Source organism: Streptacidiphilus jeojiensis (genome assembly GCF_042510965.1).
Taxonomy (GTDB): domain Bacteria; phylum Actinomycetota; class Actinomycetes; order Streptomycetales; family Streptomycetaceae; genus Streptacidiphilus; species Streptacidiphilus jeojiensis.
Genome location: NZ_JBEUKS010000016.1, coordinates 169,851 through 220,575, shown reverse-complemented (window position 1 = coordinate 220,575; position 50,725 = coordinate 169,851). Strand labels below are relative to the sequence as shown.

Sequence of the window (50,725 nt, the reverse complement as noted above, 5' to 3'; positions counted from 1 at the left end):
GGCGCCCGAGCCGTCACCCGCGCCCGCCGCGCCGGCCCCGGCCGGCTCCACCGCCGGCAAGGCGGCGGCCGCCGTCACCGCGCTGCTGCTGGCCCTCGGCCTCACCGCGATCGGCGGCGCCGGCGGAGCCCGGGCCTGGGCCGATCCGTCCGGCCCCGCGTCCGCGCAGGCCGGAACCACCGGGCCGGGCGCCCTGGCCTTCGACTACCCGTCCGGCCGTGACGACGACCCCATCGACACGCTGACCTCCGGGGCATGCCCGCACGCCACCGACCAGCTGATGGCCTCCATCAAGGGTGCGGGCTTCCCGGCGGGCGGAACCTCGCTGCTGGGCCTGTCGCCGGTGTCGATCTACCCCGAGGCCGCCAACGGCGGCTATGTGGTGCCGCTGCCGCAGACGCTGCGGGAGACCGCCAGCGCGGCCGGGGTCACCCTGCGCGGCGCCTACACCGTGGACGTCTACTGCCGGACCCGCTTCAACCCGGCCCACCTCAGGGACTTCACCGGCACCCTGGACTTCACCGCGCCGCGGAGCTGGAAGGCGAAGGACGTCGCCCCGGCCGGCTCGATCCATGCCGCGGTCAAGGCCGCCGCGACCGCCCTGGCCACCCCGTCGGCGGCCCCGACGGTGGTGGCGGAACCCGCTGCCGCCCCCGCCGCCCCCTCGGCCGGTACCCCGGTCGGCTCGGTGGTGGCCATGGCCGGCGGCGGACTGCTGCTGGCCGGCCTCGGCACCGGCGCGCTGCGCCGGCAGCGGGCCAGGGCCAGGGCGGCCGGACGATGACGCTCACCGCACCCCCGCCCGCCGCTCCGCAGGAGCCCGCACCGGCCGGTCCGGCGGTCGCGCCGCGGAAGCCCCCGCGGCCACGGCGCCCGGGCCGACCGGACGCCGCGGGCGCCTACGGCACCGCCCTGCTGATCCTGGCCGCCCTGGTCTTCGGGCTGCTGCTGGACATCGGCCCGGTCGGCGACGTCCGGCACGCCAGGGACCGCGAGACCAGCTACGCGGCGCTGCGCAAGGACCTCGCCGAGGGCACCATCCCGGTGGGGCAGACCGACAGCAGCGGCGCCCTGGTGCGCCAGGGCCGCCCGGTAGCGCTGCTGACCATCCCTCAACTCGGTTTGAAGGAAGTGGTCCTGGAGGGGACCACCTCCGGGGTGCTGGCCACCGGAGTGGGACACCGCCGGGACACGCCGCTGCCGGGGCAGGCCGGCACCAGTGTGCTGATGGGGCGTCAGTCGGGCTTCGGCGGTCCCTTCGGCCACCTGGCCGACCTGCGGCCCTCGGAGACCTTCACGGTCCTCACCGGCCAGGGCACCCAGACCTTCCGGGTGCTGGACGTGCGCCGGGCCGGCGACCCGGTGCCGCCCGCCCTAGCCGACGGCGCCGCCCGCCTGGTCCTGGTCACCGCCGACGGCCCGGCGTTCACCCCGGACGGACTGCTGCTGGTCGACGCCGACCTGGTCGGCAAGGTCCTCCCGGCGCCCGCCCGTCCGCTGGGCAGCGACGGGCTCGCGGCCGCCGAGAAGCCGATGGGGGTCGACCCCTCGGCCTGGGTGCCGCTGGTGCTGTGGGCCGAGGCGCTGCTGCTGGCCGCCGTCGGGGTGACCCTGGCCCGGCTGCGCTGGGGCCGCTGGCAGGCCTGGATCTGCGGCGTCCCGGTGCTGGGCGCGCTCGGGCTGTCCGTGGCCGACCAGGTGGTCCGGCTGCTGCCCAACCTCATCTGAACCGATCGTCAGGATCTGAAAGGCCATCATGTCGGTTACCCCCAGCAGTGCAGAGACGGTGGAGATCCCCGCCGTGGTGGAAGGCCAGGGGCGGGAGGCCGCCCGCCCAGGCGGGCTGGAAGCCCTCGCGGTCTCGGCCTGGTTCGGCGACCACAAGGTGCTGCAGCAGGTCTCGCTGCGGATGCCGGCCGGTGAGGTCACCGCGCTGATCGGCCCCTCGGGCTGCGGCAAGTCCACCTTCCTGCGCATCCTCAACCGGATGCACGAGCTGGTCCCCTCCGCCACCCTCAGCGGCGAGGTGCTGCTGGACGGCGAGGACGTCTACGCCCCGGGCCGCCGCCTCACCGACGCCCGGCGCCGGATCGGCATGGTGTTCCAGAAGCCCAACCCCTTCCCGGCGATGTCCATCTACGACAACGTCACCGCGGGCCTCAAGCTCACCGGCGTCAGGACCGGGCGCGGCGAGCGGGACCTGCTGGTGGAGGAGTGCCTGACCAAGGCCGGGCTGTGGAAGGAGGTCAGGGACCGGCTGCGGCAGCCCGGCGGCGCCCTGTCCGGCGGCCAGCAGCAGCGGCTCTGCATCGCCCGCTCGCTCGCGGTCCGGCCGCAGGTGCTGCTGATGGACGAGCCCTGCTCGGCGCTGGACCCCACCTCGACCCGGCGGATCGAGGAGACCATCAGGGAGCTGGCGGACGAGGTGACCATCGTCATCGTCACCCACAACATGCAGCAGGCACAGCGGGTCTCCGACCGCTGCGCCTTCTTCCTGGCCGCTCAGGGCACCCCCGGCGGCATCGTCGAACACGGCCCCACCGGGGCCATGTTCGACGCACCGCAGGACCAGCGCACCGCCGACTACGTCAACGGCCGCTTCGGCTGAGCCGGTTACATCCCCAGCTCGGCCGTCTGCACCCGGTCCACGGCCTCCTTGTCACCCTCCAGCTCGACCTGGGCCTGGTCCTGACGTCCCATCACAAACAGCAGCAGCTCTCCCGGCTCGCCGGTGACGGTGACCACCGGCGCGCCCTTGCGGGCGACCGCGGTCTGCCCGTCCGGGCGGCGCAGCACCAGTCCGGAGGGGGAGCGGCGGCCGTTCATGGAGGCCGACTGGGCCAGTCGCCTCCAGAGCACGTCGGCGAACTCGGGGTCCAGCACCCGCGGCGCCCAGCCGTCCTGGGCGCGGCGCACGTCCTCGCCGTGGACGAAGAACTCCACGGTGTTGGCGAGCTCGTCGGCGCCGGGGATGCCGAACAGGGACAGCCGCGGCGGCCCGGTGCGGATCAGCTCCAGCAGTTCGGGATAGGGCTTGGCGGCGAACTCGCCCTGGATCTTGGCGAGCCGTCCGGCCAGGGGCTTGATCATGATGCCGCCGGCCGCGTCGGGACGGCGCTCGCGGACCACGACGTGTGCGGCCAGGTCCCGGGTGGTCCAGCCCTTGCAGAGGGTGGGCGCGTCCGGTCCGGCGCTCTCCAGTAGGTCAACCAGCAGTAGGCGTTCGCGTCGGGCATGGTTCGACATGCGTTCAGCCTACGTCTGATGGGTCGTCAATGCGCGGCCTCATTCCTCCGGACGGCCCCGGACGGCCCCGGACTGTGCCGAACCGCTCACCGCAGCGGCGCGGTGAGCTGCGGGCCGGCCGGGTCGTGCTCGATGGCGCAGGTCGCGGTGCGCCGCCCGCCCCGGTAGGAGGCCAGGTCGGGCCAGATCACCCCGCCGACCACCAGCGGCCTGACGGTCTGCCGGGCCCGGACCGGGGCGGTGACCGGATAGCAGAGGCTGTTGGCCTTCTCGACGAGGGCGACTCCGGTGGTCAGCCCGGCCGGGAGCTGCAGCAGCCCGATCACCTGGCCGTCGTGCGGCTGGTGGCAGTCCTTCCTGCTGTAGCGGGAGGTGGCTCCGGTGTGCCCGGGGGCGTCGAAGCAGTCGCCGGGGCGGAGCAGCAGGTAGGGCAGGGTCTGCGGAACCGGCGAGGGGGACGGCGGGGGCGGGCTGCTGGGCACCGGGCTGGGGCTCGGACTGGCGCTCGGCGAGGCGGAGGCCGGGGCGGTGGCGGCCTTGCGGTGGCCGCCGCCGGCGAGGACCACCACCAGTACGGCGGCCACCACCAGCGCCAGCAGCCCGGCGGCCACCGCGAACGTGCGCCGCCGGGCCGTGGGCCGGTTCGTGCTCATGTTCCCCAGGATGCCCGCTGGGCGGGTCTCAGCGCAGCGGTGCGGTCAGTTTGGTGCCGCCGATGTCGATGGTGAGCACGCAGTACCCGGTGTGGTCACCGTTCCTGTAGGCGTCCAGCACCGGGTAGAAGACACTGCCGGAGAGGTCCGGGCTGCCCGGCTGCCGCTGGTAGACCGTGGAGTTGATGGGGTGGCAGATGCTGTCGGCCTTGGAGCTGATGGCGTCGTCCGTGGTCAACCCGCTGGGGATGGTCACCACGGCGGTCACCTGGCCGTCGTGGGAGCTGGAGCAGTTGCGCACGGTGATGTCGTCGACGGTGAAGGTGATGGCCGGGTCGCTGTAGCACTGACCCTTCTTCAGCTCGACCGCCTTGTAGGTGAGGTCGCTGGAGGAGGCGCTGGGCAGCGCGCTCGGCAGGTCACTGGGCAGATCGCTGGGGAGGTCGCTGGGCAGCTCGGACGGCAGGGACGAGGGCAGCGTGCCGGAGGGCAGCGCCAGCGGGGAGCTCTGCGACGCGACCGGGGTGTCGCCGTTCCCCGAACCGTGCATGGCCACGGCTATGCCGGTGCCGACGATGGCCAGCGCGACCACCGAGCCGACCACGATGGCGACGGTCTTGCCCCGTCCGCCGCCGTTGCCGCCACCGGGCGGCCCGTACGGCGGCTGGAGCTGTCCCGGGTACTGCGGCGGCCCGTACGGGGGCTGCTCCGGCTGGCCGGGGTAGGGCGGCTGGCCCGGGTACTGGGGCTGGTTGGGGAAGTTCTGGTACTGCGGCGGCCCCGGATAGGGCTGCGGCGGACCGAAGCCGGGAGCGGGCTGCTGCGGGGGCTGCTGCGGCGGCTGGTCCTGGCCGCCGTAAGGCGGTTGCTGAGGAGGCGGCGGGTAACTCATGGCGTACACAATGCCGGTAGGTAAGGGGTCGATGAGAGCCAGGTCGAACAAAAAGCCTCATCGACTCGGCCGGATCCGGGGAATTCACCTGGATCATCCCCATAAGTCCGTGCTGCGCCCCGCCGGCCCGCCGCCTTGGCACAATGGACGGCATGTCCGCCTCTCCCGCCGCCCCCGGCAGCACCGCCCTGGCCCCCGAGGTCGCCGCACGTCTGAAGCGCGACCCGCAGGGGCTGGTCCCCGCCGTCGCGCAGCAGTACGACACCGGGGAGGTGCTGATGATGGGTTGGATGGACGACGAGGCCCTGCACCGCACCCTCACCACCGGGCGCTGCACCTACTGGTCCCGCAGCCGCAGCGAGTACTGGGTCAAGGGCGACACCTCGGGCCACCTCCAGCTGGTGAAGTCGGTCGCCCTCGACTGCGACGGCGACACCCTGCTGGTCCAGGTCGACCAGGTCGGCGCCGCCTGCCACACCGGCGACCGGACCTGCTTCGACGCCGGGCAGTTGCCGGTCTCGGCCCCCGGCACCACCTCGACCTGATCGGATACGCTGCGCAACCATGACCACCGGCACCGTCAGCCCCGATCTCGAGACCTTCCGCAAGCTCGCCGTGGACCGCCGGGTCATTCCGGTGGTCCGTCGGCTGCTCGCGGACGGGGACACCCCCGTCGGCCTGTACCGCAAGCTCGCCGCCGAACGCCCCAACACCTTCCTGCTGGAGTCCGCCGAGCAGGGCCGGTCCTGGTCCCGGTACTCCTTCGTCGGCGTCCGCAGCAGCGCGGCACTGACGGTGGACCAGGAGGGACGGGCGTGCTGGCTCGGCGAACCGCCGGTCGGGGTGCCCACCGAGGGCGACCCGCTGGAGGTGCTGCGGGCCACCGTCGAGGCCCTGCACACCCCCCGAGACCTGCACCGGGACGGTGAACTCCCGCCGTTCACCGGCGGGATGGTCGGCTACCTCGGCTACGACGTGGTCCGCCGGCTGGAACGGCTGCCGGTGATCGCCCCGGACGACCTGGGCCTGCCCGAGCTGACCATGCTGCTCGCCACCGACCTGGCCGTGCTGGACCACGCCAACGGCACGGTGATACTGATCGCCAACGCGGTGAACCACGACGACCGCCCCACCGGCGTCGACGCCGCCCACGCGGACGCCGTGGCCCGGCTGGACGCGATGACCGCGGACCTGGCCCGCCCGGTGGACGCCGGCGCCGCCTCACTCACCCCGGTCGCCTCGGTCGACGCCGTCTCGCCCTTCGGTGGTGCCCCCTACCGGGGCGCCGTCGAGGAGGTCAAGGAACGGATCAGGGCCGGCGAGGCCTTCCAGGTGGTGCCCTCGCAGCGGTTCGAGGTCCCCTGCCCGGCCAGCGCGCTGGACGTCTACCGGGTGCTGCGGGCCACCAACCCCAGCCCCTACATGTACCTGTTCCGCTTCGCGGGCACCGCCGGCGGCGCCGACTTCGACGTGGTCGGCTCCAGCCCCGAGGCGCTGGTCAAGGTCGAGGACGGGCGGGCCATGGTGCACCCCATCGCCGGCACCAGGCACCGCGGCGCCACCCCCGAGGAGGACGCCGCCCTGGCCGCCGAGCTGCTGGCCGACCCCAAGGAGCGCGCCGAGCACCTGATGCTGGTCGACCTCGGCCGCAACGACCTGGGCCGGGTCTGCGCCCCCGGCAGCGTCGAGGTGGTGGAGTTCATGACGGTGGAGCGCTACAGCCATGTGATGCACATCGTCTCCACCGTCACCGGCCGGGTCGCCGCCGACCGCACCGCCTTCGACGTGCTCACCGCCTGCTTCCCGGCCGGGACGCTGTCCGGGGCGCCCAAGCCCCGCGCCATGCAGATCATCGAGGAGCTGGAGCCCACCCGGCGCGGCCTCTACGGCGGCTGCGTCGGCTACCTGGACTTCGCCGGCGACTCCGACACGGCCATCGCCATCCGCACCGCGCTGATCCGGGACGGCAGGGCCTACGTCCAGGCCGGCGCGGGGGTGGTCGCCGACTCGGTGCCCGAGAGCGAGGACGCGGAGTGCCGCAACAAGGCCGCCGCCGTGCTCCGGGCGGTGGCGGGCGCGAGCACCCTGCAACCGGTGCGGTGACCCTGCGTCCGGCCGCGGCGCGGGCTCAGGGCACACTGGAACGGTGACCGCGCTGCCCGTGACCGAACCAGAGACCGAGACCCCTGACGGGACCCCCGCCGAGGACGCCGCCCCGCGCCGTCCGGACCGGCGCAGCCTCGCCCTGATGCTGCTGCTCACCGTCGTCGGTGCGGCCGTGGTGCTGCTCGCCGCCGGACAGACCTGGGCGCACGGCAGCGTCGCCTTCCAGACCACCCGGCTCAAGGTCTCCGCCAGCGGCTCCGAGACCAGCGGACTGCCCGGGGCGCTGGCCCTGGTGGCGCTGGCCGCCGCGGTGGCCGTCTTCACCGTGCGCGGCGTCGGCCGGGCCGTGGTCGGCGCGCTGCTGGCCCTGGCCGGTGCCGGAGTGGCGGTGACCGCCCTGCTCGCCGCCACCGGGGACGGCGCCCTGGACAGCAAGGCCGCCCGCGCCGTCGGCCTCACCAAGGCCACCGCCACCGGGGTCGGCCACACCCTCTGGCCCTGGGTCGGGGCGCTGGGCGGCGTCCTGCTGCTCCTCGGCGGGCTGCTGGTGCTCGCCAGGGGCCGCGACTGGCCGGGCATGTCCGCACGCTACGACGCCCCCGGGAAGGCGGCTGGCCGCCCCCGCGGAGCCGCCGCGAAGCGCGCCACGCCCGACCAGGAGACCCCGGCCGACCTGTGGAAGGCCATGGACCGGGGCGAGGACCCGACACGTTAGGTCACAGTGGGCCACCCCGCACGGCGGCGCGGACCGGCGTACGGAACAATGTGCAGCGAGAGTCAGCATTGAGAGACACCGTGCAACCAAGGAGCAGCAATGTCGGGTAGTGCCCACGGACACACCACCGCCGCCTGGACCGGGGTGACCATCTCCTTCATCGGCTTCTTGCTCGCCGGTGTGGCCATGGTCATTCCCAGCCCGATCCTGGTCATCGTCGGACTCGTGCTGGCCCTGGTCGGCCCGGGCGTCGGCAAGATGCTGTCGGCGGCCGGCTACGGCAAGAAGGTCGACACGGCCCCGAAGGTCGACACCGCCAAGAAGACCCCGGTCGGCACCGGCGCCTCGCACTGACCGTGTCGGATGCGGCGGGACGCCCCGCCCCCCGATCCCTGACCGCGCCGGCGGTCGCCCTCGCGGCGGTCGGCGCGGCGACGGCGTATGTGGCCGAGGTCGATCCCAACCACCCCGGCCACTACCCCACCTGCCCGTTCCTGCTGCTCACCGGCTGGTGGTGCCCCGCCTGCGGCGGGCTGCGCTGTGTCCACGAGCTGACCCGCGGCGACCTGTCGGCCGCCGTGCACGACAACGTCCTGGTCGTGGCCTCGGTGGTGCTCGCCACCGTGTTCTGGGCCCGTTGGACCTACCGCGCGGCGCGCGGGCGGCGCAGCCCGGTGCCCGGCATCCCGCGCCGCTGGACGTGGGGCCTGATCGCCGCCCTGGTGGCCTTCACGGTGCTGCGCAACCTCCCGTTCGGCTCGTTCCTGGCCCCGCCCTCGGTCCCGCTGTCAGGGCTGTGACCAGCGGCGTCGTGTCCAGCCAACGAGACCGGGCGTGGCTCGATGCAGGCCATGGCGGTTCCGGCGGATACCATCGACAGTGGCTGGAAGCAGCCGGGCCAATCTCCACCACCCCGCCATCCACACCTGCAGAAGGGGGCGTCCAGCGTGAGCGTGCTCGACGAGATCATCGCCGGAGTCCGTGAGGACCTCGAAGAGCGCCAGAAGCTGGTGTCCCTGGACGAGCTCAAGGAACTGGCCGTCCAGGCCCCGCTGGCCAAGGACGGCGTGGCCGCCCTGCGCGGCGACAGCGTGCGGGTGATCTGCGAGGTCAAGCGCTCCAGCCCGTCCAAGGGCGCGCTGGCCGCGATCGCCGACCCGGCCGCCCTCGCCGCCGACTACGCCGCGGGCGGGGCCGCCGCCATCTCGGTCCTCACCGAGCAGCGCCGCTTCGGCGGCTCGCTGGCCGACCTCAAGGCGGTGCGCGCGGCGGTCGACACCCCGCTGCTGCGCAAGGACTTCATCGTCACCGCCTACCAGCTGTGGGAGGCCCGCGCCGCCGGCGCCGACCTGGCCCTGCTGATCGTCGCCGCGCTGGAGCAGCCGGCGCTGGAGTCGCTGATCGAGCGGGCCCAGTCGATCGGGCTGACCCCGCTGGTCGAGGTGCACGACGAGGAGGAGGTCGCGCGCGCGGTGGACGCCGGCGCGCGGATCATCGGCGTGAACGCCCGCAACCTCAAGGACCTCAAGGTCGACCGGGACACCTTCGCCAATGTCGCGCCGTCGATCCCGTCGCACATCGTCAAGGTCGCCGAGTCGGGCGTCCGCGGCCCGCACGACCTGATCGCCTACGCCAACGACGGCGCCGACGCCGTCCTGGTCGGCGAGTCCCTGGTCACCGGCCGCGACCCCAAGGCCGCCGTCGCCGACCTGGTCGCCGCCGGCGCCCACCCGGCCATCCGCCACGGCCGCTGAGAAACCCGCTACCCTCATGGCCATGTCCCCCCGCCTACAGCCCGGATGCAAGCCGCGCGGCTGCCGTGCGCCCGCGCGCCGCGTGCTGGGGCGGCGTGTCCGCTACGTGATCGGCGCCGAGCCGGGCCAGGTCCCCGGCCGCCGATGGCAGGGCCCGCGCAGCTAGAGGACTGTCCGCAGCAGCTCAGCCATGCAGCACCGTAGGGGCGCGGGGAACTGCGCGACCAACCCGGACGGACCTGCACCGGCGAACCCTGCCGCCCCACACCCTCGTTGCGCTTACGACGCCCCTGCCCACCTCACACATCTGAGGACCAGTCATGTCTACGCACGCCCTCACACCCGACGGCCGCGGCTACTTCGGAGCCTACGGCGGCCGCTTCATCCCGGAGGCCCTGGTCGCCGCCGTGGAGCAGGTCGCCGACGAGTACGAGAAGGCCAAGGCCGACCCCGCCTTCGGCGCCGAACTCGCCGCCCTGCTCAAGGACTACACCGGACGTCCGAGCCCCCTCACCGACGTCCACCGCTTCTCCGCGGAGGCCGGCGGGGCCCGCATCCTGCTGAAGCGCGAGGACCTCAACCACACCGGCTCGCACAAGATCAACAACGTCCTGGGCCAGGCCCTGCTCACCCGCCGGATGGGCAAGACCCGGCTGATCGCCGAGACCGGTGCGGGCCAGCACGGTGTGGCCACCGCCACCGCCGCGGCGCTCTTCGGCATGGACTGCACCATCTACATGGGCGAGGTCGACACCCAGCGCCAGGCGCTGAACGTCGCCCGGATGCGGATGCTCGGCGCCGAGGTGGTCCCGGTCACCTCCGGCAGCCGCACCCTCAAGGACGCCATCAACGAGGCCTTCCGCGACTGGGTCGCCAACGTCGACTCCACCCACTACCTCTTCGGCACGGTCGCCGGACCGCACCCCTTCCCCATGATGGTCCGTGAGTTCCACCGGGTGATCGGCATCGAGGCCAGGGCCCAGGTGCTGGACCGCACCGGCGCCCTCCCGGACGCCGTGGTGGCCTGCGTCGGCGGCGGCTCCAACGCGATGGGGATCTTCTACGACTTCATCCCCGACGCCGGCGTCCGACTGATCGGCATCGAGGCCGCCGGCGAGGGCGTGGACACCCCGCGCCACGCCGCCACCCTCACCAAGGGCGACCCGGGGGTGCTGCACGGCTCCCGCACCTACGTGCTGCAGGACGAGGACGGCCAGACCATCGAGAGCCACTCCATCTCGGCCGGCCTGGACTACCCGGGCGTCGGCCCCGAGCACGCCTACCTCAAGGACTCCGGCCGCGCCGAGTACCGGCCCTGCACCGACGACGCCGCCATGCAGGCCCTGCGGCTGCTCTCCCGCACCGAGGGCATCATCCCGGCGATCGAGAGCTCGCACGCCCTCGCCGGGGCGCTGGAGCTGGGCCGCGAGCTCGGCCCGGACGCGACCATCCTGGTCAACCTCTCCGGGCGCGGGGACAAGGACATGCACACCGCCGCCGAGTACTTCGGCCTGCTCGACGGGGAGACCAAGTGAACACCCAGCTCAGCGGAGTCCTCGCGGCCGCCAAGGCGGCGGACCGGGCCGCCCTCATCGGCTACCTCCCGGCCGGCTTCCCGACCATCGACGGCGCCGCCCAGGCCGTGCAGGCGCTGATCGACGGCGGCGCGGACGCGGTCGAGATCGGCCTGCCGCACAGCGACCCGGTGCTGGACGGGCCCACCATCCAGACCGCCGACGACATCGCCCTGCGCAACGGGGTCCGCACCAGGGACGTACTGGAGACGGTCCGTCAGGTCACCGCGGCCAACCCGACCGTGCCGGTGCTGGTGATGACCTACTGGAACCCGGTGGACCGCTACGGCGCCGCCCGTTTCGCCGCCGACCTGGCCGCCGCCGGGGGAGCCGGCTGCATCCTGCCCGACCTGCCGGTCGAGGAGGCGGGCCCCTGGCTCGCCGCCGCCGAGGAACTGGGCCTGGCCACGGTGTTCGTGGTCGCCCCGTCCAGCCGGGACCAGCGGCTGGCGACGATCACCGCCAGCGGCACCGGCTTCGTCTACGCGGCCGCGGTGATGGGCGTCACCGGCAGCCGCAACCAGGTCGGCGAGATGGCCGAGGACCTGGTGCGGCGCACCCGGGCCACCACCGACCTGCCGGTCTGCGTCGGCCTCGGCGTCTCCACCGCGGCGCAGGCCGCCGAGGTGGCGGCGTTCGCCGACGGGGTGATCGTCGGCTCCGCCTTCGTCCAGCGGATCCTGGACGCGGCCTCCCCGGAGGCCGGCTACGCGGCCGTCCGCGAGCTCGCCGCCGAGCTCGCCGAGGGCGTCCGCAAGCGTTAGCCCCTGGCGGCGGCCGCCGTCCCGGGGCCGCCGCCGCGAAGTCGCCCTAAACCCGCCACGCGGTCACTCGTTCAGGTGAGTGGCCGCGTGGCGCGTGTCCCCGTGAGTGCCCTCCTCGTTGATGATCCGGCAGGTGGCTCCTTTTGGCGCCGCCCGTGCGCGCCCGCACGACCGCGATCAGAGGAGGTCCACCGTGGCTGTCTCCACCCGTGCCCGGGTGACCCGAGCGGCCGTCGCCGCCGTGGCGCTGGCCGTCGCCGTGGGCGCCGAGGCCAGCGTGGGCAGGGCGTTGTCCGAGGGCGGCCGGCAGCGGTTGGTCGCGGAGCAGACCACCGGCTACGACCGGGCCGACCCCCTGGTCGCCAGCCGCAGCGTCCAGCGCCCCGCCCTGATCGCCGACGTCCCGCAGCGCAAGGTCCTCAACGGCCTGCCGGCGCGGCTCGCCCCGGACGGCGCCGGCGTCGACGTCGGCTATGCCGACGCCCCCGTGGTGCTCACCCTCTTCGAGGACTTCCGCTGCTCCTCCACCCGTGACTTCGAACGCCGGCAGGGCGCCGAACTGGCCGCCCTGGCCGCCCGGCACCAGGTGCTGGTCCGCTACGTCATGGAGTCCTCGCTGGACCAGCGGCTGCCCGGTCCCGGCGCCGTGCTCGCCACCAACGCGGCCAGGGCCGCCCTGTCCCGGGGCGCCTTCCCGCTGTTCCACGCGCTGCTGTTCGCCAACCAGCCGGACGAGTGGGTGAACGGCTTCACCGTGCCCCGACTGCTGGCCATCGCCGGCACGGTGCCGCATCTGCGCGGCCCGGCCTTCGACACCGAGGTCCGCACGGTCTGGTACCGGACCTGGGTCGACGCGGCGCAGACCGCCTACAACGACGCGCACGTCCGATTCGGGACGCCCTCGATGCTGGTGGACGGCAACGAGGTGGACCTCGGCGCGCAGCACGAGCTGCTGAGCGACCCCAAGGCGCTGGGCGCCTTCGTCGCGCAGGCGGCCGCGCGGAAGGCGACTGCGGAGCAGTACTGACCGTCCTGAGCAGTACTGAACAGTCATGAATCGCAGGGAGGCGATGCCGGATGGCCACGGATCAGATGGCCCGGGCGGGTGGGAAGCAGATGGAGCGCGGGCGCCGCGGCGCGATCGTCACGGGGATCGGCACCGCCGCGCGGCTCGGGCTCGCGGTGGTGTGGGCCTGGGCCGGGCTGGCCAAGATCTCCGATCCCGAGGCCGCGGCGCAGGCCGTGCGCGCCTACCGGCTGCTGCCGGAGGCCCTGGTGAAACCGTTCGGCTACGGGCTGCCCTTCCTGGAACTGGCGCTGGCCCTGCTGCTGCTGGTCGGTCTGGGCACCCGGGTCGCGGCCGCCCTCTCCGGACTGCTGCTGCTGGTCTACATCGGGTCCATCGCCTCGGTCTGGGCCCGCGGGATCTCCATCGACTGCGGCTGCTTCGGCGGCGGCGGCGCGGTGAGCGCCTCGCACACCGCCTACCTGCAGGAGATCTCCCGCGACATCGGCTTCCTGCTGCTGGCCGGATGGCTGGTCAGGTGGCCCCGCACCTGGGCCTCGCTGGACGGCCTGCTCGCAACGGACTGACCCACCGCAGTAGTTCAACATGTCCCCGGATATTTGGTGATGACGCAGCAATGAGCCAGAAGAACAGCAGTGAAGCCAAGCGCACCGCGCGCGAACGGATGCAGGAGGAGCGCGCCGCCCAGGAGGCCAAGACCAAGCGGCTGCGCAAGTTCGGCATCATCGGCACGGTGCTCGCCGTGATCGTGGTGGCCGTGGTGATCGGCGTGCTGGTGCAGAACAGTCGCACCAGCTCGTACGACGCCGCCACCCAGGCCCCGGCCGGGACCATCGGCACCAACAAGCTGATCATCCCGGTGGGCTCCTCGGCCGCTCCGTCCACGCTCACGGTCTACGAGGACCTGCGCTGCCCGGCGTGCGGCTCCTACGAGAAGAGCTTCCACACCACGGTCAACCAGCTGATGGCCCAGGGCAAGATCCACGTGAACTACCACGTGGTCTCGTTCATCGACCGCAACGACAACGGCTCAGGGTCGAAGAACGCCGCCAACGCGGTGGCCTGCGCGCAGAACGTCGGCAAGTTCCACGGCTACCACGACGTCCTCTACGCCAACCAGCCGGACGAGACCGACGACGCCTGGGCGGACAAGTCCAAGCTGATCACGCTGGCCAAGCAGGTCCCCGGGCTGGACACGCCCACCTTCGAGTCCTGCGTGAACAACAACAGCTTCGGGGCCTGGGTCACCGCGGTGCAGAAGGACTTCGACAAGTCCGGCTACACCTCCACCCCGACCATCCTGCTCAACGGCACCTCGGCCTACCCCACCTACAACGGGGAGCAGATCAGCACGGCCAACCTGATCAAGTGGGTCGACGCCGCGAACAAGGGCAAGACCCCGGCGACGATCTCGCCGTCGGCCTCGGCCGCGCTGGTCTCACCGAACGCGTCGCCCAGCGCCGCCGGCTGAGCCCCGAGGCCCCGGCCGGGCCGACACGCAGTCAGCGGGACCGTCGCAGCAGGCCGCCCTGGTGGGCGGCGGCGATCGCGGCGGTCCTGCTGTCCACTCCGAGCTTGTCGTAGACATGGACCAGATGGGTCTTAACGGTGGCCTCGCTGATGAACAGCCGCCGGGAGATCTGGCGGTTGGTCAGGCCCTCGGCCAGCAGTTCCAGGATCTCGGTCTCGCGCGGTGAGAGCGTGGGGCGGCCGGCCCGGACCCGGCCCAGCAGCCGGGCCGCCACCGGCGGCGCGAGCACCGTCTCGCCGCGGGCGGCCGCCCTGATCGCGGCGGCCAGGTCCTCCGGCGGGGCGTCCTTGAGCAGATAGCCGGTGGCGCCGGCCTCGACGGCCGCCAGGATGTCGCCGTCGGTGCTGTAGGTGGTCAGGATCAGCACCGACGGGGGATCGGGCAGTGCGGTGATCCGGCGGGTGGCCTCGACACCGTGCATCCCGGCGCCCATCTGAAGGTCCATCAGTACCACGTCGACCCGGTCCGCGCCCGCCTGTGCGGCCTCGGCCAGGAAGCGCAGCGCGGCGGCCCCGTCGGCGGCCTCGCCCACGGGGTCCAGCTCCGGCAACTCCTCCAGCAGGGCGCGCATCCCGCGCCGCACCACCGGGTGGTCGTCCACCAGCAGCACCCGGATCACCGGTCCGCCTCCGTCTGCTGCGGAACGGCCAGCGGCAGCGACGCGGCGACGACGGTGCCCTCTCCCGGGGTGGACTCGATCGCGAGGCGGCCACCGAGGTCGGTGATCCGCTCCCGCATCCCGTGCAGGCCGAACCGGGGCCGGTGGTCGTCATCGCCCGTCGCCCGGTCTGCCTCCCGGCCTGCCTCCCGCTCTGCGCCGAAGCCCCGTCCGTCGTCGTAGACGTCCAGCGTCACCTGGTCGTCCAGATAGCTGAGGGTCACCGCGACCCGGTCGGCGTCGGCGTGCCGCCGCACATTGGCGAGCGCCTCCTGGGTCAGCCGTAGCAGCGCCACCTCGGCCTCGACCGGCAGCGGGCAGGCCTCGCCGTCCTGATGGAACGACACCCGGGGGACCGGGCCGTACCCGGCGGTGACCCGGCGCAGCGCCTCGGGCAGGGTGGTGTCCTGCAGGGACGGGGGAGTGAGCGCGGCGACGAAGCGGCGCGCCTCGGCCAGGTTGTCGGCGGCGGTGCCGCCGATCTCCCGGATCCGCCGCCGAGCGGTCCCGGCGCCTTCCGGCAGCGCGTTCTCCGCCGAGCGGGACAGCAGCACGATGCTGGACAGGCCCTGGGCCAGGGTGTCGTGGATCTCCCTGGCCAGCCGCTGCCGCTCGGCCAGCCGGCCGGCCTCGCGCTGGCTGGCGGCCAGTTCGTCCCTGGTCCGCACCAGGTCGTCGATCAGCCGCTGCCGGGTCGAGCTCTCCCGGTACAGCACCGAGTAGCCGTAGGCGGTGAGCACCGCCACCACCGCGCCCACGCACGGACCTATCACCTTCGCCGCGGTCAGCCCGCCGTCGGTGCCGGCCTGCGCCGCGACCACCACCCCGGTCAGCGCCGCGACCACCGGCAGCGACCAGCGCGGCGGCAGCAGGTGCAGTCCGATCAGGAACAGCGGGAACACCACGTAGCCGGCCGCCGGGTCGACCGCGGTCAGCCCGGTCCACAGCGCCGCGACCCCGGCGAACCAGATCCGGGAGGCGGCACGCGAGGAGCGCACCCGGCGCAGCCCGCCGCAGGCGTAGGCCGCCCCCAGCGCCACGCCCAGCAGCACGCCGGCCGCTCCGGCGCCGTTGACCAGGCCCGCCACCAGCAGCGCGTAGAACATCGCATGCAGGGCGGCGCCCATCACCCGTACGGCGGGCAGATGGACGGCGGGGGCGTCGGTACTGGTCACAGCGTTCGAGCCTAAGGCCGTCGGCACCGCTGTCCGGCCTGCGCCGGTATCAACCTTTCGATGGATTCGGGACCACTCCTCTCCCTGATGGGCGCGGACGCCGGTGCCGCCAGGGTGGAGGCACGGTCCACTCCTGGAGGATTTCCGGTGTTCATCGCCCTGCGCGAGATCCGCTTCGCCCGCGGGCGCTTCGCCCTGATGGGCGCGGTCGTCATGCTCATCACCACGCTGGTCGCCTTCCTGTACGGGCTCACCGGTGGGCTCGCCGCCGACGCCTCCTCGGCGGTGGCGCGGCTCCCGGTCGGTTCGATCGTCTTCGCGGCCGGGCAGGGCGCCTCGCCGCAGGTGTCCTTCAGCAACAGCAGCGTCGGCCCGGCCCAGCTCGCCGCCTGGCAGTCGGCCCCCGGGGTCGGTTCCGTCGCCGCTCTCGGCATCGCCATGTCCCGGCTGACCAGCGCCGACAGCGCGACGTCGGTCAGCGTCCTGGGCGTTCCGGCCGCACTGCTACCACCGCTGGAGTCCGGCAGCGCACCCGCAGCCGGGCAGGTCGCCGTCGGCGCCAGGACGGCTCGGGCGGACGGCGTCACCGTCGGCAGCAGGGTCACCGTCGGCGCGCGGACCCTCACCGTCTCCGGCATCACCGCCGACCGCTCCTACGGCCACGCCCCCAGCGTCTGGACCACCGAACCGACCTGGCAGCAACTCAGCGGGGCCACCGCCCCCAGCGCGCTGGCCGTCGACCCCGGGACCGCCGACACCACCGCCCTGGACCGGCTGCAGAACACCCGGACCGTCGGCCGCGAGGCCGCACTGGCCGGTATCGACGGGTTCTCCGCCGAACAGGGCAGCCTGCGGATGATCCAGGGCTTCCTCTTCGCCGTGAGCGCCCTGGTGGTGGGCGCCTTCTTCACTGTCTGGACCGTACAACGCGGCACTGACATCGCCGTCCTCAAGGCCGTCGGCGCCTCCAGCGGCTACCTGGTGCGGGACGCCCTGGCCCAGGCGCTGGTGCTGCTGCTCGGCGGCACCGTCACCGGCGCGGCCGTCGGTGTCGCCGGCGGCGCCCTGCTGAGCAGCGGCGGCCTGCCCTTCGTCCTCAGCGGCGCCACCGTCGCCGTTCCGGTGCTGGCCATGGTGGTGCTCGGCCTGGCCGGCGCCGCCCTGGCCGTCCGCCGGATCACCTCCGCCGACCCGTTGACCGCCCTGGGAGCCAACCGATGAACGGCCTAACCCTGCAGGACGTCGTGCTCACCTACCCGGACGGCGACCGCCGGCTGACCGCCCTGGACCGGGTCAGCCTGCACGCCGCCCCCGGCACCCTGACCGCCGTGGTCGGACCCTCCGGCTCCGGCAAGTCCAGCCTGCTCGCCGTCGCCGCGACGCTGCTGCGCCCCGACTCCGGCCGGGTCCTGGTGGCCGGGCGGGACACCGCCGGGCTGAGCCCCAGGCAGGCCACCGAGCTGCGCCGGGACCGCATCGGCATCGTCTTCCAGCAGCCGAACCTGCTGGCCTCGCTGACCGCCCTGGAACAGCTCCAGGCCATGGCCCATCTGCGCGGCGTCAGCGCCAAGGCCGGTCTGCCCCGCGCCGAGCGGCTGCTGGCCTCGGTCGGCCTCGGCGACGGCAGGCAGCACCGCCGTCCGCACCAGCTCTCCGGCGGCGAACGCCAGCGCGTCAACATCGCCCGCGCGCTGTTCGCCGAGCCCGCGGTGCTGCTGGTGGACGAGCCCACCTCGGCGCTGGACCACGACCGCGGCGCCCGCATCGTCGACCTCCTGGCCGCGGTCACCCGCGACCACGAAACCGCCACCGTGATGGTCACCCACGACCGCGGCTTCGCCGCCCGCGCCGACCGGACCCTGGAACTCACCGACGGCAGACTGGCCTGAACCAAAATCGGTGGCCCGCCCCAGGCCCGTACCGGCAAGCTCATCGCATGAATGTGCTGCTGGCCGGCGTCGTCGGCTCGACCGCGTACGGGCTCGCGCACCAGGGCTCCGACATCGACGTGCTCGGCATGTTCGCGGCGCCCACCGCGGACCTGCACGGGCTGCACCGGCCGCAGGAGTCGGTGGTCAGGTACAGCCCCGACAGCACCTTCCACGAGGTCGGGAAGGCCGTGCGGCTGATCCTGTCCAGCAATCCGACGGCCAGTGAGATCCTCTGGCTGGAGGAGTACCAGGTGAGCACCCCGCTGGGGGAGGAGCTCGTCGCGCTGCGCGGCTCGCTGCTGTCCGAGCGCGGGGTCCGCAGCGCCTACCTCGGCTACGCCACCCAGCAACTGCGCAAGCTGCTGACCCGCGGACCGGAGCAGGCCGCCCGCGCGGCCAAGCACGCCCGCCACCTGGTCCGGCTGCTGCGCCAGGCGGAGGAGCTGCACACCACCGGCCGGCTGACGGTCCGGCTCGCCGACCCGGACGAGGTGCGCCGGCTGGGGGAGTGGATCGCGGAGCGGCCGGAGCGCGCCGAGCCGCTGCTGTCCCGGGCCGAGTCGGTCCTGGACGGTCCCGGAATGCTGCCGCAGGCACCGGACGAGGCCGCCGCCGACGCCTGGCTGCGGCGGGTCCGGCGGGCCTTCTACATCTGAAGGCAAGGCTAACCTTGCAGGTCAGAGGGGCAGTAAGGCAGTACTTCCTTACTGGAACAAAACTTGGACAGAGTCTAGTTTTACTGATGTGACCAGTACCGCAGCACGTATCGATGCCCCCGTCCCGTCGTCCGCCGGCCCCTCCGACGTACCCTCTGCCGAGTCCATAGCCGCGACCGCCGAGGCGTACGCGCACACCCACCGCGACGTCAGCGGCGGGTGGCTGCGTCCGGCCGTGTTCGGGGCGATGGACGGGCTGGTCTCCAACTTCGCGCTGATGGCCGGCGTGGTCGGCGGGAACGTCGGGCACCAGGCGATCGTGCTGACCGGGCTGGCCGGACTGGCGGCCGGCGCCTTCTCGATGGCGGCGGGGGAGTACACCTCGGTGGCCTCGCAGCGCGAGCTGGTCCAGGCCGAGCTGGAGATCGAGCGGCTGGAGCTGCGCCGCAACCCGGGCGAGGAGCTGGCCGAGCTGGCGCAGCTCTACGTGGAGCGCGGCGTGGAGCCGCGGCTGGCCTTCGAGGTCGCCCAGCAGCTGACCGCCGACCCGGAGCGGGCCCTGGAGGTGCACGCCCGCGAGGAGCTGGGCATCGACCCGGAGGACCTGCCGTCGCCGCTGCTCGCCGCGGTCTCCTCGTTCGCCGCCTTCTCGATCGGCGCGCTGCTGCCGCTGCTGCCCTACCTGCTCGGCGCGACCAGCCTGCTGCCCGCGCTGGGGCTGGCCGTGGTCGGCCTGTTCGGCTGCGGCGCCGTGGTGAGCAAGGTGACCGCGCGCAGCTGGTGGTTCAGCGGCCTGCGGCAGCTCGCGCTGGGCACCGCGGCGGCCGGGATCACCTTCGCGCTGGGCCACCTGATCGGTGCGCACATCGGCTGACCTGCGGGGGTTCGTCCGGGGCCGGGACAGGTCCGGGTGGTGTTACTCACACCATGCGGACATATGAACCCCCTGTTTCGCACGCCTGTCGTTCGGGCACACTTGCGAGGACGTCCGAGCTCTCCCTACCCCACGAGAACCGGGCGGTTCCTGATCCGCCGCGCGTGGCCGCACCTCGGGCCTGACCTGCTGCGTTGTCCACATGATGGACTCCAGAATCCACTTTGTGGAATCCACGGCATCATGTAACCTGCACGAAATCGCAGAGGGCCAGCGTCGTCCCGGATGCGCATGTGAATTGTGACCATGCCGAACACGACGACACGACGGGAGAGCCGATGCTGTCTGCGTCCCCGCAGTCTTCCCCCAAGCCCTACTGGGCTCTGGCGGACGCGCGCCCCGCTCAGCAGGGCCTGTACGACCCCAGCAATGAGCATGACGCCTGCGGCGTCGGCTTTGTGGCGACGCTCACCGGCAAGGCCGAGCACCGCATCGTCGAGCAGGCACTCACCGTTCTCCGCAACCTCGAACACCGCGGCGCCACCGGTGCCGAGCCCGACTCCGGCGACGGCGCGGGCATCCTCACCCAGGTCCCGGACGCCTTCCTGCGCGGCAAGGTCGACTTCGCCCTCCCCGCGGCCGGCTCCTACGCCGTCGGCATCGCCTTCCTGCCCGACGCGGACGACGCCGACGCCGCAGCCGTGGCGGCCATCGAGGCCGTCGCCGCCGAGGAGGGCCTGACCGTCCTCGGCTGGCGCGACGTCCCGGTCACGCCCGACCTGCTCGGCGTCACCGCCCGCTCGGTCATGCCGCGCTTCCGCCAGCTCTTCGTCGCCGACGCCGACACCGACGCGGGGGCCGGCCGCTCCGGCCTGGAGCTGGACCGCGTCGCGTTCGTGCTGCGCAAGCGCGCCGAGCGCGAGGCCGGCGTCTACTTCCCCTCGCTGTCCGCGCGCACCCTGGTCTACAAGGGCATGCTCACCACCGGCCAGCTGGAGCCGTTCTTCCCCGACCTGTCGGACCGCAGCTTCGCCTCCGCCATCGGCCTGGTGCACTCCCGCTTCTCCACCAACACCTTCCCGAGTTGGCCGCTGGCCCACCCGTACCGGTTCATCGCCCACAACGGCGAGATCAACACGGTCAAGGGCAACCGCAACTGGATGACCGCCCGCGAGTCCCAGCTCGCCACCGACCTCATCCCGGACAACCGCAACGGCCAGGGCCTGGACCGGATCTTCCCGGTCTGCACCCCGGACCACTCCGACACCGCGTCCTTCGACGAGGTCCTGGAACTGCTGCACCTCGGCGGCCGCACGCTGCCGCACGCCGTGCTGATGATGATCCCTGAGGCGTGGGAGAACCACGCCACCATGGACCCCGACCGCCGCGCCTTCTACCAGTTCCACTCCAACCTGATGGAGCCCTGGGACGGCCCGGCCTGCGTCACCTTCTCCGACGGCACCCAGATCGGCGCGGTCCTGGACCGCAACGGCCTGCGCCCGGCCCGCTACTGGATCACCGAGGACGGCCTGGTCGTGCTCGCCTCCGAGGTCGGCGTGCTCGACATCCCGCAGGACCAGGTGGTCCGCAAGGGCCGGCTGCAGCCCGGCCGGATGTTCCTGGTCGACACGGCCGCCGGCCGGATCGTCGAGGACGAGGAGATCAAGGCCGAGCTCGCCGCCGAGAACCCCTACCAGGAGTGGCTGCACGCCGGCTCGATCACCCTGGACGCGCTGCCCGAGCGCGAGCACATCGCGCACACCCACGCCTCGGTGACCCGCCGTCAGCAGACCTTCGGCTACACCGAGGAGGAGCTGCGGGTCATCCTCGCGCCGATGGCCAAGACCGGCGGCGAACCGCTCGGCTCGATGGGCACCGACTCGCCCATCGCCGCGCTCTCCGAGAAGCCCCGGCTGCTGTTCGACTACTTCACCCAGCTGTTCGCGCAGGTCACCAACCCTCCGCTGGACGCCATCCGGGAGGAGCTGGTCACCTCGCTGTCCAGCAACCTCGGCCCCGAGGGCAACCTGCTGGACGCCGAGGCCGCCTCCTGTCGCTCCGTCACCATCCCCTTCCCGGTGATCGACAACGACGAGCTGGCCAAGCTGGTCCACATCAACGCCGACGGCGACCTGCCCGGCCTCAAGGCGGTCACCCTCTCCGGCCTCTACAAGGTCTCCGGTGGCGGCGCAGCCCTGGCCGCGCGGCTCACCGAGATCGCGGCCGAGGCCGACGCCGCCATCGCCGACGGCGCCCGCATCATCGTGCTGTCCGACCGGCACTCCGACGCCGAGCACGCGCCGATCCCCTCGCTGCTGCTCACCGCAGCCGTGCACCACCACCTGATCCGCACCAAGCAGCGCACCCATGTCGGCCTGATCGTCGAGGCCGGCGACGTCCGCGAGGTGCACCACGTGGCGCTGCTCATCGGCTACGGCGCCGGCGCGGTCAACCCCTACCTGGCCATGGAGTCCGTCGAGGACATGGCCTCGTTCGGCAACTTCGTGGACGGCGTCGAGCCCGAGAAGGCCATCCGCAACCTGATCTACGCGCTGGGCAAGGGCGTCCTCAAGGTGATGTCCAAGATGGGCATCTCCACCGTCGCCTCCTACCGCGGCGCGCAGGTCTTCGAGGCCATCGGCCTCTCCCAGGACCTGGTGGACACCTACTTCGCCGGCACCACCACCAAGCTCGGCGGCGTCACCCTGGACCAGATCGCCCAGGAGACCGCCGCCCGGCACGCCCAGGCCTACCCGGTCTCCGGCATCTCCCCGGCCCACCGCCGACTGGAGATAGGGGGCGAGTACCAGTGGCGCCGCGAGGGCGAGCCGCACCTGTTCGACCCCGAGACGGTGTTCCGGCTCCAGCACTCCACCCGCACCAAGCGCTACGACATCTTCAAGCAGTACACCGGACGCGTGAACGAGCAGTCCGAGCGCTTGATGACGCTGCGCGGGCTCTTCAAGTTCGCCGAGGGCCGTACCCCGATCCCCATCGACGAGGTCGAGCCGGTCTCCGAGATCGTCAAGCGGTTCTCCACCGGCGCCATGTCCTACGGCTCCATCTCCATGGAGGCCCACGAGACCCTCGCCATCGCGATGAACAGCATCGGCGGCAAGTCCAACACCGGTGAGGGCGGCGAGGACCCCGAGCGCCTCTACGACCCGCAGCGCCGCTCCGCGATCAAGCAGGTCGCCTCCGGCCGCTTCGGCGTCACCAGCGAGTACCTGGTCAACGCCGACGACATCCAGATCAAGATGGCCCAGGGCGCCAAGCCCGGCGAGGGCGGCCAGCTGCCCGGCCACAAGGTCTACCCCTGGGTCGCCCGCACCCGGCACTCCACCCCCGGCGTCGGCCTGATCTCCCCGCCGCCGCACCACGACATCTACTCCATCGAGGACCTCGCCCAGCTGATCCACGACCTCAAGAACGCCAACCCGGCCGCCCGCATCCATGTGAAGCTGGTCTCCGAGGTCGGCGTCGGCACGGTCGCGGCCGGCGTCAGCAAGGCCCACGCGGACGTCGTCCTGGTCTCCGGACACGACGGCGGCACCGGCGCCTCACCGCTCACCTCGCTCAAGCACGCCGGCGGACCCTGGGAGCTCGGCCTCGCCGAGACCCAGCAGACGCTGCTGCTCAACGGCCTGCGCGACCGCATCGTGGTGCAGACCGACGGCCAGCTCAAGACCGGCCGCGACGTGGTCATCGCCGCGCTGCTCGGCGCCGAGGAGTTCGGCTTCGCCACCGCGCCCCTGGTGGTCTCCGGCTGCATCATGATGCGGGTCTGCCACCTGGACACCTGCCCGGTCGGCGTCGCCACCCAGAACCCGGTGCTGCGCGAACGCTTCAGCGGCAAGCCCGAGTTCGTGGTGAACTTCTTCGAGTTCATCGCCGAGGAGGTCCGCGAGATCCTCGCCGAGCTGGGCTTCCGCACCATCGAGGAGGCCGTCGGCCACGCCGAGCTGATCGACGCCACCAAGGCCGTCGACCACTGGAAGGCCAACGGGCTGGACATCGCCCCGCTGCTGCACGTGCCCGCGCTGCCCGAGGGCACCGCGCTGCACCGCACCACCGAGCAGGACCACGCCCTGGACAAGGCCCTCGACAACCAGCTCATCGAGCTGGCCGAGCAGGCCCTGCTGCACGGCGAGGCGGTCCGCGCCCAGGTCCCGATCCGCAACGTCAACCGCACCGTCGGCACCATGCTCGGCCACGAGGTGACCAAGCGGTACAAGAGCGAGGGCCTGCCCGAGGGCACCATCGACATCACCTTCAACGGCTCCGCCGGACAGTCCTTCGGCGCCTTCGTCCCGCGCGGCATCACGCTGCGTCTCGAGGGCGACGCCAACGACTACGTCGGCAAGGGCCTGTCCGGTGGCGTGCTGGTGGTCCGCCCGGCCCGGGACGCCGCCGCCATCGGCGCCGACGCCCAGGCCCACGTCATCGCCGGCAACACCATCGGCTACGGCGCCACCGCGGGCCGGATCCACCTGCGCGGCAAGGCCGGCGAGCGCTTCGCCGTCCGCAACTCCGGCGCCACCCTGGTCGTCGAGGGCGTGGGCGACCACGGCCTGGAGTACATGACCGGCGGACGGGTCGTCATCCTCGGCGAGACCGGGCGCAACCTCGCAGCCGGCATGTCCGGCGGCATCGCCTACGTCCTGGACATGCGACCCAACAACGTCAACACCGGCATGGTGGGCATCGAGGCCCCCGACGCGGCCGACCGCGAATGGCTGCGCGACACCGTCCAGCAGCACTACGAGGAGACCGGCTCCACCGTGGCCGCCGAACTCCTCGCCGACTGGGGCAGCGGCGTCTCCCGCTTCTCCAAGATCATGCCCCGTGACTACAAGGCCGTGCTCGCCGCCAAGGACGCCGCCGAGCGAGACGGGCTCTCCGAGTCCGCGACCACCGCGAAGATGATGGAGGCTGCCAACCGTGGCTGACCCCAAGGGCTTCCTCACCACGCCCAAGCAACTCGCCGAGCGCCGCCCCGTCGACGTCCGCATCAAGGACTGGAACGAGGTCTACGTCGAACGCAGCCTCCTGCCCATCATCACCAAGCAGGCCGGCCGCTGCATGGACTGCGGCATCCCGTTCTGCCACAACGGCTGTCCGCTGGGGAACCTCATCCCCGAGTGGAACGACCTGGCCTACCGGGACGACTGGAACGGCGCCATCGAGCGCCTGCACGCCACCAACAACTTCCCGGAGTTCACCGGGCGGCTGTGCCCCGCGCCCTGCGAGTCCGCCTGCGTCCTGGGCATCAACCAGGACCCGGTGACGATCAAGAACGTCGAGGTCACCATCATCGACAAGGCCTGGGACAACGGCGGCGTCGCCCCGCAGCCGCCCGAGCGCCTCTCCGGCAAGACCGTCGCCGTCGTCGGCTCCGGCCCCGCCGGACTCGCCGCCGCCCAGCAGCTCACCCGGGCCGGCCACACCGTGGTGGTGTACGAGCGCGCTGACCGCATCGGCGGCCTGCTGCGCTACGGCATCCCCGAGTTCAAGATGGAGAAGCGGCACGTCAACCGGCGCGTCGAGCAAATGCGCGCCGAAGGCACCCGGTTCCGCACCGGCGTCGAGGTCGGCGTCGACGTCACCGGCCGCCAGCTGCGCGAGCGCTTCGACGCGGTCGTCGTCGCCGCCGGCGCCACCACCGCCCGCGACCTGCCCGTCCCCGGCCGCGAGCTGGGCGGCATCCACCAGGCGATGGAGTACCTGCCGCTGTCCAACAAGGTGCAGGAGGGCGACTACGTCGACTCCCCGATCAGCGCCAAGGGCAAGCACGTCATCGTCATCGGCGGCGGCGACACCGGCGCGGACTGCCTCGGCACCGCGCTGCGCCAGGGCGCGGCCTCGGTCACCCAGCTGGAGATCATGCCCCGCCCCAGCGACGACCGTCCGGCCAACCAGCCCTGGCCGACCATGCCGATGACCTACAAGGTCACCTCCGCGCACGAGGAGGGCGGTGAGCGCGTCTACGCGGTCAACACCACCCACTTCACCGGAGACGAGGACGGCAACGTCCAGGAACTGCACCTGGTCGAGGTCGAGTTCAAGGCCGGCCGGTTCGAGCCGATCCCCGGCACCGAGCGCTCCATCCCGGCCCAGCTGGTCACCCTCGCCATGGGCTTCACCGGCACCGACGTCCAGAACGGCCTGGTCGAGCAGCTCGGCGTCGACCTGGACGCCCGCGGCAACGTCGCCCGGGACGGGAAGTTCGCCACCAACGTCGACGGCGTCTTCGTCGCCGGCGACGCGGGCCGCGGCCAGTCCCTGATCGTCTGGGCCATCGCCGAGGGCCGCTCGGCCGCCAAGGCGGTCGACAGCTACCTCTCCGGCCGGGCCTCCACCCTGCCGGCCCCGATCCGCCCCACGGACCGTCCGGTCACCGTCTGACGGTCCCAAGGAATTCCGGGGCGGCTCACACCTGAGCCGCCTCGGTGGTCCCGGAAGCCACACCCCCGGGATCTGCTCCACCGCGTCCCCGCCAGCGCCGCCGGATCGCACGCGGAGAACAACAAAGGCACCTGCCTCTCGTCCCCGACCAAGGTTGAGAGGCAGGTGCCGCCGTGTTTTTGTATTTGTCTCTAGGGGCGCGGGGAACTGCGCGAACAGTCACCCCCACCCACGGCTAGGTCCGGATCAGACCTGAGCCGCACTCCGCTTCCGGTTCCGCCGTGAAACCGTGAACCCGGTGCCCACAGCGGCCAGCGCAGCCGCCCCGAGCCCGGCCGACAGCAGCGCCGAGTCGTTCGACCCGGTCGACGTCGTGGAGGCCGTGTCGCTCACCGCGAAGCTGGTCACCGTGTCGCTGTTGTCGTACCGGTGGATCGGCTTCACCGAGGCGACCGAACCGTCGGCGTTCAGCAGCACCTGCTTGTTGTTCGGGTCCCAGAAGTCGAACGCCGAGGTCAGCGAGCCGGCCGAGGCGTCGAAGGACGCGTCGCCGAGGCGGCCCGTCTTCCAGTTGTCCTCGATGAACTTGGTGATCGAGGCCTGGGTGGTGAAGGTGTGGTCGACGCTGTTGGTCTTCGCGTAGGGCGAGATCACCAGCAGCGGCTGACGCGGGCCGGGGCCGCAGCGGTCCGCGTACCCGCCCAGCGGAGCGGTCTTCTTGGCGGTGGCGGCCGCCGTGCACGCCGCCGCGTCCTGCGCGGTGTCCGCGGAGCCGTTGGTCGGGGTGTGGTAGACGTGGTCGTACCAGCCGTCGGAGTCGTCGTAGGCGATCACGACGGCGGTCGAGGACCACTCCGGCGACTTCTGCAGCGTGTTGATCTGCTTGACCAGGAAGTTCTGCTCGTCGGTCGGGTCGGAGTAACCGGCGTGGCCGTCCTGGTACTCGGCGGCCTTGACGAAGCTCACCGCGGGCAGCTTGTCGGCGGTGACGGCCTGGTCGAAGTACGACAGGTCGTAGTTGTGGTTCGCCTGCCCGTTGTGGCCGATCTCGTTCAGGCTGGCCGGCAGGGTGTGGTGCGGGTTGGACGTCGAGGCGTAGTACGCGAACGGGTTGTGGTGCGCGCTGTAGTCCTCGGAGGCCGCGCCACCGATGTTGGTGTGCGTGTTGCCCGCGCACTTGGCGTAGGTACCGGCCGCGCCCGTGTAGGGGGTGCTCGGGGAGAAGCCGCCCTGGAACCAGCCCCAGGTGACGTTCTTCTTGTTCAGCAGGTCGCCGATGTTGGTGCCGGTCATCTCACCCAGCGCACTGGTGCTGGTGTGGTCCGTGTCCGCGCAGTCGTCGTAGGCCGGGTCCGGGTCACCGGTGATGGTGCCCACGCCCTGGGCGTTCGGCGAGTGCACCGTGTACGAGTCCGGGGTCGAGGTCTGCACCGGGTTGGTGGTGCTGCCGGTGCCGCTCACCGAGACCACGCCGTGGGTCTGGCCGGCGATCAGGTTGAGCGCACCCGGGGTCGACGGACCGTAGGTGTTGCTGAACGAGTTGTCGTTCAGGGTGTAGTTCTGCGCGTAGTTCCACAGCGCGGTGACCGTGTTGCCGTCGTAGTAGTCCATGCCCAGACCGGGCGCCGCGTACAGCCCGCCGGAGCAGGTGTCGTGGTCCGTGTTCTGGACGAACAGGTTGGCCAGGCCGCTGTTGTAGGCCAGCTGCTCCGGGCCGTAGTTGTGGTTCTGGTCGCACGTCAGAGCCTGCGCGGAGCTGAGCCGCTGCGGCGCGTACAGGTTCGGGTTGCTCGTCAGCAGACCCGAGTTGGTCAGGTTGTTGACCTTCTTCGGGGTGCTCTTGGCAGCCTTGAACGTCGTCCCGTCGGTGTTCGCCGCCTTCGGGTAGGTACCGAAGTAGTGGTCGAAGGAGACGTTCTCGTCATAGATGACCACGAGGTGCTTGATCGGGGTCGTCGTCGTCACATGGGTGGGACGCGGGTCCCCGCCGTGTCCATGGCCTCCGTCCCAGGCCCAGGCCGGAGAGGTCCCCGCCGCCGCCACCAGTGCCGCCGCGCCTACGAGGGCCGCCCATCGGGCGCCCCTCCTGCCACTAGTCACTATCGCCATAACGAGTCCCTCCGCAGGACAAGAAGACCGAGTTCGTTTCGTCCCGCATCCTCCGCCGCACGCACGTCCGGATGCGTGCCCGCAGATGACCGGAACGTGAACGCCATATGAGAAGACGATGAGTCAGTGCGCGTAGACCGCACCAGTATCCACAGAAGGCGACACCCGAGTCAGTGCTTTCAGCTCATCAGTGCGCTTCCGAAACTGTCCTTCGCATCACGCACGCCCGGCAGCACGAAGAAGTACCCGCCACCGAACGGCGTGATGTAGTCCACCAGCGGCTCACCCGCCAACTTCTTCTGCACGGCTATGAACTGACGGTCCAGATCCTGCTGGAAGGCGCAGAAGACCAGGCCCATGTCGAGGTTGCCGTTGCTGTCCGTGCCCCGGTCGTAGTTGAACCCGCGGCGCAGCATCCGCAGCGAGTCCGAGCCCGCGGTGCGCGGGTTCGCCAGCCGCATGTGGCTGTCCATCGGGATCACGTCGCCGGTCGGGTCCGCCGAGTAACGGGGGGCGTCCGTCTCCACCTGGCCGTCCAGCGGGGCCCCAGACTGCTTCACCCGACCGAACATCCGCTCCTGCTCGTTCAGCGACACCCGGTCCCAGAACTCCACCAGCATCCGGATCAACCGGACCGCCAGGTAGGAGCCGCCCTGTGCCCAGGCGGGCTCGCCCTGCGCCGGGGTCACCCAGACCACCTGGTCCATCGTCCGGGCGTCGTTGACATCGGGATTGGCCGTGCCGTCACGGAAACCCAGCAGGTTGCGCGGTGTGCCCGACGGCCGCGGCGGCGACGAGAAGCCGTCGATCCGCCAGCGCACCTGCATCGCCCCCCGGGTGTGCTGGGCCAGGTCGCGCAGGGCGTGCGCCACCGTGTCCGCGTTGTCCGCCCCCAACTGCAGCAGCAGGTCGCCCTGGCAGTACGCCGCGTCCAGGTCGTCGTCCGGGAAGGACTCCATCGGGCGCAGCAGCTTCGGCTTGCGGGCGGACAGCCCGAACCGGCCGTCGAACAGCGAGGAGCCCACCGCCAGGGTCACCGTCAGACCGTCCGCAGGCACCACCGGGCCCAGCACACCGGAGTCCGCCGGCGGCGCGCCGATGCCCAGCGGCTCCGGCACCCCGCCCGCCATCAGGAACCTGACCCGCTCGGTCAGCGTCCTCAGCAGCGCCGACAGCCCTGCCTTGTCCTTCGCCGTCACATCGAACGCGACGAACGCGGCGCAACGCTGCTTGTCCGTCAGCACACCGCTCTGGTGCACCCCGTGGAAGGCGAAGACGCCGTCGGCGCTCTCGCCCTGCGACGAGGCCGAAGCCGAGGGCGACGCCGCAGCCCCCGAGAGCCCCACCGCGGCGGCCCCGGCGGCTCCCGCCGCCACCGCACCGCGCAGCACCGACCGCCGGTCCACCTGTCCCGAACCAACCGTCACGACGTCCTCCGCACATCACACACAGCCGCCACCGGCGCCAACTCCGTCACCAACTCGCCGAACACCGCGTTCAGCTGCTCGCGCTCCGCCGTCGACAGCGTCGACAGGGGCACCCGGCCCAGCGTCGACAGCTCGTTCGACGCCGCCTTCATCGCCGTGTCGATCGCCGGCAGCGAGGGCATCCTGGTCACCAGCAGCGGCCGCAGCAGCGACAGCGACTCCGCCGTTCCCTGCAGGTTGGCCTGCGCCGTCGCCAGGTTCGATCCGCTCCCGTAGTCCGTCCGCGCCGTCAGCTCGAACTGGATCGTGTTCTCGACGATCTCGTGCGCCCGCAGCCCCAGGTCCAGCGGATCCATCTGCGCCTTCGCCCAGTCGGTCCTGAGTTGCTGCACGTCCTTGGTCAGCTGGGCCGCGACCGGGCGCAGCGACGCCGCCGACTGGCCGTGCCACAGCCCGTACTCGAGCCGGTGGAACCCGGTGAAGCCGGGGTCGGTCAGACCGCCCGGCAGGCCCATGGTGGTGCCGTTGATGCTGCCGTCCAGATCGCCGAAGGTCCCGTACGCGGCGCCGAGGCGCTCGTAGTCCAGGTGCGCCGGGAGCCAGGCCTTCTCGGCGGTGGCGACATCGCCGCTGTCCACCGCGGCCTGCAGTGCCTGCACCGCCGTGATCAGCGCCGGGAGCTGGGCGGCCACCCACTTCTGGTAGGCCAGCGTCGGCGGCACCAGGTCCTGCTGGGTCACCGGCACCACGGCCGGGGTATCCGTCCCGCCCGTGCCCGGGACCACCACGGTGGGCCCGGTGATGGTGTCGACGTCCTGCGGCAGGCAGGAGAAGGCGTACTTCCCGGCCGCCAGCCGCACCACCATCGACCGGGTGGTGCCGGGGCCGAGCTCCTCGACCTCGCCCAGCACCGCGCCGGTGGCGGGGTTCTTGAGGTAGGCCTCCTCGGACTGCGGGCCGGTGTTGCTCACCTCAAAGACCTGCAGGCCCGCCTGCGGCTTCGTCCAGCCGACCCCGCAGCCGCCGGGCGACACCTGCACCGTGGTGTGCGGCAGGCCGGGGTAGTCGTCGTTCACGGCGGCCGTCCTGGCCGGGGCGGATCCGCCGCACCCGCTGACGGCCGCGAGAGCGGCCACCGTCCCGGCTATCAGCCAGGGCCTGATCGACCCCAGCGGCCCTGTCGGCCCCGTCGGCCTCCGCACCACGCACCCCACAACCTGACAACCGCGCTCCGACCTGCATCCTCGACGCAGATGCTAGACATGTCGGACAGCCGACCGATAGCCCGGACGGAATCGGTCCCCAGAGTTCCGCGGGCGTTCACCTCTCGTATGCGTTCGGGAACGCTGCGGATTGTTCAAGGAACCGTCATCCGCACGACATCTGACGCTCCATGAGGGCTTCTTCACTACTCACCGGTAAGACCTACGCTCGGTGTTATGCGCCGAGCAAAAATCGTCTGTACTCTAGGGCCCGCCACCGACTCGTACGACCAGATCAAGACCCTGGTCGACGCCGGTATGGACGTGGCCCGCTTCAACCTCAGCCACGGCTCCTACGCCGAGCACGAGGAACGCTACCGCCGGGTCCGCAAGGCCGCCGACGAGACCGGCCGCAGCGTCGGCATCCTCGTCGACCTCCAGGGCCCCAAGATCAGGTTGGAAACATTCGCGGAGGGTCCGGTCCTCCTGGAACGCGGTGACGAGTTCACCATCACCACCGAGGACCACCCCGGCGACCGCAACGGCTGCGGCACCACCTACAAGGGCCTCAACGCCGATGTGACCCCGGGCGAACGCATCCTGATCGACGACGGCCGCGTCGCCCTCGACGTCGTCGCGGTGGACGGACCCCGGGTCCGCTGCACCGTGGTCGAGGGCGGCATGGTCTCCGACCACAAGGGCCTCAACCTTCCCGGTGTGGCCGTCAGTGTCCCCGCGCTCAGCGACAAGGACGTCGCCGACCTGCGCTGGGGACTCCGCATCGGAGCCGACATCGTCGCGCTCTCCTTCGTCCGCAGCGCCGCCGACATCGCCGACGTGCACGCGATCATGCGTGAGGAGGGACGTTTCGTCCCGGTCATCGCCAAGGTCGAGAAGCCCCAGGCGGTCGACAACCTCGAAGGCATCGTCAACGCCTTCGACGGCGTCATGGTCGCCCGCGGCGACCTCGGCGTCGAGATGCCGCTGGAGCAGGTCCCGCTGGTCCAGAAGCGGGCCATCAAGCTCTGCCGCCGCAACGCCAAGCCCGTCATCGTCGCCACGCAGATGCTCGACTCCATGATCAACGCCTCGCGCCCCACCCGCGCCGAGGCCTCCGACGTCGCCAACGCCGTCCTCGACGGCGCCGACGCGGTGATGCTCTCCGGCGAGACCAGCGTCGGCAAGTACCCCACCGAGACCGTCCGCACCATGGCCCGCATCGTCTGCGCCGCCGAGGAGGACATCATCGAGGCCGGGCTGCCGCCGCTCACCGAGAACAACAAGCCCCGCACCCAGGGCGGGGCCGTCGCCCGCGCGGCCGCCGAGATCGGCGACTTCCTGGGCGCCAGGTACCTGGTCGCCTTCACCCAGTCCGGGGACACCGCCCGGCGGCTGTCGCGCTACCGCTCGCCGATCCCGGTGCTGGCCTTCACCTACGAGCCGGCGGTGCGCAGCCAGCTGTCGCTGAGCTGGGGCGTGGAGACCTTCATGGGCCCGCTCGTGGAAACCACCGACGAGATGGTCGCCCAGGTCGACAACGCGCTGCTGGCCATCGGCCGCTGCGAGCGGGGCGACATCGTGGTCATCACGGCCGGCTCCCCGCCCGGCCTGGCCGGCTCCACCAACCTGGTCCGGGTCCACCACGTGGGCGAGGACGACAGCCCGCGGGACGTGACCGTCTGAGCCTTCGGGCAGAGCCGCAGGACGCGAACGTGACCGGGCCCGGTCGGTGAGTATCCCTCACCGACCGGGCCCGGCCTGTTGGCTGACTGTGCGTCAGCGGCGTGTGTCAGTGACCGCCCTCGTCCACCACGGCGACCTCGTCGATGTTGCGCTCGATGTCCTCACGCTTCAGGCCGACGGCGAGCGCCCAGTAGTAGACGGCCAGTGAGAAGACCGCGATGAGGCCCATGTCCCACCAGAGGTGGATGTGGCCCTCCGAGCCGACGCCGAAGCCGCCCTGCCAGGAGATGATCCCGATCCCGACCAGGTAGACCGGCAGCCACTGCGCCGCCTTCCAGTCCAGCTGCGGGGCGTTGGGCAGGTTCTTGGCCCGGGCGTACCAGGCGTAGGAGCCGAGGAGGAGGTAGCCCAGGATGATGGCCACTCCGAGCCGCCAGAGGGTGGCCCAGCCGGCCCAGTAGATGATCAGGCTGGCGATCACGAACGACACCGGGGCGATGACCTGCCCGGCGGGCAGCCGGTAGGGGCGCTCGCGGTCGGGCAGCTGCTTGCGCAGCACGCCGTAGGCCAGCGGGGCACCCGCGTACATCAGCACGCTGGCCGAGGTGATGAAGCTGACCAGCTGCTGCCAGCTGGGGAACGGCAGGAAGCAGATGACACCGGTGACGAAGGAGATGATCAGCCCGAACCACGGCACGCCGCGCTTGTCGGTCGCCTCGAACAGCTGCGGGGCGTAGCCGTTGCGGCTCAGGCCGTAGGAGATCCGGGAGGTCGAGGTGGTGTAGATCAGACCGGTTCCGGCCGGGGAGATGATCGCGTCCAGGTAGAGGATCCAGGCCAGCCAGCCCAGTCCGATCACGGTGGCGAGGCCGGCGAACGGGCCGCTGATCCCGGTGTAGGCGAGGTTCGCCCAGCCGTGCACGAAGGAGGAGCCGGGCAGCGCGCCGATGTAGACCACCTGCAGCAGCATGTAGATCAGCGCGCCGATCGCCACCGAGCCGAGGACGGCACGCGGGATGTCCTTCTTGGGGTTGCGGCTCTCGCCGGAGAGCTGGATCGCCTGCTCGAAGCCCAGCAGCGCGAAGATGATCCCGCTGGTGCTGATCGCGGCGAGGATGCCCTTGGCGCCGAACGGGGCGAAGCCCTGCGAGGTGAAGTTGCCGCCGTGGAAGTGCGTGATGGCCAGGACGAAGATGGCGAGCAGCGGGATCGCGATCTTCCACCAGGTCGCCGCGCTGTTGGTGTGGGCGAGCAGGCGCACACCGAGGAAGTTCACCGCGACGAACACGGCCATGAGTACGACGGCGATGACGAAGCCGGACAGCGTGAGCGTCCCGTTGGAGTGCTGGAAGCCGGACGCCCAGGACCAGTGCTGGGCGTACCCGATCATGGCCTCGACCTCGATCGGCGCGACGGTGGCCGCCTGCAGCCAGGAGAACCAGCCGAACGACATCCCGGCGAGGCCGCCGAAGGTGTAGTGCGGGTAGCGGGCGGTGCCGCCGGCCACCGGGAACATCCCGCCGAGCTCGGCGTGCACCAGCGCCAGCAGGACGATCGCGACCGCGCCGATCCCCCAGGAGATGATCGCCGCCGGCCCGGCGACCACGACGGCCTCCTTGGCCCCGAAAAGCCACCCCGAACCGATGATCGACCCGACGGACGCCCACATCAGTCCGATGAGGCCGATTTCCCGCCGCAGCGAGCGGTCACCGGTGTCGGGGGATTTGGACAACAGATCAGTGGGTGCCATGCGGGCGCCACCTCTCGACATAGCTGGCAGGGCAGGTGGGGTTGTTAAGCGGCCGTTAAGGGCTGGATCAGATTAGGTGCAGATTGCGCTCATGCATAGATGTCAGCACTGAATACTTGCGTTCTCTTGAGCTTCTTCACACCTGCTTCCCAGGAGAATCACCGGCCCGCACCCACAGCGGACAGGGGACATCACCCCTGGTGGCAGCCGCGTGGCAGGGCAGCGCTGGGCCGATCCTGGATGGAACGTGAACCAACTTGAAAACTTGAGCATTACTTGAGGAAAGTCGTCGAGGTCGGGATCCGGACATGGGTATGGCTATTGAATGATCGTCATCCCCGTCACCCCTATGCCCCGGTCGAACGATTCCATTCCCCGTGCGGCATGGTCAGTACTTGGCCCCGACATGCTCGTCCATCAACGCCACAGACGCCCTCCGCGCGACGGAGATGTTCAAGGTGTTCGCCTGCCGCCACTCGACGCCGAGGGAGTCGAGCGTGGCTGTATACAGCTGGCGGATGTCCGCGGACTTGTTGCTGAAGAAGTAGCGCGGGTACTCGTAGCGCCGCTCGCCGCTGGCAAGGGTTCGGACTGTCCAGTTGGTCACCCGGGCCCCGTCCGAGTGGATGAGGCCCCGGAGTAGGGGCCAGGGGTGGGCGCCGACGACCTCCTCCTGCCAGTCCGTCAGCCTGATCGAGCGGGCGTGCTTCGGTCCGGCTCCGTGCTGCGGGAAGAGGCAGGGCCAGTGCTTGCTGTAACTCCCGACACTGGTGCACCCCTTGCACTGCGTCCGTCCAACCTTGCTGTTGGGCATGACGTGAGTGAGGGCGTCGGCGCATGAGTCGATCAGACCCGGCCAGGCGTCTGCACAGGAGATGCGCATCGAGTAGACGCCCTTGCTGACATGGCTGATGCAGCCGTCGCCCAGGTAGAGGCCCAGGAGGTAGGAGTAGGCGGGGCGAGGAATCTCAGGCGCGAGGTGACCATTGGGAGCGGGGCATTCGCAGGTGACGCCGGGGAGCGGATCGAGGCGTTCGGTCCAGCTGCGGATTGCCGCGCGCGAGATACCGGTGGTGCGGCTCACCTGGTTGAGGCTCATGCCCGAGTTGAGGAGGGCCAGGGCATTGCGCCGGGTGGCTCGGTCGTACATGAGGCCGATGTTCGTGCGCCTGAGGCGCTGAGGCGCTCAGAATGCGAGACGGTCGCCTGATGTGATGAAGATCGCCAGAATGGAGCTGACCTTCGAATCAAAGGGGAAGTGCCCCGGGTCGGATTCGAACCGACACTGTACGGGTTTTGAATCCGTTGCCTGCTGCCAGTTGGGCTACCGGGGCCTACGGAATGAAGGTTCCCCCTCACCCGCTGCGCCTTAAACATACCGTGTCTAGGTAGGCTCTTGCACGTACCCCCGCGTCAACGAGGAGCACCGTGACCGCCGCCGACGAGCAGCACGAGCAGCATGTCCCGCCGACGACGACCCGTGTGGTCATCGCCGAGGACGAGGCATTGATCCGTCTCGACCTCAAGGAGATGCTCGAGGAGGAGGGCTACACCGTCGTGGGTGAGGCCGGGGACGGTGCCGAGGCGGTGAAGCTGGCGACCGAGCTCCGGCCCGACCTGGTGATCCTCGATGTGAAGATGCCGATCCTGGACGGCCTGTCCGCCGCCGAGCAGATCCACGAGGCGCACATCGCGCCCACCCTGATGCTCACCGCGTTCTCGCAGCGCGAGCTGGTCGACCGGGCGCGGGACGCCGGCGCCATGGCCTACATCGTGAAGCCGTTCAACAAGAGCGACCTGGTCCCCGCCATCGAGATGGCGGTCTCCCGCTACAGCGAGATGCGCGCGCTGGAGGAGGAGATCGCCGACCTCAGCCTCCGCCTCGACACCCGCAAGCTCGTGGACCGCGCCAAGAGCGTCCTGCAGACCAAGTTCGGCCTCACCGAGCCGGCCGCCTTCCGCTGGATCCAGAAGACGTCCATGGACCGCCGCATGACCATGAAGGCCGTCGCCGAGGCGGTCATCGAGGAGGGCGCAGCCCAGGACGCCAAGAAGAAGGCACCGGCGGCCCCGTCGGAACCGCCGGCGTCGGAGGCCTGAGGCGGCGCTCCCTGCCTGCAACGGCATTCGCCGTAGCACGACCGCACCCACCGTCTCCGGGGCTCCGCCCCGAAAGCAGCAACAAGCAGGAGCGGGGGCGGCCGGGCCCCGGCGCGAAGCGTCGGACGTGCGCCGGGGTTGGGCCGAACCGGGGTCACTTTCGGGACAAGGTGTCACTCGATCATGCCCAAATGCCCGAATTGACCCGACTCTCGCGTACCAGAAGTGACCCGACGTACCGAAAGTGACCCCAGTTCACCCGATCAGGGTGCAACCGTGGGCCGGGCAACCACGTGCTCTGCGGCATGAACGAACACGAACTGCGCCAGCACGCCCTGCGCCTCGGCGGCTTCCTGTCGGTCGATCGCGCGCGCAACATGGGCTGCTCCGAGCGGCAACTTCGCACGCTGCTGCGGGACTACGGCTGGTACCACCCGGAGCCCGGGCTGCTCGCTCCGCCTGGAGCGCCCTCAGCTCTGCCCCTGCTGCGGCTCAGGGCCGCCCAGGCCGCGAAGCCGCACCTCGTCGCGAGTCATCAGACCGCCGCCAGGCTGCACGGCATCACCGTCCTGCAGCGTCCGGGGGAGGCCGCCAGACCCATCGAGGCGACTGACCCCCGTCCCGAGCGGGCGCGCACGCGGGTCGCCGGGGTGCTCGTCCATCGCCTCCCGCTGGGGCCGCACGACTCGACCGCAGTGGAGGGCCTCCGCTGCACCACGATTCTCCGCACTCTGACCGACCTGCTCCGGAGCGAGCCGCGCAATACTGCGGTGGCTGCCTTGGACTCCGCACTGCATGCGGGACTGTGCACCGAAGCGGACGTGCGGGCGCACCTGGCCGGGGCGAGCAATCGACAGGCGACCAGCACTGCGCTCCGGTGGGTCGAACTCGCTGACGCCCGTAGCGAGTCTCCGCTGGAGACCGAAGCCAGACTGCTGATGTACGACGCCGATCTCCACCCGCGAACGCAGGCCGAGGTGGCGACGGCGGCGGGCGTCCGGCGAGTGGACTTTCTCTTCGACCGGGAGGGCCTGGCCGTGGAGGTCGACGGCGCTGAGCACCACTGGACGCCGGACGGCCAGCGACGTGATCTGCGCCGTTTCGGGCCCGGCCGCCCCGCTCCTGCTTGTTGCTGCTTTCGGGGCGGAGCCCCGGAGACGGTGGGGCAGATCGCGTTACGGCGAATGCCGTTGCAGGCAGGGAGCGTCCCTGCCTGCAACGGCATCCGAATCGCAACCGACGGTCCGTCAGTCCTCGCCGAGGTAGGCCTTCCGTACCGACTCGTCCGTCAGCAGGTCGGACCCCGTTCCGGAGAGGACGATGCGGCCGACCTCCATCACGTGGCCGGTGTCCGCCAAGGACAGGGCGGCCTGGGCGTTCTGCTCGACGAGCAGGATGGTGGTGCCCTGGTTACGGAGCTCGACGATGGTCGCCATGATCTTCTGCATCATGATGGGGGAGAGGCCCATGGAGGGTTCGTCCAGCATCAACAGCTTGGGCTGGGACATCAGTGCGCGTCCCATCGCGAGCATCTGCTGCTCGCCGCCCGACAGGGTTCCCGCCGCCTGCTTCCGGCGCTCGCCGAGGATGGGGAACAGGTCGTAGGCGCGTTGGACGTCGGCCTGGATGCCGTCCTGGTCCTTCCGGAGGAAGGCGCCGAGGAGGAGGTTCTCCTCGATGGTCATGCGCGGGAAGATGTGCCGGCCTTCCGGCGAGTGGGCCAGCCCCAGGGACACGATCTTGTGTGCGGGGACCGAGCCCAGCGGCTGCCCGTCGAAGCGGATGCTGCCGCCGATGGGCTTGAGCAGGCCGGAGAGGGTGCGCAGGGTGGTGGTCTTGCCGGCGCCGTTGGTGCCGATCAGGGTGACGACCTGGCCTGCCTCGACGGTGAAGGAGATGCCCTTGACCGCCTCGATCTTGCCGTAGGCCACGCGGAGGTCTTCGACCTCGAGCAGAGCGGTCACTGGTCCTCCTCAGGAGTGGCATCGGGAGTGGCATCAGGGGTGACGTCGGGAGTGGCGTCGGAGGCGGGAATGCTGCCGTCGGCCTCGCCGGCGGCGCCGGCGTCGGGGGTCGCCTCGTACGGGGTGCCCAGGTACGCGGCGATGACGCGTTCGTCGGCCTGGACCACCTCCGAGGTGCCCTCGACCAGTTTCTCGCCCTGGACGAGGACCGCGACGCGGTCGCAGAGGTTGAAGATGAACCGCATGTCGTGCTCGATGACCAGCACGGCGATGCCGCGGTCGCGGATCGCGAAGACCAGTTCCTCCGTCGCCCGGGTCTCCTGCGGGTTCATGCCCGCGGTGGGTTCGTCGAGCAGCAGCAGGCCGGGTTCGCTGGCGAGGGCGCGGGCGATCTCGAGCTTGCGCTGCTCGCCGTAGGGGAGGTTGCGGGCGAGGTGTCCCGCCTTGCGGGCGAGGCCGGTGAACTCCAGCAGGGCCATGGCCTTCTCGCGGGACTCGGCCTCCTCGCGGCGGTAGCCGGGGCCGCGGAGGATGGCGGAGATGATGCCTTCCTTGGTGCGGGTGTGGCGACCGACGAGGACGTTCTCCAGGACCGTCATGTTGTGGAACAGCCGGATGTTCTGGAAGGTGCGGGCCATGCCGGCCTGGGTGACCTTGAAGGGCTTGGGCGGCAGCACCGTGCCCTTGTAGGTGACCTGTCCCTCGGTGGGGATGTACAGGCCGGTAAGGCAGTTGAAGAAGGTGGTCTTGCCGGCTCCGTTGGGGCCGATCAGGCCGATGATCTCACCGGTGTTGACGGTGAGGTCGACGTTGTTGACGGCGGTCAGGCCGCCGAACCGCATGATGACGCCACGGGCTTCGAGGAGCGGGGTGCCGGTGGCGGGGGAGTTGCTGGAGCTGTTCTCCAGGGTGATGTCGGTCATCTGGTTCACGCCCCTGCGGTGCTGAGTTCGGCGGCGGATTCGGTCTCGTCCTCGTGGAACTCCAACTGCCGCTGCTTGTTGGCGATCAGGCCCTCGGGCCGGAACCGCATGAACAGGATCAGCGCGATGCCGAACAGCAGGAGCTGGTAGCTCTGCAGGAACTGCAGCTTCGCCTGGAGGAGGTAGAAGAGCGCGGCACCGATCAGCGGACCGGTGACGGTGCCCATGCCTCCGATGACGACGGCGGCGAGCAGGAAGGCGGAGTTCGGCGGTACCGGTCCGGCGAAGACGAAGGGGTCGGGGACGACGCTGAAGCCGACGTGCGCCATGACGGTACCGGCGAGTCCGGCCAGGGTGGCGCCGAGGGCGAAGGCGAGCAGCTTGAAGCGGAAGGCGTTGATGCCCATGGCGGTGGCTGCGGTCTCGTCCTCGCGGATGGCGACCCAGGCGCGGCCGATGCGGGAGCTGCTGGAGCGGCTGAAGACCAGCACGATGATGGCGATGAACACCAGCATCAGTTCGAAGTAGTTGGCGAACCGGCCGAGGGTGATGCCGCCGATGGTGTGGGCGTTCCCGAGGTTGAAGCCGAAGATGCTGAGGTCGGGGATGTTGGGGATGCCGTTGGGGCCGCCGGTGACGTTGGGGCCTGATACGCCGTCCAGGTTGTTGACGACGATGCGGAAGATCTCACCGAAGCCGAGGGTGACGATGGCGAGGTAGTCGCCACGGACCCGCAGGGTGGGGGCGCCGAGGATGACCCCGAAGATGCCGGACACTGCCGCGCCGGTGATCGCCGCCGCCCAGAACGGGAAGGTGACGTGCAGCGACGAGGTGGCGGCCCCGGAGACCAGTGCTCCGGTGTAGGCGCCGACGCCGAGGAAGGCCACGTAGCCGAGGTCGAGCAGTCCGGTGAGGCCGACGACGACGTTGAGGCCGAGGGCGGTGGCGCCGAAGATCAGCAGGTTCACGCCGATGGAGGCGTTGGCGTCGCTGTTCTGGGTGAAGGGGAAGATCGCGGCGGCGACGAAGGCGCCGACGGCGGTGAAGACGCGGTGCCTGCTGGTGATGTCGGTGAGTCGGCCGAGGGCACCGGAGCGGCTGAGCGCCCAGGCGGCGAAGACGGCGGTGATGAGGAAGCCGCCGAAGAGTTCGCCGTAGCTGGTGTCGATGCCGAAGGTGAAGATGCCCAGGCCGAGGGCGAGGGCCAGAGTGATGATCAGGAGTTCGACGGCTACCGGCAGTGCGGGTGCGGGTCTGAGGTCGGGGCGCTTGCCCGGGTAGCCGACGACGCGCTTGAGCGGGTTGTCCGCGTCCGCGGCGACGCCGTCGCGGGGCAGGCCCAGGGCGCCGAGCAGGGCGACCAGGGAGGCGATGCCCGCGACCCAGCCACCGCTGGCGAGGTTGGCGAGGCCGCCGAGTTCGTCCGCGATGGCGATGAGGGTGAACCAGGTGGTCGCCAGGGCGCCGAAGGCGACGATGACGGTGGCGCCCTCGGCGCCGCCGGGGGCGAGCCAGCGCAGCCCCGGGACGCGGTAGCCGGTCAACGCGTAGAGCAGCACCAGGAGGCCGGCGACGAGGGTGACCCACTGCAGGCCGCCGGGGTATCCGTTGACGGTGAGGTCGCCGGGGAACGCGGAGCTGTAGGTCCAGGCGAGGAAGGCGGACGCGGCGGTGGCCAGTCCGCCGACGGCGGCGAGTCCGCGGGCGGCGGCTTCCGGCAGTGGCAGCGCGGGGCGCAGGGCCGGTGTCTGCTGCGTGTTGATGGTGTCGGTCATGTCGTTCACGCCCTGTCCGCGACGCGTTCGCCCAGTAGGCCTTGTGGTCTGACCATGAGCACGAGGATGAGGATGACGAAGGCCCAGACGTCCTGCCAGGCGCCGCCGCCGAACTGGCTCATGCCGGGGATCTTCTCTATGTATCCGGCGGCGAGGGATTCGGCGACGCCGAGCACGATGCCGCCGAGCATGGCGCCGTAGATGTTGCCGATGCCGCCGAGGACGGCGGCGGTGAAGGCCTTGAGGCCGGCCACGAAGCCCATGTCGAAGGAGACCTGGCCGTAGCGCAGGCCGTGGGCGACGCCGGCGACGGCGGCGAAGGTGGCTCCCAGGATGAAGGCGATGACGATGACGCGGTCGGTGTCGATGCCCATGAGCTTGGCGGTGTCCGGATCCTGCGCGGTGGCCTGCATGGCGCGGCCGGTGCGGGTGCGCTGGACGAAGTAGGCGAGGAAGAGCATCGAGGCCACGGCTGCGACCACGACGAAGATGTCCGCCGACTGGAAGGTGATGGAACCCAGGTGGAACGGGCCGCCGGGGAGCGAGGGGAAGACCCGGGGCGACTTGGCCTTGGGGTAGAAGCCCCAGACGAGTTGCTGCAGGGTGATGGAGAGCCCGATCGCGGTGATCAACGGTGCGAGGCGCGGCGCGTTGCGCAGTGGCCGGTAGGCGAAGCGCTCGGCGAGAACGGCGATGACCGTGGCGGTGACGATGCCGCCGAGGAGCATCAGGGGGAGTGCGATCCACATGGAGGTGCCCGAGCCGAGGCCCAGGTACACGGTGAGGGCGCCGAAGCCCCCGGTCATGAAGATCTCGCCGTGGGCGAAGTTGATGAGCTGGACGATGCCGTAGACCATCGTGTAGCCGACGGCGATGAGTCCGTAGGTTGCGCCGAGAAGCAGGCCGTTGGCTAGGTTTTGCGGCAGTTCGTGCACCGCAGGCCTCCGTTGTCAGGGGCGGGTGAGCCGGAAATGGGCGTGGGTACGGGATGCGCGGGTGCGGGAGCGCGGGTACCGGAAACGTGGGCCGATGTGGCACCGCACGGGGGCGCCTGACCTGCTGCGCCCCCGCGCGGTGCTTGTGCTGTACGGGTGTTGACGGTGTGTCAGCCGGAGAAGGTGCCGGTCTTGACGGTGGCCCAGGCGCCGTTCTTGACGCCGTAGACGGTGAGCTGCTTGTTGGTGGCGTCGCCGTACTGGTCGAAGGAGACCGTGCCGGTCACGCCGCTGAAGTTGACGCTGCCCATGGCGGTCTCGACGGCCTGGCGCGGGTTGGCCGGGAGCTTGCCGCTGTTGGCGGCGGCGACGGCCTTCACGGCCTCGATGATCGCCCACGCGCTGTCGTAGGAGTAGCCGCCGTAGGCCGCGTAGGGGTCCTTGTAGCCGGCTGCCTTGTAGTCGGCGACGAACTTGGTGGCGGACGGCAGGGTCTCGACCGGGGCGCCCACGGAGGTCGCGTAGTCGCCGTTGGCGGCGGCACCGGCGAGCTGGATGTAGGTCGGGTCGTACATGCCGTCGCCGCCGATGAGCGGGACGTTGTAGCCGGCTGCCTTGAGCTGCTTGGTGAGCGGACCCGAGTCGGGGTACTCGCCACCGAAGTAGACGAAGTCGGCCTTGGAGTTCTTGATGGCGGTGACGGTGGAGGAGAAGTCGTTGGCGCCGCTGGTGACGTGGTCCTGGCCGACCACGGTGCCGCCGAGCTTGGTGAACTCGTCCTTGAAGGTCGCAACCAGGCCGACGCCGTAGGTCAGCTTGTTGTCGACCAGGAACACCTTCTTCTTGTTGAGGGTGCTGTAGGCGAACTGGGCCGCGAAGGGGCCCTGGATGGCGTCGGTCGTGGCGGTGCGGAAGTACGACTTGAACGGGCGGGTCTTGGTGCCGGTCGCCCAGTTCGGGCCCTGGGTCAGGGCGGGGTTGGTGTTCGCGGGGGAGACCTCGACCAGGTTGGCCTCGTCGAAGATCTTCTGCATGGAGACGGCGACGCCGGAGTTCAGCGGGCCGACGACGCCGATGACGTTGCTGTCCGCGACCAGGGCGGTGGCGTTCTGCTGGCCCTGCTGGGGCGACTTCTTGTCGTCCAGTGCCGAGATCTTGAAGGTGACGCCGGGCACCTCGTGCGTGGAGTTGGCGGTCTTGATCGCCAGGTCCACGGAGTTCTGGATGCCCAGGCCCAGGGCCGACAGCGAACCGGTCAGAGGGGCGTCCACGCCGATGGTGACGGTGGTGGACCCGGCGGCGGCGCTGGAGCTCCCACTCGAGCTGGAGCCGCTGTTGGCGCGCGATCCGCACGCGGTGAGGCTGAGGGCGCCGGTTACGGCAAGAGTGGTGACGATGAGAAGCGAACGGTTTCGCACGATCAGTCCTTTCCTCTGGGCGAGGGTCGAACCGCGCGCAGGCCCCGACCTGTCGATCCGATGGCGCGGTGACTGGCCGTGACTCTAGGCCCCCACCAGGGGCTTCGGCAGAGCCAACGCGCACTGTGTGATGGTCTTGTTATGACCTGAGGAAAACTTGAGGCTTGATCCGGCCACCACCGTTCGGGGTGGGATTTCGCCCTGATTCCGGTCGCCGAACCGCAAATCCGATGATCGCCCAGCTCAGCCTGGTGATGTGACCACGGTGGACGGGACGGGCGGGAGCGAAGCGGGGGTTCGGCCGCAGCGCACGTCGATCTCGCGGCTGAGATCGTCGCCGTAGTTTTCACCGAGGATTTCGCTTTGCGTCTGTATTGCGCGCAGGTTACTCAACGTTACGTCGACGAAAGGCAGCTGGTCCCGCGCGGGCGTCCTGGCGCAGTCGCGGACGTCGGCCAGTACCAGCACGATCCGGGTTTCGGCCGGTAGGACGACGATCGGCAGCGGATCCTCGGTGGTGACCTGAAGTCCGGCGTAGGGCTGGGCGATGTGATGGATCGTCACCGGATCGGAGTCCCGGTCGACGAAGGACAGCAGGAATGCGAACCGGCTGCTTCGCGGGTCGTTGCCGGGGGCCATGCCGGCGTAGTGCACATCGGTGATCTGCGCGGGCCAGGGGACGGGACCGCGGGTCTGCCCGGCCTGGGGGCGATGGCGCGGGATGTCGCCGACGGTCGCCAGGGCGAGTGCGCCGGCCGCCGCGAGGATCGCCGCCGTGAGCAGTCCGCGGCGCAGGGGCCGGCCGAGACCGTGCCACCAACTGCTCAGCCGCCGCTCGACGCCGAACTCCGTCGGCTCGTTGACCTGCAGCTCCGCAGGCATGGTTGACGAGTCGTCAGCCGACTCCAGCGGACCGACGCCGCCGACCGGCTCGGGCCGCTCGGGCCGTTCGGGCCGCCCGCGACCACCGGTCATCGCCCGCACCCCCTCGTCGAGGCGGGCGATGCCCGGTGCCGTACCGGGGCGGACCCGCACGGCCATGGTGCCCCCGCGCCGCCCGGGCCGCGCGGGTTTCGGCACTCAGGTGTCGCGGAGCATGCAGGTGAGCCTGCAACTGGTGATGCGCCGGCCCTGGTCGTCGGTGACGGCGATCTCGTAGGTCGCGGCGGTGCGGCCCTTGAAGACGGCGGTGGCGACACCGGTGACCAGTCCGGAGGTGGCCGAGCGGTGGTGGGTGGCGTTGAGGTCGACGCCGACGGCGTAGCGGCCGGGGCCGGCGTGCAGCATCGCGCCGACCGAGCCCAGGGTCTCCGCGAGGGCCGCCGAGGCGCCGCCGTGCAGCAGGCCGTAGGGCTGCTGGTTGCCCTCGACCGGCATGGTGCCGACGACCCGGTCGGGGGAGGCCTCGACCACCCTGATCCCCAGCCGCTCGCCGAGGTGGCCGCCGGAGAAGGTGCTCAGGTCCACGCCCAGTTTGGTGAAGTGGTCGATCACGTCCTGCGGGATCTTGAAGGCGGGACCGGGCTCAGGGGGCCGCTCGGACATGGTGCTCCTGACGTCGTTGTACGGGACTGCCTGTGATCGTACGACTCCCTTCGGCGGCGTTGATGGGGGGCACTGTCAGTGGCGGGCCATAGGATTTCGTTCGGCAGTGGCAGGCAGCTGGGCGTGGACGGAAGAAGTGGTGGCAGGCATGGCGAGTACGACCGGAAGCAACGGCAAGGCGGCGAAAGGGGCGGCCCGGCCCAGGCTGCTGCTGCTCGACGGCCACTCCATGGCGTACCGGGCCTTCTACGCCTTCCCCGCGGAGAACTTCGCCACCTCGACCGGGCAGCCCACCAACGCGGTGTACGGCTTCGCCTCGATGGTCGCCAACATCCTGCGCGACGAGGCGCCGACGCACTTCGCGGTGGCCTTCGACGTGTCCAGGAAGACCTTCAGGGCCGGGATCTACCCGGAGTACAAGGCGACCCGCTCGGCCTCCCCGGAGGAGTTCCGCGGCCAGGTCGAGCTGGTCAGCGAGCTGCTGGACGCGATGAAGGTGCCGCATCTGCGGCTGGCCGAGTTCGAGGCCGACGACATCATCGCCACGCTGGCCACCCGCGCCGCCGCCGACGGCTTCGAGGTGCTGATCCTCACCGGTGACCGCGACGCCCTGCAGCTGGTCACCGACGACGTCACGGTCCTCTACCCGACCAAGGGCGTCTCCGAGATGACCCGCTACACCCCCGAGAAGGTGTTCGAGAAGTACGGGGTCACCCCGGCCCAGTACCCCGACCTGGCGGCGCTGCGCGGTGACCCGTCCGACAATCTGCCCGGTATCCCCGGGGTGGGGGAGAAGACCGCCGCCAAGTGGATCGGCCAGTACGGCTCCTTCGCCGAGCTGGTCGAGCACGCCGACGAGGTCAAGGGCAAGATCGGCGAGAAGCTGCGGGCCGGCCTGGACGCGGTGAAGCTCAACCGCGAGCTCACCGAGCTGATCCGGGACGTCGAACTCCCGCTCGGTGTGGACGAGTTGGGTCGCAACCCGTACGACAGGGAGGCCACCCTGCTGCTGCTGGACACCCTGGAGTTCCGCAACCAGGCGCTGCGCGACCGCCTGTTCGCGGTGGATCCGGGGGCCGGCGAGGGCGCCGAGGGCGCGCCGACCGCGACCGGGCCCGGTATCGAGGTCGACGGCGAGCTGCTGACCGACGACGGCGCCCTGGCGGCCTGGCTGGCCGAGCACGCCTCCGGCGCCGTCCGCACCGGGCTGGCCGCCGACTACAGCTGGGCGCTGGGCGAGGGCTCCGTCAGCGCGGTGGCACTGGCCGTCGAGGGCGGTCCGGCCGCCTGGCTGGACCCGGCGGTGCTGGCCGAGGCCGACGAGCGCGCCTTCGCCGACTGGCTGGCCGACCCCGAGCGCCCCAAGGCGCTGCACATCGCCAAGCAGGTGATGCGGGCCTTCGCCGAGCACGGCTGGCGGATCGAGGGCGTCACGGCCGACAGCGCCCTGGCCGCCTACCTGGAGAAGCCCGGGCGCCGCACCTTCGGCCTGGACGTGCTGGCCGAGGAGTACCTGGGCCGCCAGCTGGACGCCGGCACCGCCGCCGACAGTGGCCAGCTGGCCTTCGGCGACGAGTCCGGCGACGCCGAGGACCAGGCGCTGGCCGCCGCCCAGGCGCTGATGGTGCAGGCCCGCACAGTGCTGGACCTGGCCGAGGTGTTCGAGACCCGGCTGGCCAAGGACGGCGCGCTGGAACTGATGCGCGAGGTCGAACTGCCCATCGCCGCGCTGCTGGCGCGGATGGAGCGGGCCGGCATCGCCGCCGACCTGGACTGGCTCACCCAGCTGGAGATCCAGTTCGGCGCCGCGGTGCAGCAGGCGGTGAAGGAGGCACACGCGGCCGTCGGCCACGAGTTCAACCTCGGCTCGCCCAAGCAGCTCCAGGAGATCCTCTTCAACGAGCTGGAGCTCCCCAAGACCAAGAAGATCAAGACCGGCTACACCACCGACGCCGACGCACTGACCTGGCTGGCCGGGCAGACCACCCACGAGCTGCCGGTGATCCTGCTGCGGCACCGGGACCAGACCCGGCTGCGCAGCACCGTCGAGGGCCTGATCAAGACGGTGGCCGCGGACGGCCGGATCCACACCACCTTCAACCAGATGGTCGCCGCCACCGGCCGGCTCTCCTCCACCGAGCCCAATCTGCAGAACATCCCGGTGCGGACCGAGGAGGGCCGGATGATCCGCCGGGCCTTCGTCGTCGGCGCCGGCTACCAGGAGCTGCTGACCGCCGACTACAGCCAGATCGAGCTGCGGATCATGGCGCACCTGTCCGAGGACGCGGCGCTGCTGGCCGCGTTCTCCAGCGGCGAGGACCTGCACACCACCGTCGGCTCCCAGGTGTTCGCGGTGGAGCCGCCGCAGGTCGACGCGGAGATGCGGCGCAAGATCAAGGCGATGTCGTACGGACTGGCGTACGGGTTGTCAGCCTTCGGCCTGTCCCAGCAGCTGAACATCGCCACCGGCGAGGCGCAGCGGCTGATGGACACCTACTTCGAGCGCTTCGGCGGGGTGCGGGACTATCTGCGGCGGGTGGTCGACGAGGCCCGCAACACCGGCTACACCGAGACCGTGCTGGGCCGCCGGCGCTACCTGCCGGATCTGACCAGCGACAACCGGCAGCGGCGGGAGATGGCGGAGCGGATGGCGCTGAACGCGCCGATCCAGGGCTCGGCCGCGGACATCGTGAAGATCGCCATGCTGAAGGTGGACACGGCGCTGACCGGCGCCGGACTGTCCTCACGGATGCTGCTGCAGGTTCATGACGAGATCGTGCTGGAGGTGGCTCCGGGGGAACGGGAGGCGGTGGAGGAGCTGGTGCGGCGGGAGATGGCGGCGGCGTACCCGTTGGCTGCGCCGTTGGATGTTTCCGTGGGGGTCGGACGGGACTGGGAGACGGCGGCGCACTAACGTTCCGTCAGGTTCGGGAGGGTTCTGAGGGGTGTCTGGCTGCGGACCGTAGTGGGCTTGTCGCGCAGTTCCCCGCGCCCCTAGGGGGCTGCAACTGACCCACAGTGGGCATGTTGCACCTACCTAGGGGCGCGGGGAACTGCGCGACCAGCCAGGCAGTGCCGCACCCGAGATCCCCGGGTAGAACCTGTTCTCATTTCGCGGCCCCCGCGTTACCGTGCGGGGCGGCGAGACGAGGGAGGTGGCCGATGCGTGCACTGCTGGCTGCGGCGATCGGGGTGGCGGTCGCCCTGGGTGTGGCCCTGGTGATGGTGCCGTTGGCGCACCAGGGCGGTCCGACCTCGCCCAAGCCCCTGCTGACCAGCGCTCCGGCGCATCCGTAGGGGGGCGGGCCCGCCGATGCGACGTCGTCTGAGCCTGGTCCTGGTCGCCCTCGCCGCCTTCCTGGCGGTGCTGGGTCCGATGGTGCGCTGGTACGACTATCCACGCGTGGTCGAGGTGCCCGCCGACCAGTACCAGACCGTGGTGCTGCAGGCGAAGGACGCCACCCTGATCGACTACAGCACCCTCACCGGCGTCCCGCACCAGACCGTCACCATCGTGCAGACGCTCAAGGGCGACACCGCCGCGGCCGCCGCCGAGAAGAAGCGCACCGGCCGCGACGTCGTGGTCTGGGACGGCCTCTCCTACGTGCTGGGCACCGACGGCAAGATGATCTCCAGCATCCCCGAGGTCTACGTCTTCGACGCGCACACCCAGGAGCCGGTGCACTGCTGCGGGGAGAGCGTCGACGGGGACCCGGTGACCCGTACCGGCATCGAGTACAAGTTCCCCTTCGACACCCAGCCCAGGGACTACCAGTACTACGACCCGCAGACCCGCACCTCCGCGCCCATCCTCTACCAGGGCACCCGGGAGTACCGGGGGATGAAGGTCTACTACTTCACCCAGACCATCCCCTGGACCCGGGTCGTCTTCCCGAAGACCATGCCGGCCGGGATCACCGGCCTGACCCCGGCGAGCATCACCGCCCTCGGCTACCAGCGCTGGTACACCACCACCCGCGAGTTCTGGGTGGACCCGGTGACCGGCGCTCCGGTCAACGGCGAGGAGCAGCACCACGAGGAGCTGCGCTTCGCCAAGGGCAGCGGCAAGGCGCCGGTCACCGTCTTCGAGGGCGACGTCAAGATCCGCCCCGACTACCTGGACGCGACGTTCCGGCAGATCAGCTCCCAGCGGCAGCTGGTGCTGGGCATGACCACCTACCTCCCCTGGGGTGCGCCGGTCCTGGGCGCGGTGCTGCTGGGGCTCGCCTTCCTGTTCGAGGCGCGCGGGCGCAGCAGGGGTGACCGGAAGGGGAAGCGCGGGTCAGTCGGCGACGGTGACGAAGACGGCGGTGCCCGGCAGGTACCGCCCCCGCAGCGGGCTCCAGCCGCCCCACTCCTGGGTCAGGCCGTCGGGCCACTCGGGTTCGACCAGGTCGACCAGTCGGAAGCCCGCTGAGGTCAGCTCGCGGACCCGGTCGCCCATGGTGCGGTGGTGCTCCACGTAGACGGCGCGGCCCCGCTCGTCCTGCTCCACGTAGGGGGTGCGGTCGAAGTAGGAGGAGAGCGCCGTCAGCCCCTCGGGGCCGGGTTCGTCCGGGAAGGCCCAGCGGATCGGGTGGGTGACCGAGAAGACCCAGCGCCCTCCGGGCCGCAGCACCCTGCGCACCTCGCGCATCAGCAGCGCGGTGTCCGCGGCGAACGGCACCGCCCCGTAGGCGGAGCAGGCCAGGTCGAAGCTGGCGTCGGCGAACGGCAGTACGGTGGCGTCGGCCTGGACCAGCGGGACCGGGCGGAGGCCGAGGTCCTCGTCGATCCGTCGCGAGTGCTGGAGCTGACGGTACGACAGGTCCAGGGCGACCGGCCGGGCCCCCTGGGCGGCCAGCCAGCGCGAGCACTGGGCGGCGCCGGCGCCGATCTCCAGGACGGTGCGGCCGCGCAGCGCGGCCGGATCGCCGAGCAGCCGGGCCTCGGCCTCGTCCAGGCCCTCGGGGCACCAGGTGAATCTGGCGTCGCCGAGGAAGCCGCCGTGCTCGTCCTGGTACTCGTCGGCGTTGCGGTCCCACCAGTGTCGGTTGGCCCGACTGCTCTCGGTGGTCCCGGCCTCGCGGCGGACCGCTTCGCCGTCGTCGTCCCAGGCGGCTGAGGAGCGGTCCGGGGCTGCGTCGCTGTCATGGTGCGTGGTCATCTCACAGGTAGCGTAACCTTGCTCCTGTAGCGTCCGGGAGGCGCCGGAAGGGTCGTCGCGAGAGTGCTGATTTGACCGGTTTGTCCGGTCTGTGTGGGGCTCTCCCGCACTGCGGCATCCCGCATTGACCGTGCATGGCTGTCCCCGTATGCTACAAGTTGCGCTGCGGGCCTGCGCGCCTCGGACGGAGCAGGTCGCGCTCGCATCTGTTGAAGACCCCACAGTCACAGCCCGGGGTATCGGCTTCCAGTAGATCTGGATGTGGCGATACACCGGCTCAACCCTGTCTGGTCCTTGGTGGAGCGATAACGGGTCCCCGGCGCAGTAGTACCTACGACTTCATGTCCGTACCGGAGCCCTTTTCCTAATGACGACCAGCAGCACCGAGGCCCGTACCACCCCGCAGGTGGCGGTCAACGACATCGGCGACGCAGAAGCCTTCCTCGCGGCGATCGACGAGACCATCAAGTACTTCAACGATGGCGACATCGTCGAGGGCATCATCGTGAAGGTCGACCGTGACGAGGTCCTCCTCGACATCGGTTACAAGACCGAGGGCGTCATCCCCTCTCGCGAGCTGTCCATCAAGCACGACGTCGATCCCCATGACGTCGTCAAGGTCGGCGACAACATCGAGGCCCTGGTTCTCCAGAAGGAGGACAAGGAGGGTCGTCTCATCCTGTCCAAGAAGCGCGCTCAGTACGAGCGTGCCTGGGGCACGATCGAGAAGATCAAGGAAGAGGACGGCATCGTCACCGGTACCGTCATCGAGGTCGTCAAGGGTGGT

At 70.9% G+C, this 50,725-nt stretch carries 43 protein-coding genes, 1 tRNA gene and 2 pseudogenes (1 of these 46 running past the window's edge); 27 read left to right on the top strand and 19 right to left on the bottom strand.

Annotation, left to right across the window (positions count from 1 at the left end):
- The 3 genes and pseudogenes from ABUW04_RS34545 to ABUW04_RS34535 all read left to right on the top strand — a co-directional run.
- Window positions 1–784, top strand: a pseudogene (locus ABUW04_RS34545) (hypothetical protein); the annotation flags it as partial.
- Window positions 781–1,728 (top strand): sortase, encoded by a 948-nt coding sequence (locus tag ABUW04_RS34540; RefSeq protein WP_380568366.1) that lies wholly within the window; start codon window positions 781–783, stop codon window positions 1,726–1,728. The pseudogene ABUW04_RS34545 and the gene ABUW04_RS34540, both read left to right, overlap by 4 nt.
- A 28-nt stretch (window positions 1,729–1,756) precedes the next feature.
- Window positions 1,757–2,608 (top strand): phosphate ABC transporter ATP-binding protein, encoded by an 852-nt coding sequence (locus ABUW04_RS34535; RefSeq protein WP_380568365.1) that lies wholly within the window; start codon window positions 1,757–1,759, stop codon window positions 2,606–2,608.
- A gap of 5 nt (window positions 2,609–2,613) precedes the next feature.
- Here the strand turns inward: ABUW04_RS34535 and ABUW04_RS34530 are convergent, their stop codons facing one another.
- The 3 genes from ABUW04_RS34530 to ABUW04_RS34520 all read right to left on the bottom strand — a co-directional run bounded on the left by ABUW04_RS34530 (window position 2,614) and on the right by ABUW04_RS34520 (window position 4,791).
- Complete coding sequence (locus ABUW04_RS34530) at window positions 2,614–3,246, bottom strand: TIGR03085 family metal-binding protein (protein ID WP_380568364.1); 633 nt, start codon at window positions 3,244–3,246, stop codon at window positions 2,614–2,616.
- Window positions 3,247–3,332: 86 nt separating this feature from the next.
- Window positions 3,333–3,899, bottom strand: a complete 567-nt coding sequence (locus tag ABUW04_RS34525; RefSeq protein ID WP_380568362.1) for a hypothetical protein — start codon at window positions 3,897–3,899, stop codon at window positions 3,333–3,335.
- 28 nt (window positions 3,900–3,927) lie between these two features.
- Complete coding sequence (locus ABUW04_RS34520; RefSeq protein WP_380568361.1) at window positions 3,928–4,791, bottom strand: hypothetical protein; 864 nt, start codon at window positions 4,789–4,791, stop codon at window positions 3,928–3,930.
- Between the two features lie 152 nt (window positions 4,792–4,943).
- Between ABUW04_RS34520 and hisI the strand changes: the two genes are divergently transcribed.
- From hisI to ABUW04_RS34460, 12 genes are all read left to right on the top strand, one after another.
- Complete coding sequence (gene hisI, locus ABUW04_RS34515) at window positions 4,944–5,336, top strand: phosphoribosyl-AMP cyclohydrolase (protein ID WP_030248302.1); 393 nt, start codon at window positions 4,944–4,946, stop codon at window positions 5,334–5,336.
- A 19-nt stretch (window positions 5,337–5,355) separates the two neighbouring features.
- Window positions 5,356–6,894 (top strand): anthranilate synthase component I, encoded by a 1,539-nt coding sequence (locus ABUW04_RS34510; RefSeq protein WP_380568360.1) that lies wholly within the window; start codon window positions 5,356–5,358, stop codon window positions 6,892–6,894.
- Between the two features lie 43 nt (window positions 6,895–6,937).
- The gene (locus tag ABUW04_RS34505) at window positions 6,938–7,612 is read left to right on the top strand and encodes a TIGR02234 family membrane protein (protein WP_030248299.1); all 675 of its coding nucleotides are present in this window, start codon (window positions 6,938–6,940) and stop codon (window positions 7,610–7,612) included.
- Between the two features lie 99 nt (window positions 7,613–7,711).
- On the top strand, window positions 7,712–7,966 hold the full coding sequence (locus ABUW04_RS34500; RefSeq protein WP_030248296.1) for an HGxxPAAW family protein: 255 nt from the start codon (window positions 7,712–7,714) through the stop codon (window positions 7,964–7,966).
- Between the two features lie 2 nt (window positions 7,967–7,968).
- Window positions 7,969–8,412, top strand: coding sequence for a DUF2752 domain-containing protein (locus tag ABUW04_RS34495; RefSeq protein ID WP_232241967.1), 444 nt, complete (start codon window positions 7,969–7,971; stop codon window positions 8,410–8,412).
- Window positions 8,413–8,559: 147 nt separating this feature from the next.
- A complete protein-coding gene (gene trpC, locus ABUW04_RS34490; RefSeq protein ID WP_030248293.1) occupies window positions 8,560–9,366 on the top strand; it encodes an indole-3-glycerol phosphate synthase TrpC in 807 nt (268 codons plus the stop codon).
- Between the two features lie 16 nt (window positions 9,367–9,382).
- Window positions 9,383–9,532 (top strand): tryptophan biosynthesis modulator TrpM, encoded by a 150-nt coding sequence (gene trpM, locus ABUW04_RS34485; RefSeq protein ID WP_380568359.1) that lies wholly within the window; start codon window positions 9,383–9,385, stop codon window positions 9,530–9,532.
- 154 nt (window positions 9,533–9,686) lie between these two features.
- Entirely contained in the window at window positions 9,687–10,901 is a 1,215-nt protein-coding gene (trpB, locus tag ABUW04_RS34480; RefSeq protein ID WP_030248291.1) for a tryptophan synthase subunit beta, read from the top strand.
- Window positions 10,898–11,704, top strand: coding sequence for a tryptophan synthase subunit alpha (gene trpA, locus ABUW04_RS34475; RefSeq protein WP_380568358.1), 807 nt, complete (start codon window positions 10,898–10,900; stop codon window positions 11,702–11,704). The genes trpB and trpA overlap by 4 nt, the downstream gene beginning before the upstream one ends.
- A 193-nt stretch (window positions 11,705–11,897) precedes the next feature.
- Entirely contained in the window at window positions 11,898–12,731 is an 834-nt protein-coding gene (locus ABUW04_RS34470; protein ID WP_380568356.1) for a DsbA family protein, read from the top strand.
- A 50-nt stretch (window positions 12,732–12,781) separates the two neighbouring features.
- Complete coding sequence (locus tag ABUW04_RS34465) at window positions 12,782–13,297, top strand: MauE/DoxX family redox-associated membrane protein (RefSeq protein ID WP_380568355.1); 516 nt, start codon at window positions 12,782–12,784, stop codon at window positions 13,295–13,297.
- 50 nt (window positions 13,298–13,347) lie between these two features.
- Complete coding sequence (locus ABUW04_RS34460; RefSeq protein WP_380568354.1) at window positions 13,348–14,202, top strand: DsbA family protein; 855 nt, start codon at window positions 13,348–13,350, stop codon at window positions 14,200–14,202.
- Window positions 14,203–14,233: 31 nt separating this feature from the next.
- Here ABUW04_RS34460 and ABUW04_RS34455 read toward each other — a convergent pair whose 3' ends face one another.
- Both ABUW04_RS34455 and ABUW04_RS34450 read right to left on the bottom strand, forming a co-directional pair.
- Window positions 14,234–14,881, bottom strand: coding sequence for a response regulator (locus ABUW04_RS34455; RefSeq protein WP_380568353.1), 648 nt, complete (start codon window positions 14,879–14,881; stop codon window positions 14,234–14,236).
- Window positions 14,878–16,095: a sensor histidine kinase gene (locus ABUW04_RS34450; protein ID WP_380568352.1), complete on the bottom strand. Its 1,218-nt coding sequence runs from the start codon at window positions 16,093–16,095 to the stop codon at window positions 14,878–14,880. Before ABUW04_RS34450 ends, ABUW04_RS34455 begins: the two co-directional genes overlap by 4 nt.
- Before the next feature lie 60 nt (window positions 16,096–16,155).
- On the opposite strand from ABUW04_RS34450, the gene ABUW04_RS34445 reads away from it, so the two are divergent.
- The 6 genes from ABUW04_RS34445 to ABUW04_RS34420 all read left to right on the top strand — a co-directional run bounded on the left by ABUW04_RS34445 (window position 16,156) and on the right by ABUW04_RS34420 (window position 25,961).
- On the top strand, window positions 16,156–17,316 hold the full coding sequence (locus ABUW04_RS34445) for an ABC transporter permease (RefSeq protein ID WP_380568351.1): 1,161 nt from the start codon (window positions 16,156–16,158) through the stop codon (window positions 17,314–17,316).
- Window positions 17,313–17,984 (top strand): ABC transporter ATP-binding protein, encoded by a 672-nt coding sequence (locus tag ABUW04_RS34440; protein ID WP_380568350.1) that lies wholly within the window; start codon window positions 17,313–17,315, stop codon window positions 17,982–17,984. The genes ABUW04_RS34445 and ABUW04_RS34440 overlap by 4 nt, the downstream gene beginning before the upstream one ends.
- A 47-nt stretch (window positions 17,985–18,031) precedes the next feature.
- A complete protein-coding gene (locus tag ABUW04_RS34435; protein WP_380568349.1) occupies window positions 18,032–18,682 on the top strand; it encodes a nucleotidyltransferase domain-containing protein in 651 nt (216 codons plus the stop codon).
- A 166-nt stretch (window positions 18,683–18,848) separates the two neighbouring features.
- On the top strand, window positions 18,849–19,556 hold the full coding sequence (locus tag ABUW04_RS34430) for a VIT1/CCC1 transporter family protein (protein ID WP_380568374.1): 708 nt from the start codon (window positions 18,849–18,851) through the stop codon (window positions 19,554–19,556).
- Window positions 19,557–19,894: 338 nt separating this feature from the next.
- Window positions 19,895–24,505, top strand: a complete 4,611-nt coding sequence (gene gltB, locus ABUW04_RS34425; RefSeq protein WP_380568348.1) for a glutamate synthase large subunit — start codon at window positions 19,895–19,897, stop codon at window positions 24,503–24,505.
- Window positions 24,498–25,961: a glutamate synthase subunit beta gene (locus ABUW04_RS34420; protein ID WP_030248269.1), complete on the top strand. Its 1,464-nt coding sequence runs from the start codon at window positions 24,498–24,500 to the stop codon at window positions 25,959–25,961. The genes gltB and ABUW04_RS34420 overlap by 8 nt, the downstream gene beginning before the upstream one ends.
- Window positions 25,962–26,207: 246 nt before the next feature.
- On the opposite strand, the gene ABUW04_RS34415 is transcribed toward ABUW04_RS34420, so the two are convergent.
- The 3 genes from ABUW04_RS34415 to ABUW04_RS34405 all read right to left on the bottom strand — a co-directional run bounded on the left by ABUW04_RS34415 (window position 26,208) and on the right by ABUW04_RS34405 (window position 30,573).
- Complete coding sequence (locus tag ABUW04_RS34415) at window positions 26,208–28,070, bottom strand: phospholipase C (protein WP_380568347.1); 1,863 nt, start codon at window positions 28,068–28,070, stop codon at window positions 26,208–26,210.
- 179 nt (window positions 28,071–28,249) lie between these two features.
- Window positions 28,250–29,497 carry an iron uptake transporter deferrochelatase/peroxidase subunit gene (gene efeB, locus ABUW04_RS34410; protein ID WP_380568346.1) on the bottom strand — a complete coding sequence of 416 codons (1,248 nt, stop codon included), beginning with the start codon at window positions 29,495–29,497 and terminating at the stop codon, window positions 28,250–28,252.
- Complete coding sequence (locus ABUW04_RS34405; protein WP_380568345.1) at window positions 29,494–30,573, bottom strand: EfeM/EfeO family lipoprotein; 1,080 nt, start codon at window positions 30,571–30,573, stop codon at window positions 29,494–29,496. Before ABUW04_RS34405 ends, efeB begins: the two co-directional genes overlap by 4 nt.
- A 363-nt stretch (window positions 30,574–30,936) precedes the next feature.
- On the opposite strand from ABUW04_RS34405, the gene pyk reads away from it, so the two are divergent.
- Window positions 30,937–32,382 (top strand): pyruvate kinase, encoded by a 1,446-nt coding sequence (pyk, locus tag ABUW04_RS34400; RefSeq protein ID WP_030248262.1) that lies wholly within the window; start codon window positions 30,937–30,939, stop codon window positions 32,380–32,382.
- Between the two features lie 106 nt (window positions 32,383–32,488).
- On the opposite strand, the gene ABUW04_RS34395 is transcribed toward pyk, so the two are convergent.
- From ABUW04_RS34395 to ABUW04_RS34385, 3 genes are all read right to left on the bottom strand, one after another.
- Window positions 32,489–34,132 (bottom strand): APC family permease, encoded by a 1,644-nt coding sequence (locus ABUW04_RS34395; RefSeq protein ID WP_380568344.1) that lies wholly within the window; start codon window positions 34,130–34,132, stop codon window positions 32,489–32,491.
- A gap of 388 nt (window positions 34,133–34,520) precedes the next feature.
- A complete protein-coding gene (locus ABUW04_RS34390; RefSeq protein WP_380568343.1) occupies window positions 34,521–35,282 on the bottom strand; it encodes a transcriptional regulator in 762 nt (253 codons plus the stop codon).
- 109 nt (window positions 35,283–35,391) lie between these two features.
- Window positions 35,392–35,466 (bottom strand) — tRNA-Leu (locus ABUW04_RS34385).
- A gap of 94 nt (window positions 35,467–35,560) precedes the next feature.
- Between ABUW04_RS34385 and ABUW04_RS34380 the strand changes: the two genes are divergently transcribed.
- Window positions 35,561–36,232: an ANTAR domain-containing response regulator gene (locus ABUW04_RS34380; RefSeq protein ID WP_380568342.1), complete on the top strand. Its 672-nt coding sequence runs from the start codon at window positions 35,561–35,563 to the stop codon at window positions 36,230–36,232.
- Window positions 36,233–37,479: 1,247 nt separating this feature from the next.
- On the opposite strand, the gene ABUW04_RS34375 is transcribed toward ABUW04_RS34380, so the two are convergent.
- From ABUW04_RS34375 to ABUW04_RS34345, 7 genes are all read right to left on the bottom strand, one after another.
- Window positions 37,480–38,196: an ABC transporter ATP-binding protein gene (locus ABUW04_RS34375; RefSeq protein WP_030248253.1), complete on the bottom strand. Its 717-nt coding sequence runs from the start codon at window positions 38,194–38,196 to the stop codon at window positions 37,480–37,482.
- Complete coding sequence (locus tag ABUW04_RS34370) at window positions 38,193–39,119, bottom strand: ABC transporter ATP-binding protein (RefSeq protein ID WP_380568341.1); 927 nt, start codon at window positions 39,117–39,119, stop codon at window positions 38,193–38,195. Before ABUW04_RS34370 ends, ABUW04_RS34375 begins: the two co-directional genes overlap by 4 nt.
- A gap of 5 nt (window positions 39,120–39,124) precedes the next feature.
- Window positions 39,125–40,894 (bottom strand): branched-chain amino acid ABC transporter permease, encoded by a 1,770-nt coding sequence (locus tag ABUW04_RS34365; protein WP_037594005.1) that lies wholly within the window; start codon window positions 40,892–40,894, stop codon window positions 39,125–39,127.
- Window positions 40,895–40,899: 5 nt separating this feature from the next.
- The gene (locus tag ABUW04_RS34360) at window positions 40,900–41,829 is read right to left on the bottom strand and encodes a branched-chain amino acid ABC transporter permease (protein WP_030248247.1); all 930 of its coding nucleotides are present in this window, start codon (window positions 41,827–41,829) and stop codon (window positions 40,900–40,902) included.
- 170 nt (window positions 41,830–41,999) lie between these two features.
- The gene (locus tag ABUW04_RS34355) at window positions 42,000–43,247 is read right to left on the bottom strand and encodes a branched-chain amino acid ABC transporter substrate-binding protein (protein ID WP_030248245.1); all 1,248 of its coding nucleotides are present in this window, start codon (window positions 43,245–43,247) and stop codon (window positions 42,000–42,002) included.
- A 243-nt stretch (window positions 43,248–43,490) separates the two neighbouring features.
- Window positions 43,491–44,288 (bottom strand): hypothetical protein, encoded by a 798-nt coding sequence (locus tag ABUW04_RS34350; protein WP_380568340.1) that lies wholly within the window; start codon window positions 44,286–44,288, stop codon window positions 43,491–43,493.
- A gap of 39 nt (window positions 44,289–44,327) precedes the next feature.
- Window positions 44,328–44,792, bottom strand: coding sequence for a PaaI family thioesterase (locus ABUW04_RS34345; protein WP_051724735.1), 465 nt, complete (start codon window positions 44,790–44,792; stop codon window positions 44,328–44,330).
- A gap of 148 nt (window positions 44,793–44,940) precedes the next feature.
- On the opposite strand from ABUW04_RS34345, the gene polA reads away from it, so the two are divergent.
- The 3 genes and pseudogenes from polA to ABUW04_RS34330 all read left to right on the top strand — a co-directional run.
- Entirely contained in the window at window positions 44,941–47,706 is a 2,766-nt protein-coding gene (gene polA / locus ABUW04_RS34340) for a DNA polymerase I (RefSeq protein WP_380568339.1), read from the top strand.
- 248 nt (window positions 47,707–47,954) lie between these two features.
- Entirely contained in the window at window positions 47,955–48,089 is a 135-nt protein-coding gene (locus ABUW04_RS34335; RefSeq protein WP_157623503.1) for an SPW_0924 family protein, read from the top strand.
- 16 nt (window positions 48,090–48,105) lie between these two features.
- A pseudogene (locus ABUW04_RS34330) lies at window positions 48,106–48,963 on the top strand (DUF3068 domain-containing protein); the annotation flags it as partial.
- 111 nt (window positions 48,964–49,074) lie between these two features.
- Here the strand turns inward: ABUW04_RS34330 and ABUW04_RS34325 are convergent.
- Window positions 49,075–49,938 (bottom strand): class I SAM-dependent methyltransferase, encoded by an 864-nt coding sequence (locus ABUW04_RS34325; RefSeq protein WP_030248232.1) that lies wholly within the window; start codon window positions 49,936–49,938, stop codon window positions 49,075–49,077.
- A gap of 367 nt (window positions 49,939–50,305) precedes the next feature.
- Between ABUW04_RS34325 and rpsA the strand changes: the two genes are divergently transcribed.
- On the top strand, window positions 50,306–50,725 hold the start of the coding sequence (gene rpsA, locus ABUW04_RS34320) for a 30S ribosomal protein S1 (protein WP_030248229.1). 1,092 nt of this gene lie beyond the right edge of the window; only the first 420 of its 1,512 coding nucleotides appear in the window; the start codon lies at window positions 50,306–50,308; its stop codon lies beyond the right edge, outside the window.

Bases quoted from the DNA above. Each gene is read 5' to 3' on its own strand.
- ABUW04_RS34540 (WP_380568366.1), top strand. From the start codon at position 781: ATGACGCTCACCGCACCCCCGCCCGCCGCTCCGCAGGAGCCCGCACCG.
- ABUW04_RS34535 (WP_380568365.1), top strand. From the start codon at position 1,757: ATGTCGGTTACCCCCAGCAGTGCAGAGACGGTGGAGATCCCCGCCGTG.
- ABUW04_RS34530 (WP_380568364.1), bottom strand. From the start codon at position 3,246: ATGTCGAACCATGCCCGACGCGAACGCCTACTGCTGGTTGACCTACTG.
- ABUW04_RS34525 (WP_380568362.1), bottom strand. From the start codon at position 3,899: ATGAGCACGAACCGGCCCACGGCCCGGCGGCGCACGTTCGCGGTGGCC.
- ABUW04_RS34520 (WP_380568361.1), bottom strand. From the start codon at position 4,791: ATGAGTTACCCGCCGCCTCCTCAGCAACCGCCTTACGGCGGCCAGGAC.
- hisI (WP_030248302.1), top strand. From the start codon at position 4,944: ATGTCCGCCTCTCCCGCCGCCCCCGGCAGCACCGCCCTGGCCCCCGAG.
- ABUW04_RS34510 (WP_380568360.1), top strand. From the start codon at position 5,356: ATGACCACCGGCACCGTCAGCCCCGATCTCGAGACCTTCCGCAAGCTC.
- ABUW04_RS34500 (WP_030248296.1), top strand. From the start codon at position 7,712: ATGTCGGGTAGTGCCCACGGACACACCACCGCCGCCTGGACCGGGGTG.
- trpM (WP_380568359.1), top strand. From the start codon at position 9,383: ATGGCCATGTCCCCCCGCCTACAGCCCGGATGCAAGCCGCGCGGCTGC.
- trpB (WP_030248291.1), top strand. From the start codon at position 9,687: ATGTCTACGCACGCCCTCACACCCGACGGCCGCGGCTACTTCGGAGCC.
- ABUW04_RS34465 (WP_380568355.1), top strand. From the start codon at position 12,782: ATGGCCACGGATCAGATGGCCCGGGCGGGTGGGAAGCAGATGGAGCGC.
- ABUW04_RS34460 (WP_380568354.1), top strand. From the start codon at position 13,348: ATGAGCCAGAAGAACAGCAGTGAAGCCAAGCGCACCGCGCGCGAACGG.
- ABUW04_RS34445 (WP_380568351.1), top strand. From the start codon at position 16,156: ATGGATTCGGGACCACTCCTCTCCCTGATGGGCGCGGACGCCGGTGCC.
- ABUW04_RS34440 (WP_380568350.1), top strand. From the start codon at position 17,313: ATGAACGGCCTAACCCTGCAGGACGTCGTGCTCACCTACCCGGACGGC.
- ABUW04_RS34435 (WP_380568349.1), top strand. From the start codon at position 18,032: ATGAATGTGCTGCTGGCCGGCGTCGTCGGCTCGACCGCGTACGGGCTC.
- gltB (WP_380568348.1), top strand. From the start codon at position 19,895: ATGCTGTCTGCGTCCCCGCAGTCTTCCCCCAAGCCCTACTGGGCTCTG.
- ABUW04_RS34415 (WP_380568347.1), bottom strand. From the start codon at position 28,070: ATGGCGATAGTGACTAGTGGCAGGAGGGGCGCCCGATGGGCGGCCCTC.
- pyk (WP_030248262.1), top strand. From the start codon at position 30,937: ATGCGCCGAGCAAAAATCGTCTGTACTCTAGGGCCCGCCACCGACTCG.
- ABUW04_RS34395 (WP_380568344.1), bottom strand. From the start codon at position 34,132: ATGGCACCCACTGATCTGTTGTCCAAATCCCCCGACACCGGTGACCGC.
- ABUW04_RS34390 (WP_380568343.1), bottom strand. From the start codon at position 35,282: ATGTACGACCGAGCCACCCGGCGCAATGCCCTGGCCCTCCTCAACTCG.
- ABUW04_RS34370 (WP_380568341.1), bottom strand. From the start codon at position 39,119: ATGACCGACATCACCCTGGAGAACAGCTCCAGCAACTCCCCCGCCACC.
- ABUW04_RS34365 (WP_037594005.1), bottom strand. From the start codon at position 40,894: ATGACCGACACCATCAACACGCAGCAGACACCGGCCCTGCGCCCCGCG.
- ABUW04_RS34350 (WP_380568340.1), bottom strand. From the start codon at position 44,288: ATGGCCGTGCGGGTCCGCCCCGGTACGGCACCGGGCATCGCCCGCCTC.
- ABUW04_RS34345 (WP_051724735.1), bottom strand. From the start codon at position 44,792: ATGTCCGAGCGGCCCCCTGAGCCCGGTCCCGCCTTCAAGATCCCGCAG.
- polA (WP_380568339.1), top strand. From the start codon at position 44,941: ATGGCGAGTACGACCGGAAGCAACGGCAAGGCGGCGAAAGGGGCGGCC.
- ABUW04_RS34335 (WP_157623503.1), top strand. From the start codon at position 47,955: ATGCGTGCACTGCTGGCTGCGGCGATCGGGGTGGCGGTCGCCCTGGGT.
- ABUW04_RS34325 (WP_030248232.1), bottom strand. From the start codon at position 49,938: ATGACCACGCACCATGACAGCGACGCAGCCCCGGACCGCTCCTCAGCC.